Genomic DNA, 41,554 nt, shown 5'->3' with positions numbered 1-41,554 from the left:
CCTTGAGATGCACCACACCCAACGTCCGGGCCGGCTGCCCCTCGACGAGCTCGGCAACCACCAGCGGGGTGCCGCCGGAGCTGGAGATCGCGTCCACAATGGAGCCGACCTCCTCCGTCGGGCGGCCGCCGTGCTGGCGGACCCACTGCATCACCGCGGTCGCGGCCCCCTTGCGGACCTGCCGCCCGGGGACGTCGACGCCGGACATCCGGGTCTGCGCGGTGAACGGCACCCAGGTCGCGCCGGCGACCTCCCGCTCCCGCAGGCCGAACCGCTCCTTAGCGAAGACCACGATGCTGCGGCCCTCGGGCGTCTCGTCCGCCAGGCTGGACAGTTGCGCGGCGCTGGCCAGGTCCTCGACAGCGACCCCTTCGACGGGGACGAAGTCGCCGGCCTGCCGGTTGCCGAGCGTGATGGTGCCCGTCTTGTCGAGCAGCAGGGTGTTGACGTCGCCTGCGGCTTCCACGGCCCGGCCGGACATGGCCAGGACGTTGCGCTGGACGAGGCGGTCCATGCCGGCGATGCCGATCGCTGACAGCAGCGCCCCGATCGTCGTCGGGATGAGACACACCAGCAGGCTGACCAGGACGATGCCGGTGACACCGTCGCCGTTGAGCGCCGCCGAGTCGGGCGCGAACGCCTGCACCCCCTTGGAGAAGATCGCCAGGGGCTGCAGCGTCGCCACGGCCAGCAGGAAGATGATGGTGAGGCTGGCCAGCAGGATGTTCAGCGCGATCTCGTTCGGCGTCTTCTGCCGGTTGGCGCCCTCGACCAGGGCGATCATCCGGTCGATGAAGCTCTCCCCCGGCTTCTGCGTGATGCGGACGACGATGCGGTCGGAGAGCACCTTCGTGCCGCCCGTCACCGCGCTGCGGTCGCCGCCGGACTCGCGGATGACCGGGGCCGACTCGCCGGTGATCGCGGACTCGTCGACGGAGGCGATGCCCTCGATGACGTCGCCGTCGCCCGGGATGATCTGCCCGGCCTCGACGACCACGACGTCGCCCTGCTGCAGCTGCGTGGCCGGCACCAGTTCCTCGGCGTCGCCGGCGAGGCGGCGGGCCATGGTGTCCTGCTTGGCCTTGCGCAGGGTGTCGGCCTGCGCCTTGCCCCGGCCCTCGGCGACCGCCTCGGCCAGGTTCGCGAACAGGACCGTCAGCCACAGCCACACGGTGATCGCCCACGCGAACACGCTCGGGTGGAGCACCGCGAGGACCGTCGTGAAGACCGAGCCGACCTCGACGATGAACATGACCGGGTTACGCCACAGGGTGGCCGGGTTGAGCTTGCGCAGCGCGTCCGGGAGGGACTTCCACAGCTGCGCCGGGTCGAGGAGTCCGCCGGCGACCCTGCGCGGCGTCGGGCTGGTCATCGGGGTTCCTTGAGACAGGTCTTGCCGGGGCAGGGTTGGGGTGGTCATTGGATGCCTTCCGCGAGCGGGCCGAGGGCCAGCGCGGGCAGGTAGGTCAGCGCGACGACGACGATCGTGACGCCGACCACCATGCCGACGAACAGGGGCTGGTAGGTCTTCAACGTGCCCGTCGTCTCGGGCACCGGCTGCTGCCGGGCCAGGGAACCGGCCAGGCCCAGCACGAAGATGATCGGGAGGAACCGGCCCAGCAGCATGCACAGGCCGAGCGCGGTGTTGTAGAACTCGGTGTTCACACTGATCCCGGCGAACGCCGACCCGTTGTTGTTCGACGCCGACGTGAACGCGTACAGCACCTCGGACAGACCGTGAGCGCCGGTGTTCAGCATCGAGGAGCGGGCCTTCTCCGAGGCCATCGCGACCGCGGTGCCGATCAGCACGAGCGCCGGGGTCGTCAGCAGATACAGCGACGCGAACTTGATCTCCCGCGCCCCGATCTTCTTCCCCAGGTACTCCGGCGTCCGCCCCACCATCAACCCGGCCACGAACACCGTGATCACCGCCAGGATCAACATCCCGTACAACCCGGATCCGGTGCCGCCGGGGGCCACCTCACCCAGCATCATGTTCAGCATCGTGACCATGCCACCGAGCGCCGTGTACGAGTCGTGGAACGAGTTCACCGCACCCGTCGACGTCAGCGTCGTGACCGCGCCGAACGTCGCCGAGTTCGACACACCGAACCTGGCCTCCGTGCCCTCCGTCGCCGCACCCACCGCCGACGGGACCGTCCCACCCGCGTGCAGCTGCAGCGCGTTGATCGCGATGACACTGCCGATCGCCAGGATCGCCATGATGCCGGCGATCGCCAGGCCCTGCCGCCGGTCACCGACCATGCGGCCGAACACGCGCGGGAGGCTGAACGGAATCAGCAGGATCAGGAACAGCTGAATCCAGTTCGTCCAGCTCGTCGGGTTCTCAAACGGGTGCGCACTGTTGGCGTTGTAGAAACCACCACCGTTCGTACCGAGTTCCTTGATGACCTCCTGGCTGGCCACCGGCCCGCCGGTGATGGTCTGCGCCCCACCCGTCAGCGTCGTCACGTCCGTGCCCGCGCTCAGGTTCTGCACCACGCCGCCGATGATCAGCAGCGTCGCGCCGATCATCGCGACGGGCAGCAGGATTCGCAGGCAGATCCGCACCAGATCGACCCAGAAGTTGCCCAGCTGGTCGGTCTTGCTCCGGGCGAACCCGCGCACCAGCGCCACCACGACGGCGACACCGACGGCCGCCGAGGTGAAGTTCTGCACGGCGAGGCCGGCCATCTGGACCAGGTGGCCCATCGTCGACTCGCCGGAGTACGACTGCCAGTTCGTGTTCGTCACGAAACTGACCGCCGTGTTCCACGCCTGGTCGGGCTTCACCGGGTCGAACCCGAGACTCAGCCACAGATGGTTCTGGACGCGCTGGAACAGGTACAGGAACAGGATCGACACCGCGGAGAACGCCAGCACGCTACGGGCATACACACCCCACGACTGCTCGCCGTCCGGGTTCACCCCGACCGCCTTGTAGACCACACGCTCGGCCCTCATGTGCCGGGTCGACGTGATCGCGCGGAACATGTAGTCGCCGAACGGGCGGTACACGACCACCAGGGCGAGGACCAGCGAGGCGATGAACAACACGCCCGCCGTTGTCGGGCTCATCAGAACCGCTCCGGGAAGAGTAGGGCAGCAACAAGGAACGCGGTGAGGGCGATCGCGAGGACGAGGCCGACGAGGTTCTCGGCGTTCACAGTTTCTCCACCGCCCGTACCGCCAGGCCGAGGATCGCGAACAACGCGATCGTCAGCAGTACGAACACCACATCAGCCACTGGGGCTTGCCTCCTTGTACGGGGGAACCGACTTGAGTGGGGGGACCGACGACGCGAGTACGTCGCCGGAGAGCCAGCTGCGCATCCGGACGATGTCCAGGCGATGCCGGAGCACGCGGCGGGTCAGGACGGCCAGCCAGCTCACGGCGGCGGCGCCGAGGAGCACGCCGAGCCGCACCGCGTCGGCCGGCCCGTGCCAGGTCAGCTCGCCCAGCTGGTTCACCAGGAACCCGTTGAGCACCGTCCAGGCGATCGCTGCGGTGGCGGCCGCGGCGACGAGGTCGCCGACCGCGCCGACCGCGGCGCTCCACAGCGCCAGCGCGACGAGGCGGACGAGCGCCGCCGACGGTGCGGTCATGGCGGCGCACAGCACCGCGACGACCACCACGCCGGCCGCTCCGGCCGCGAGGGTGAGGCCGGTCGGCGCGGCGAACCGCGGCCGGACCAGCCACCAGGTCCTCTTCATCTCGCAACAACCGCCTCGACACTCGGCTACGGGCCTCCGTCCCGGGGTCCGCAGCCAGTGAAATCCAGGCCGGCATCGCTGCCCAGATGCGTTGACGAAATCCCTACGCGGGCATTGCGTTTCTTGACGCTTTCCCTACGCTGCCGGCCCCATGGGCCGTCTACCGTCGAGCAGGTGTGGGGTCCCGCTCGCGCGGGGCGTGGACCCGGGCCGGCAGCGGCAGCCGCCGGCCGAGGGCGGTCACGGCCCGGGTCGGTGCCGGCGCCGTCAAGAACCCGCGGTTGCGCGTCGGAGAATCGTCAAGCCCCCTGTTGCGACCCGCGATGCCGGGCTGCGATGGATCCCATGTCCTTCTCCGGGTCGTATCCGCACGCGTTCGGCGGCTGTTTCGCGCTGCTCACCGCCGCGGTGCTGGCCGCCTCGTTCGTGCCCGCCGAGAACAGCCCGGCGCGGGTTGTCGCCATGGCGGTGACCGCCGGGTGCTGCACCACGCTCGTCGCACACCGGTGGACCGCCCTGGCGCTGAGCGCGCTCGCCGTCGTGCTGGCCGTGGCGCTGGTCCCGTTCGCCGGGGGCGTGGCTCCAGGCTTGCTCACCGCTGCCGTCCCGGTGGCGCTCGGCGCGCTGCTCGGCCGGGGCCAGCGCTGGATGCGCACCCGATCACGCGCTGACGAAGGTCCGGCGATCTAGGATGAACTGTCAGGGGCGCCGGCGGCTGTGCAGGGCGCCAAGTGGCACAACGTGGGGATCACGGCGCGGTGACCATGTTGGTGGGGCGCGCGGACGAACTGGCGTTGATCGAGGCACTGATTGCCCGGCACGCGCCTGCCGGCCGTGGTGTGCTGTTCCGCGGCGATCCCGGGGTGGGCAAGACTGCGCTGCTGGACGCGGCCGCGGCCCGCGCGGACACGGGTGGGATGCGGGTACTGCGGGTGCGCGGCGTTGAGTTCGAGTCCGAGATCGGCTTCTCCGCGCTGCACGAACTGCTCTATCCGGTAAGAGATCGTGCCGAGCGCCTCGCCGCCCACCACCACGACGCCCTGGCCCAGGTCTTCGACCTCGCGCCCGGACCGGCCCGGGATCCGCCGGTCATCGCAGCGGTGCTCGCCCTGCTCGGAAGGGTGGCGGCCGAACGCCCACTGCTGGTGATCGTCGATGACGTGCCGTGGATCGATCGCGCCAGCGCGACCGTGCTGGGGTTCGCCGCCCGCCGGATCGACCACGAGCCGATCAGGTTCCTGGCGGCGGTACGGGCCGGCGTGCCCGGCCTGTTCGACCGGGTCGGCCTGTCCGAGCGCGAGATCGGCCCGCTGGCCGAGCAACCGGCGGCCGCACTGCTGGACGCCTGCTGGCCCGGGCTCGCCCCGGCGGCCCGGCAGCGGCTGCTCGACGACGCCGCCGGCAACCCGCTCGCCCTGCTGGAGCTTCCCGGGACGCTGACCGATGGGCAGCGCCGCGGCCAGGACCCGCTGCCCGCGTTCCTGCCGCTGTCCGGACGGTTGGAGGCGACCTTCGCCGGGACGGTCCGGGACCTGCCCAGCTCGACCCGGAACCTGCTGTTGCTGGCCACCCTGGAATCCGACGCCGACCTGTCCACGATCCGGGCGGCCGCGGGCAACCCGGCGGAGATCGACGACGTGGACGTCGCGCAGCGCGCCGGCCTCGTCCGCGTGGACGCCGCCGGCGGCCGTATCGCGTTGCGCCACCCGCTCATCGCCTCGGCGGTGGCGCAGTGCTCATCGGCCGCGGAGCTGCGCTCGGCGCACCAGGCCCTGGCTGCCGCCCAGACCGGCCTTCCGGAGCGTCGGTGGCGGCATCTGGCCGAGGCGGCGACGGGCCCGGACGAACCGGTGGCCCGGGCGCTGGAGGAAGCGGCCCGGTCCGCGTACCACCGCGGTCACGGGCGCGCCGCGGTGACCGCGCTGGTGCGCGCCGGCGAACTGAGTCCGGATCCGGCCGACCGCTCCCGGCGGCTGGCTCGAGCCGCCTTCGTGGCCAGGCTCAGCAGTCCGCTGGACGAAGTGAACCGGCTGCTGGCGGACGCCCGGCACACCGACGGCGCCGAGCGCGCTCGAGACGCTCCGGCCCGATCGGTCTTCGCGGCCGCCACGGCGGGCTACCTCGCGCAGGGCGTCGGCGACGTCAATGCCGCACAGCGCCTGCTGGCCCAGGCACTCGAGGACAGCGTCGACTCGGACGGCGACGGCGTCGAGGACCTGCTGTACGTCCTGCTGTTCGTCTGCATCTACGCCGCCCGGGACCAGCTGTGGGAACTGTTCGGCGGCGCGCTGGACCGGTTCGACCGGCGTGAGGCGTCGGCGCTGAGGCTGTGCTACAACGCATTGACCGACCCGGTACGCGTCTGCGGCACCCTGCGCGGGGACCTCGCCCGCGCCTTCGACGCCCTGCCCGCCGACGCTGGTTCCTGGCAGCTCCTCCCGCTGGCGTATGCGGCGCTGCAGGTCGACGCACTGTCCGACCATCGGCATCTGTGCTGGCAGGTCATCGAACGCGAACGGGCCGGCGGCGCGAGCGGCGTCGTCATCGGCGCGTTGCTCGTGCTCAGCGCCGACGCCGCGCACCACGGCCGGTGGGCCGAGGCCGCAACGCTGGCGGAGCGGGGACTGGACCTGGCCGGTGTCCACGGCCAGCACATGCTGCAGCGCCATCTTCGTTGCCAGCTGGCGTACATCGGGGCCGCCCGGGGCAACACGGACCTCGTCCAGACCCTCAGCGACGACATCACCGGCTGGGCGGCGCCGCACGGCGTCGGGCTGCCGCAGGCGATGGTCTGGCGGGCGCGCGCCGTCGCGGCGCTGGGCCGCGGCGACTACGAGGACGCCTACCTCTACGCGACCCGGATCAACCCGCCCGGCACGGTTGTCTCCGGCTTCCGCGGTCCGTGGGGATCGTGGACGGTCATGGACCTGGTCGAGGCCGCCGTGCGCACCGGACGCACCGATGAGGCACGCGCCCACGTCACCGCCGCCCGGCAGGCCGGTATCGCCTGCATCTCTCCCCGCATCGCCCTCATCACCGCCGGCGCCGCCGCGTTGGCCGCCGATGACGACCACGCCGGCCCGTTGTTCGACACGGCGCTGTCGCTGCCCGAGGCCGACCGGTGGCCGTTCGAACAGGCCCGCATCCAGCTCGCCTACGGGCAATGGCTGCGCCGCACCCGCGCCACCACCCCGGCGCGCCGGCACCTGACCGTTGCCCTGGAGACCTTCGACCGGCTCGGCGCGCGGCCGTGGGCCGAGCGTGCCCGCAACGAACTGCGCGCCACCGGCGTCGCCACCGCCGGCACCCCCGCTGCCGCACTGACCACGCAGGAACGGCAGATCGCCACCCTGGCCGCCACGGGCATGACCAACAAGCAGATCGGCCAGCAGCTGTTCCTGTCCCACCGCACGGTGAGCGGCCACCTCCACCGGATCTTCCCGAAACTCGGCATCACCTCACGCGCGGCCCTGCGCGACGCGCTGGAGTCGGTCGCACCCGACGAAGACGACGGTCATTCCCCGTTGCCGGGGTGAACAAGGGTCGGACGACCCCGTGCCCGACGATGCAGGCATCGGTACCCGAACAGGGTCATCTGGCCCATGCCCGGGTCACGGTCGGCGCAGCAGCATTCAGTGGTACCCACCACGAATGATGCGAGGAGCTGACCATGCCGCTGCTGATGATCGCGCCACCCGGAGCCGGACAGGGAACCCAGGGCTCGCGGATCGCCGCCCACTCCGGCATTCGGCACATCGCCACCGGCGACCTGCTGCGCAGCCACGTCGCTCGCCGCACGGATCTCGGCCGCGGGAGCTTCGTGCCGGACGCAGCGGTCGAGCGGACGCTGCCGGCCGGCCGCGTCCGGCCGAACCGGCTTCGCGAGCTCGTGGCCGCCTGAGTCTCCGGGCCCGCGCATGGCACCGTCGCCGAAGTGGAGCATCGACGAACTCGCCCGGTTCGCCGAGGCACGCGCCGCGTTGCATCGCATCGCCGCGCGGGTCGCGCGCGGCGCCCCCCAAGCCGAGCTCTTCGACGTGATCGCGACCGAACTGGGGCAGCTGATCGGCGGCGACGGGGCGACCATCGTTCGTAACGAGCCCGGCGGTACCGCGACCGTGGTTGCAGTCTGGCGCGCGCCGGGCGGCGTCGACATGTCGCCGGCGGGGCGCGGCGTGGCGGCGCTGGTCTCGTACAGCGGGCACTCCGCTCGGGTGGACAGCCACGCGGACGCTCCCGGCCAGATCGCCGCGCTCCTGCGCGACCTGGGCATCCGCTCGGTGGTCGGCGCCCCGATCCTGGTCGAGGGACGCGTCTGGGGCGTCACGACGGTCTCGATCGCACGGGACGGGCCGCCGGTCCCGGACGCCGAAGCGCGGCTCGCGGACGCCACCGACCTGGTCGCCGCCGCCATCGCCAACGCCCAGGCCCGCGCCGAGCTGGCAGCCTCCCGCGCGCGGGCGGTGCGCGCCGCCGACCGGGCCCGGCAGCAGCTCGAGCGCGACCTGCACGACGGCATCCAGCAGCATCTCATCGCGCTCGCCATCGAGCTGGCCGACGCCGTGACGGGCATCCCGTCCGCGATGCCCGGACTGCGTCAGCGGGTGTCCGCCGTGACCCACGGGCTGACCGGCGTGCTGGACGACCTGCGGGCGATCGCCCGCGGTACCCACCCGGCGATCCTGTCCGACGTCGGCCTGTGGCCCGCGCTGAAAGGGCTCGTCCGCCGCTCCCCCGTTCCGGTCGAGCTCGATGCGAACCTCGATGCCCGATTGCCCGAGCCGGTCGAGGTCACGGTCTACTATCTCGTGGCCGAGGCGCTGGCGAACGCCGCCAAGCACGCCCGCGCCGCGCGTGTGCGCATCAGGACGGCGGTCCTGGACGGCCGGCTGCACCTGCGCGTCGACGACGACGGCGTCGGCGGCGCCGACCCCGCGCGCGGCTCGGGCCTCGCCGGCTTGACGGACCGGGTCGATGCGCTGGGTGGAACGATCATGATCAGAAGCCCAGCCGGTCACGGCACCCACCTGCGGATCGAACTCCCCCTCGACCGTGCCGTGTGATCGGCGCGACTGCCGTGGACGGATTCGGATCCGCTCACCAGAACGACGGTGCCATCCGGCTCAAGCGGCCGCACACCAGAATCCCGTAGAGATTTCGTATGGCCCGGTTGGCGGGCGGACCCGTCGGTGCGAACGTCGAAGCATGCGCACAACGTCGGTGTCCCGCCGTTCCCCGCCGCTGACGGTGACGACGGACCTGGGTGCGGCGGCGCTGCTGGACGAGACGTCGGACGCCGCGAGGCCGTTGTGGGGTGCTGCGCGACGCCGGCGCCGACGACCACGTCACCACGCCGTTCGGCACGGACGGGCTGCCGGCCCGGATGCGGGCCGCGCTGCGCCGGGCCCCGCCGCCCCGGCAGACGCCAGCCGTCAGCGCGTCCGCGTCCACGCTGGACCTGGCCGCCGAGCCGGAGGTCGGCCCGGCCCGGCCGCGGCACATCATCACCGAGCCGGGAGTCGGCTACCGGCTGGAGCTCTGACCGTCACGTGGCTCGTGGCGTGCGTGCGGGTGGTGGCACCGGTGTAGGACACTGCTGCCGTGCCACCCGGTGGCAAGATCGGTCGGGACGGTGGAGGGAGGACGGATGGCGAAGCGGCGCACAGGCCCGGTGCGGCGGCACCTGCCGCTGATCCTGCTGCTGGTGCTGGCGGCGTGGATCGTGCTGATCATCGTGCTCATCACCGTGAACCCGGCTTCCGGCGGCGGCAACCCGATGGGCTGAAGGCCGCGCATCGCGATGCGCGCGGAGTTCGGACCTGCCGTCATGACTGAGAGGTGGTACTGGCATATGGCGCAGCGGTGGGGTTGGCGTCTTCCGCTACCCGGCGGGTCGCCGCCGGCGGCGAGTCCGCCACCGGCCGAACCGCGGCGCGACGGCGACGCCGTCGTGGACTGCGCCCTCTACGTCGGCGGTGTCCGCCAGGCGGGCGGGCGCGGCGTCGCCGAACTGTTCGCGGAGGCCAAGGCCACGCCGGAGGCGTTCGTGTGGATCGGCCTGCACGATCCCACCGAGGCGGACATGGCCGGGGTCGCCGAGGTGTTCGATCTGCACCCGCTCGCCGTCGAGGACGCCCTGTCCGACGACCAGCGGCCGAAGCTCGAACGCTACGAGGACACCGCGTTCCTGGCCGTACGGGCCGCCAGCTACATCGAGCACACCGAGGTCACCGACACCAGTGAGGTGGTCGCGACCGGCTCCGTCCGGCTGTTCGTCGGCGAACGGTTCGTGGTCACCGTGCGCCACGGCGCGATCGGCGGGCTGCGCGCCGTGCGCGCCGACCTGGAGGCGCACCAGGCGCTCCTCGCTCAGGGACCGTGGGCGGTCGTCCACGCCGTCTGCGACCGGATCGTCGACGTCTACCTGCAGATCGCCGCGGCCTTCCAACGCGACCTGGACATCGTCGAGACCCAGGTCCTGGCCCGGGAGGCCGGCGCCAGCGTCGGCCAGATCTACCAGCTCAAGCGCGAGCTCGTCGAGTTCCGCGGCGCCGTGCTGCCGCTGCAGCAGCCCCTCGCGACCATCCTCGACGGGCGCACCGTCAAGCTCACCAAGGAGGTCCGCCGGTACTTCCGCGACGTGGCCGACCACAACACCCGCGTCGCCGACCGCATCGGCGGCTTCGACGACCTGCTGAACTCGATGCTGCAGGCCCGCCTCGCCCAGGTCACCGTCGACCAGAACAACGACATGCGCAAGATCGCCTCATGGGCCGCGATCGCCGCGCTGCAGACCGCGTTCGCCGGCATCTACGGCATGAACTTCAAGTTCATGCCCGAGCTGGAATGGCGCTACGGCTACCCCGGCCTGCTCATCGTCATGCTCGTCACCTCCGCGCTGCTGTACCGGTACCTGCGCAGATCCGGCTGGCTCTGACCCGTGCGACAGCGTCCGTGAAACATACGGGGATTTGACGGGCGCTGGGCTTGCCGCGGGTACGCGCGTTGCGTTGACTGGCGGAAGGACCGGCCATGCACGTGTGCGGTCCTGCCGCACCGTAGGAGTTCTGGCATGTCGTCCCCGGCCATGGCCGTCCCGCACCACCCGCTCAGCCGCACCGACCGCGCCCGGCCGGACGGCGCGCCGGTGTCCGTACTCGAGGTCGTCATCGTGATCCACGCCGACCCGCACCACCTGGACACGGTCCGCAAGCTCACCGAACAACTGCCGTCGTCGATCAGTTCGGTGACGTCCATGCCGCCGGAACTCGTCCTGCGCCCGCAGCAGCGGACCGCGTACCTCGCCGGGCAGCCGCTCGCGCTCACCCGCCGCGAGTACGACCTGCTGCTGTTCCTCGCGCGCAACCGGCGCCGGGTGTTCACCCGCGGCCAACTCCTCCTGCAGGTCTGGGAGGACGACACCCGGACCAGCGGCCGCACCGTCGACGCCCATGTCCGCCGGCTGCGGTTGAAGCTGGCCGGCCGCGGCCCCACGATCACCACCGTGCACGGCATCGGCTACCGGCTCGACGGCGCCGACCGCCTGCACATCGAGGAGACATCCGCACCGACGCGCGAGCCCATGGCCGGCTCGCAGCGGCCGGCGCAGGTCCCCCTCGGCGAAAGCGTGTTACGCAGCCTCGGCCCCGGCATTCCCGGACGGCACCGCAGCAGGCGGTCGCCGCGCAGCAGGGACTGCGGGCCGGGATGACGAACCCGAGACGCTGCGCCGAAGCGGTGGGCGTATGGATAGTGTCAAGACCCCTTGTCCCGGCCCGGTCCGTGCGCTGACCTGGGAGCGACGCGCTGCCACCGCGGGAGGGTCATCCCGCACTCATCCCGCACTGGACGTGATCATCGTGGACCTGGCACATGCGCTCCTCGGTCTGCTCGCGGTCGTCGTCATCTTCGGCGCTGCCGCAGCCGGAGCATGGCTGCTCAACGTCACACGAGTGCACGTCCCCCGCTCACCGCGGCGCCGGCGTCGAGGACCCGCTGACGGCGACCGTGATCGGCATCCGGGTCCGTGAATGGCGGGACCGGGGCGGCCCGGGTGCACGATGGCGCCATGCAGGTGACGCTCTGGTACTTCGCGGACTGCCCCAACTGGCAGCTGGCCGAGCAGCGACTGCGGCAGGCCCTCACCGACACCGGACACGCCGACGCCGAGGTGCTGCTGATCGCGGTCGAGTCCGAAGCCGACGCCGCCGCCGTCGGGTTCGCCGGGTCGCCGACGTTCACCGTCTACGGCGTCGACCTGTTCGACACCACGGCGGCGACCGGCGCCCTCGCCTGCCGGGTCTACCCCACGTCACACGGCCTGGCCGGCGTGCCGGACACCGCCGACCTCGTCGCAGCGCTCACCGGGCACGCGACCACCTGACCGCGCCCGCGCCGCGGTCCTGCGCGCTGCCGGCGTAGAGATTTCGTATGGGCTTGCCGTGCGAGGAGCGTCACAGGGTGGCGGTCGTACTATACCGGCGTATAGTCCGCTGTAGGGACGGGTAGTCTGCGATACGTCTGTACAAGGGAGGTGGGCACATGACGCGCCCGGTTGGCGATCCATCGTTCGAGGACCTGACGGCTCGGGCGCGGATCAGGGATGCCGCTATCCGCCTGTTCGCCGAGCGCGGCATGGACGGCACGACGGTGCGCGACATCACGCAGGCCGCCGGCGTGTCGCCCGGCCTGCTCCGCCACCACTTCGGGTCGAAGGAGGCGTTGCGGGAGGAGTGCGACACCTACGTGCTCGATCGGATGATCGAGATCAAGCAGGAGCTCGTCTTCGACGGCAAGCTGGCCAACCCGGCCGCCCTGCCGTCGATCCATCCGACGATCCTGTTGTACTACAAGTACGTCACCCAGGCACTGCTCGACGGCTCGCGCAGCGCCGCGTCGATGTTCGACGACATGGTGGCGCTCACTGAGCAGTGGATCGCCAAGAACGCGCCGGACGTCAGCGAGGACCACCGGGCCTACGCGGCGGTGATGGTCGGCATGCAGTCCGGGATGCTCGCGATGCACAACCACGTGTCCCGCGCGCTCGGCGTCGACGTCTTCACCGCCGAGGGCCACCTCCGCATGGCCGGCGCGCTGGCCGACTTCTACTCCCACCCCCTCCTCGATCCCGAGTTGGTCACCAAGGCCCGCCGCGCGATGGACGCGCTGCGGTCATCCATTCCGCCCACCGCCGCCGGGGACGACCCCGCGGCTGAAGGAGCATGAGGATCATGACCGATGCGATCCGCACAGACGCGCTGGTCAAAACATTCGGACGGACCCGCGCCCTCGACGGGCTCGATCTCGCCGTGCAGACCGGGGAGGTGCACGGCTTCCTCGGGCCCAACGGCGCGGGGAAGTCCACCACCATCCGCATCCTGCTCGGGCTGCTCCACGCCGACGCCGGCGCCGTCACGCTGCTCGGCGGCGACCCCTGGCGCGACGCCGCGCAGCTGCACCGCCGCCTCGCCTACGTGCCCGGCGACGTCACGCTCTGGCCCAACCTGACCGGCGGCGAGGTCATCGACCTGCTCGGCCGGCTCCGCGGCGGTCTCGACACCAAGCGCCGCGCCGAGCTGCTGGAACGCTTCGACCTCGACCCGCGCAAGAAGGCCCGCACCTACTCGAAGGGCAACCGGCAGAAGGTCGCCCTCATCGCCGCCCTCGCCTCCGACGTCGAGCTGCTGCTGCTCGACGAGCCCACCTCGGGCCTCGACCCCCTCATGGAGGAGGTCTTCCGCCAGGTGGTCCTCGAGGAGCAACGGCGCGCCGGACGCACCGTCCTGCTGTCCAGCCACATCCTCGCCGAGGTCGAGGCGCTCTGCGACCGGGTCACCATCATCCGCGACGGCCGGGCGGTCGAGACCGGCACGCTCGCCGGCATGCGGCACCTGACCCGCACCTCGATCCAGGTCGACCTGGCCGGACCGGTGGACGGCCTGGCGAGCCTGCCCGGCGTGCACGACCTGCAGAGCCACAACGGCACCGTGCGCTTCGACGTCGACACCACCGCCCTCGACGCGGTGCTGCGGCAGCTCACCGCGGTCGGCATCCGGAGCCTGACCAGCCAGCCGCCGACCCTGGAAGAGCTGTTCCTGCGCCACTACGACCGGACGGCCGGCGCGGAACCGCGCAGCGAGGTGGCCCAGTGAACTCGCTGACCGGCACCCGCGCCCTGACGCGGCTGGCGCTGCGACTCGACCGGGTCCGGCTGACCGTCTGGGTGGTCGGGCTCGCGGTCATGCCGATGGGGACGGCGGCCAACTACCTCAAGCTCTACCCGACCCAGCAGGACCTGGAGGCGGTGAGCGGCGTACTCAGCAACCCGTCGCTCGTCGCGCTGAGCGGCCCGCTCTTCGGCGTGTCGATCGGCGGGCTCACCACGTGGAAGATCGGGGTCACCGAGTTCATCCTGGTCGCCCTGATGAGCCTGCTGACGGTCGTGCGGCACACCCGGACCGAGGAGGAGACCGGCCGGCTCGAGCTCCTGCGCGCCACGGTGATCGGCCGCCACGCGCCGCTCACCGCCGCGCTGCTGACCGCCGTGCTGGCCAACCTGGCCATCGCCGTGCTGGTCGCGCTCGGGCTGATGGCGACCGGGCTGCCGGCCGCCGGCTCGGCGGCGCTCGGGCTCGCGACCGGCCTGGTCGGGATCCTGTTCGCGGCGATCGCGGCCGCAGCCGCGCAGCTGACCCAGAGCGCCCGGGCGGCGAACGGCATCGCCGCCGCCGTCCTCGGCGGCACCTACCTGCTGCGCGCCGTCGGCGACAGCGGGCCGACCTGGCTGAGCTGGCTGTCGCCGACCGGCTGGGGGCTGCACATGCGGCCGTACGCCGGGGAACGGTGGTGGGTGGCCCTGCTGTTCGTCGGGTTCGCGGCCGTCTTCATCGCGGTCGGGTACGTGCTCGAAGCTCGCCGCGACGTGGGCGCCGGCCTGCTGGCGGAGCGGCTCGGGCCGGCCGAGGCATCCCCGGGCCTGCGCACGCCGCTCGCGCTGGCCTGGCGGCTGCAGCGCGGCCTGCTCCTCGGCTGGACCATCGGGCTGGCGCTGAGCGGAGCCGTCCTGGGTGGCGCCGCCGCCGGCATCGGTGACCTGGAGTCGCCGAACCAGCAGCTGACCGACATCCTGAACCGAATGGGCGGGCGCAACGGCCTCACCGACGCGTTCCTCGCCGCGATCTTCGGGATCATCGGCATGGTCGCCGCCGCCTACACGGTGCAGGTGACCCTGCGGCTGCGCCAGGAGGAGAGCAGCGGACGGGTCGAGGCGCTGCTGGCCACGCGGGTCAGCCGGCTGCAGTGGGCGGCCAGCCATCTGGTGTTCGCGCTGCTGGGCACGGCGCTGCTGCTGGCCGTCTCGGGCCTCGCCGGCGGTCTCGCCTACGGCGCGCAGGTCCACGACGTCGGCGGGCAGGTCGGGCGGGTGTTCGGCGCCGCAATGGTGCAGCTGCCGGCCACCTGGGTCCTGGCCGGGTTCGGTGTCGCGCTGATCGGCCTGGCACCGCGGCTCAGCACGCTGGCCTGGGCCGCGCTCATCCTGTCCGTCCTGCTCGTCGAGCTCGGCGCGCTGTTCGGGCTGAGCCAGTGGATCGTCGACATCGCCCCGTTCGCGCACGTGCCGAAGCTGCCCGGCTCCGCGTTCACCGCGACGCCGATGCTGTGGCTCACCGTGGTCGCGGTCGCGTTGGGCGCGGCCGGGCTCGTGGGCCTGCGCCGCAGGGACATGCCGGTCGCGTGAACATGGCACGGCCCGGGCCGCACCGCGTCCCGGGCCGCGCCGTGGCGGTCATGCCGCCGAGGGTGTCCGTGGCCGCGCACCGAGGTCGAGGGCGATGTCGACGAGCAGGTCCTCCTGGCCGCCGACGAGGCGGCGCCGGCCGGCCTCGACCAGCAGCGCCCGGGCTTCGACGCCGTAGCGGGCGGCGACCGTCTCGGCGTGGCGGAGGAAGCTCGAGTACACCCCGGCATAGCCGAGCGTCAGCGTCTCCCGGTCCACCCGCACCGGCCGGTCCTGCAGCGGCCGCACCAGGTCGTCGGCCGCGTCCTGCAGCGCGGGCAGGTCGGCGCCGTGGGCCCAGCCGTCGAGCGTCGCGGCGGCGGCGAAGACCTCGATCGGGCAGTTGCCGGCGCCGGCGCCGTGGGCGGCGAGCGACGCGTCGACGCGTACCGCGCCCTCCTCGACGGCGGCGAGGGAGTTGGCGACGGCGAGCGAGAGGTTGTCGTGCGCGTGGACGCCGACCTCGGTGGCGGGGTCCAGGACGTCGCGATAGGCGCGGACCCGCTCGCGGACGCCGCGCGGGGTCAGGTGGCCGGCGGAGTCGGTGACGTAGACGCAGTGGGCGCCGTACGACTCCATCAGCGCCGCCTGGGCGGCGAGTGGCCCCGCCGCGGACAGGTGGCTCATCATGAGGAACCCGGACACGTCCATGCCCAGCTCGCGGGCGGTCGCGATGTGCTGGGCCGCGACGTCGGCCTCGGTGCAGTGGGTCGCGACCCGCACCGAGCGCACGCCGAGGGCGTGGGCGCGTCTGAGGTCGCCGATCGTGCCGATGCCGGGCAGCAGCAGGGTGGTGAGGCGGGCCCGGGTGACGGCGGCGGCGACGGCGACGATCCAGTCGGCGTCGGTGTGGCTGCCCGGGCCGTAGGTGACGCTCGTGCCGGCCAGGCCGTCGCCGTGGGCGACCTCGATCGCGTCGACGCCGGCGGCGTCCAGTGCGGCCGCGATCGCCGCGGCCTTCGCCGGGTCGAGCCGGTGCCGGGTGGCGTGCATGCCGTCGCGCAGCGTCACATCCTGCAGGTACAGCCTCATCGCGCCGCCATCCGCTCGCCGGCCCGGACCGCGGCCGAGGTCATGATGTCCAGGTTTCCGGCGTAGGCGGGCAGGTAGTGCCCGGCGCCCTCGACCTCGAGCAGCACGGTCACCTGGTGGGTGACGCCGGTGGCAAGGGTCGACACGTCGCCGTCGAGGGGCGTGATCTGGACGGGCTGCTTGAGCCGGTAGCCGGGCACGTACGCGGCGACGTCGGCGACCATCCGCTCGACGGCCGCCACGACCTGCGGACCCTGCCGGTCCAGGGCGACCAGGCAGCAGACCGTGTCGCGCATGAGCAGCGGCGGCTCGGCCGGGTTGAGCACGATGACCGCCTTGCCGCGCCGGGCGCCGCCGACGGTCTCGATCGCGCGGGCCGTCGTCTCGGTGAACTCGTCGATGTTGGCCCGGGTCCCCGGCCCGGCCGACCGGGACGCGATCGAGGCGACGATCTCCGCGTAGGCGACCGGGACGACGGACGCGACGGCGGCCACGATCGGGATGGTGGCCTGCCCGCCGCAGGTGACCAGGTTGACCTCGGGCGCGTCGAGGTGGTCGCCGAGGTTGACGGCGGGCACCACGAACGGGCCGAGCGCGGCGGGGGTCAGGTCGACGACGCGCACCCCGAACGGCGCCAGCGCGGCCGCGTTCGCGACGTGCGCGGCGGCCGAGGTCGCGTCGAAGACGACCCGTACATCCGCGAAGCACGGCAGTTTGACCAGGCCGTCGACGCCGTCCGCGGTCGTCTGCAGGCCCAGCCGCGCCGCCCGGGCGAGCCCGTCCGAGGCCGGGTCGATGCCGGCCATGGCCAGCGGCCGCAGCGGGCCCTTGCCCCGCAGCAGCTTCACCATCAGGTCGGTGCCGATGTTGCCCGAGCCGACGATCGCCGCGCCCGTCATCGGAACACCGCCGAGACGCGGCCGAGCCCGTCGATGTCGGCGGCGAACCGGTCACCGGCCACCACGGGCACCATGGGCCCGAGGGCGCCGGACAGCACGACCTCCCCGGCACGCAGCGGACGTCCGAGGTCCCGGGCGATGTTCGCGAGCCACGCCACCGCGAGCACCGGGTCGCCGAGGCAGGCAGCGCCGGACCCGCTCGACACGACGTCCCCGCCGCGCCGCATGGTCATGGTTCGGTACCGCAGGTCGAGCCCGTCGAGTGGCACGCGTGCGTCGCCGAGCACGAACAGCCCGGACGAGGCGTTGTCGGCGATCGTGTCCACGATGCCGATGTCCCAGCCGGCGATCCGGCTGTCGACGATCTCGAGCGCGGGCGCCACGGCGGCGGTCGCGGCGACGACCTCGGCCGGCCCGATGCCGGCGGCGTCGAGGTCGGCGCCGAGCAGGAACGCCACCTCGGCCTCGATCCGCGGCTGCAGCAGCAGGCTCGCGTCGATCGGCGTGTCCTGCGGGAGGTGCATCCAGGACAGCAGCGTGCCGAAGTCGGGCTGGTCGACGCCGAGCTGGGCCTGCACCGCCGGGTTGGTCAGGCCGACCTTGCGGCCGACGACCGACGCGCCGCCCGCCACCTCGTGCTCGACCCAGGCGGCCTGGACCGCGTAGGCGGCCGCGACGTCGCCGTCGGGCAGCAGCCCACGGATCGGCGGGCACGGCCGGCCGGTGGCGCGGGCGTCCAGCAGGTTGGCGAGGGCCATGTCAGTCCACCTCGAACGTGGCGCCGATGCCCATCCCGGTGATCCACTCGGGCACCGGTTCGTAGCTAGTCCACACCAGCGGCCTCGCAGCGGCGGCGAGGCCGATGAGCCAGGCGCGGATCTCGTGGCCGCCGCTGCCGGCCCGCTCGCTCAGCCCGTCGTCGCCGAGGGCGACCACCGGCTCGCAGTCGCCGGCCGCGAGCTGCTTGAGGAACCAGGCGTCCCAGGCGGCGTTCACCGGCGCGTCGGGGTTGCCGGCCATGGCCCGCACCCGCGGCTCGCGGTCGGCGGAGAACGCGTGCACGTCCCGGCGGCCGTGGATCATCGACACCCGCCGCTCGGCCGGCATCGGGTCGCGCGGGTCGTTCGACGGCAGCCAGTGCGACAGGCCGCCGCTGGCCACCACGAGGACCCGGCCCGGGAACGCCGACCGGCGGATCGCGGCGCCCATCGCCCGGCCCAGCTCGAGGCAGCGGGCCATGCCGGGCAGGGGCGGCGCGGCGGTGTTGACCACGAACGGGACCAGCGGCGGCTCGGCGCCGCCGCGGACCATCTCGTAGCTCTGGACGATGCCGTGGTCGACCTGCAGCGCGTAGGACAGCGACACGTCGAAGGCGTCGGCGAGCCCGTCGCGGATCGACCACGCGAGCTCGGAGGCGACCGGCAGCTCCCCCCGGCGGCTGCCGAAGTCGCCGAACGCGGCCGCCTGCTCGACGCCGAGCACGAACGGCGGCATCGCGTCGTAGAAGTTGCCGTGGAAGTGGTCGGGGCCGATGACGACGAGCGCGTCAGGGGCGAGCCGGGCGACGGCGGCCGCGACCCGCTCGGCGTCGGCCAGGAACCGGGCACCGGGCTCGCCGGGGCCGCCGTGGGGCAGCAGCGTCGCGAACGGGGAGTGCGACATGCCGACCATGCCGACGATCTCGCTCATCGCGGGCCCAGCAGGAACTCGCGGTGGACCTCGAGGTACTGCTGCGGCTTCTCCCACTGCGGCCAGTGTCCCGCGTCCTCGATGACGTGCAGCCGCGCGTCGGGCAGCCAGTCGAGGAGCAGCTGCGCCTCGTCGAGTCCGCCGGTCGGGTCGTGGTCGGTCCACAGCAGCAGCGTCGGCGCCACGACCTTGCCGACCCAGCCGGGCTCCCACGCGAAGTCCTTGCGCACGGCCGGGTCCTGCAGTACGAGCGTGTTCTCGATCGCGGTGGCGAAGCCGGGCCGGCCGTACACCGCGCGGCGCAGGTTCACCAGCTCGTCGGTGACCATCTCGGTGTGGTGGAACAGGAACTCGACCCGGCGGCGCACGGTGGCGTCGCTGGGGTCGCGCACGGCCGCGCGGGTGCTCGCCGAGAGCCGGGCCATCACCTCGGGCTTGTTGGCGATGTTGCCCGGGGTGTTGAGCACGAGCCGGTCGACGCGCTCGGGGTGGTGCGCCGCGGTCCACGCCGTGACCCAGCCGCCGAGCGACTCCCCGGACAGGTGCGCGACGCCGACGTCGAGCGCGTCGAGGAGGCCGACGAGATGCTCGGAGAGGACGTCGACGGTGTACGGGCGGTCGGGCAGGTCGGACCAGCCGTGGCCGACCATGTCGTAGGCGGTGACGGTGAAATCCTCGGCGAGGCCGGCGATGTCGCGGGCGTACGCCTCGAGGTGTCCGCCGGTGCCGTGCAGGAGCACGAGGTCGGGTCCGGTGCCGGCGCGCAGCACGCGGGTGCGGACCCCGGCCACGTCGACGTGGCGCAGTTCGTGGTCCACGTCGCACAGCTCGGCCCAGATGCTGATGTGCTCGGGGAGGTCGGTCATGGTCGCTCCTGCGGGAATCGGGCCCGGGCCTCGTCGACGGTGCACAGGCCGGCGCTCTGCCGCCGCGCGATGCCGAGCGCGGCGAGCAGGCGGGAGTTCTCGATGGTGAGGAACTCGACCGGCTCGTCGGCCGAGTCGTTGTAGTGGCGGTGCCAGGTCCACGGCGGCGTGTAGATGAAGTCGCCGGTGCGCCAGGCTTCGGTCTCGTCCTCGATGTCGCTGTGGCCGCGCCCGGCGATGACGAAGTGGACGGTCTCGTGGTAGTGCCGCTGCATGTCGGAGCTCTCGCCGGGCGGGATGGTCTGCCGGAAGATCTCGAACGTCGCGGTCGGCAGCCGCCCGGCGATGGACAGCGTGGTGGGGTTGGGGATCTGCCCGGCCGGGAGGGTCTCGAGCTCGTCGGCGTGCACGACGAGGGGCCGGGCCGGGCTCGGGCGGACCGTTTCGGTGAGGGCGCCGAGGAAGTCGGCCATGCGGAAGCCGTCGCCGGACAACGCCATCAGAGAGTCTCCGTCCGTCCGCCGTCGACCGTGAGCACGGTCCCGTTCACGTAGGCGGCCTCGGCGGAGACGAGGAACGCCACCGCCGCCGCGATCTCGTCCGGGTCCGCGGACCGCCCCGCCGGTACCACGGCGAGGTCGTCGGCGCGGACGTCCTCGATCGGGCGGCCGGACCGCTCCGCCCGCGCCTGCAGGATCTCCCGGCGGCGGTCGGTGTCGGTCGGGCCGGGCGCGACGCAGTTGACCGTCACGCCGTCGCTCGCATGCTCCAGCGAGAGCAGCTTCGCGGCGGCGGTGACGGCGGAGCGCAGGACCACCGATGCGGCCAGGTCCGGCTGGGGCTGGCGGACGGCGGTCGAGGTCACGAACACCACCCGGCCGAAGCCGCGCGCGGCCATCGCCGGGAGCGCGGCGCGGGCCAGGCGGAGCGGGCCGAGCAGGAGCAGCTCGAAGGCCGCCCGCCACGCGTCGTCGCCGACGTCGAGGATCCGCCCGGGCGGTGGCCCGCCGGCGTTGAGCACCAGCACGTCGCAGCCGGCGGCCAGCGCGGTCGCGGCCCCGTCCGGCGCCGCGACGTCGACCACCAGGGTCTCCACGGCCGCGCCGGTGCGCTCCTTGATGCGGATCGCCGCCGCGTCGAGGGTCAGGGCCGTGCGGCCGAAGATGACGGTCCGATGGGTGGGTGCGAGGCGGGCGGCAACGGCATGGCCGATGCCGGCGCTGCCGCCACCGATGAGTGCGGTCCGTGTGGCGATGACGGCCTCCCGGGTCTCGTGCGCTGTGCCGCGTCGGGCTTAGCCTGACCGACATGAACTACCGGGACCAACGGTGAGTCCCGCTCAGCGGGACGAGGGCGTCGAGGGCGGGCTCGACCGGGCCGCGGCGATCCTCGGGGCGTTCGACGCCGCGCACCGCGAGCTGACGCTGGCCGCGCTGGTGGCGCGGTGCGGGCTGCCGCGCTCGACCACGCACCGCACCGCGGACAAGATGATCCGGCTGGGCTGGCTGGACAAGCCGGCCGGGCGGTACCGCATCGGCAACCGGCTGTTCGAGATCGCGAGCCTCGCGCCGATCCGGCTGGAGCTGCGGGAGGCGGTGCTGCCGTTCCTGCAGGAGCTGCATCACGCAACGAAGATCACGGTGCAGCTCGGCGTGCTCGACGGCCCGCAGGTCCTGGTCGTCGAGAAGATCACCGGGCATCGGGCGATGCCGATGCTGTCGCAGGTCGGCGGGACGATCCCGGCGTACTGCTCGGCGCTCGGGCGGGCGATCCTGGCGTACTGCGAACCCGCGGTCATCGACGCCGCGCTCGCCGGTGACCTGCCCGCCCGCACGCCGCGGACGCTGACGAGCGCGGTCGCCGTCATGCGGGAGCTGACCGCGGTACCGGTGCGCGGCTGGGCGGTCGACCGGGAGGAGGGCAACATCGGGGTCAGCTGCGTCGCCGCGCCCATCTTCGGGCCGCTCGGCGAGGTGGTGGCGGCGCTGTCGGTGACTGGTCCGAGCCAGCTCGTGCGGGCCGACCGGATCGGGCCCGCGGTGCGGATGGCGGCCGCCGCGGCCTCCCGGGCGTACAGCCTCCGGCGCTGAACCGTCCCGGTCAGCGGGACTCCGGATTGCGACCGGGGGCGCACGGCCCGCAGGCTGTGAGCCCTGACACACCCGCGAGCACCGCGGTGTGCGACCGCAAGGGAGACGACGATGAGCCTTGGCGGCGGATACCTGCTGCCCTCCCGGGAGGGAACCCAGATCCCGGCGATCGGCCTCGGCATCACGATGAAGACCGACGGCAAGTCGACCCACGACGCGTACTCGTTGTTCGAGTACGCCATCCCGCCGCGCACCGACGGCCCGCCGGCACACATCCACACCCGCGAGGACGAGTCGTTCGTCTGCCTCGCCGGGAAGCTCGACGTGCACCTCGGCGGCGAGGACTTCACTCTCGGCATGGGCGACTACCTGTACCTGCCGCGCGACGTCGTGCACGCGTTCCGCAACACCTACGACGAGGAGGCCCGGGTCATCTCGGTCGTCTCGCCGGCCGGGCTCGAGCGCTACTACTCCGCGCTCGCCGAGCTTCCGCCGGGGCCGAAGGACATCACCAGGATCAAGGCGATCATGGCCGACTTCGGCATCGTTCTGCAGCTGCCGCCGCAGGTGAGCTGAGCATGCGCATCGGGATCGTCGGTGCCGGCGTGGCCGGGCTGAGCACCGCGAAGGTGTTACGACAGGCCGGCCACGAGGTCGTCGTCTGGGACCGGGCCCCGGACGTCGGCGGCGTGTGGAGCCGCACCCGGCGCTACCCGGGGCTGACGACGCAGAGCCCGAAGGCGCAGTACTCCCTGTCCGACTACCCCATGCCCCGCGGCTACCCGCAGTGGCCGACGGGCGAGCAGGTGCAGGCCTACCTCGCCGGGTACGCCGGCCACTTCGGCCTCGAGCCGTTCCTGCGGCTGTCGACCGACGTCACCGCGGCCACCCCGGCGCCGGGCGGCGGCTGGGACGTCACCACCGGGGACGGCACCGAGCACCTGGACAAGCTCGTGGTCGCCAACGGCGTCTTCTGCGAGCCGGCGGTGCCCGCGTACCCCGGCCTGGACGAGTTCACCGCCGCCGGCGGCCGCCTGGTGGCCGGCACCGACCTGCACGACGTCGAGGCAGCCCGCGACCGGCACGTGCTCGTCGTCGGCTACGGAAAGTCCGCCTGCGACGTGACCGTACCGCTCAGCGAGGTCGCCGCCAGCACCGACGTCATCGCCCGGCACCTGCTGTGGAAGGTGCCGCGCCGGATCGGCGGGTTCCTCAACTTCAAGCTGCTGCTGCTGACCCGGATGGGCGAGGCGCTGTTCCGCTACCGGGTGCTCCGCGGCGTGGAGCGCTTCCTGCACGGACCCGGCAACGGCGTACGGGGCCGCATGATCAACTCCATCGGCGGGGTGTCCGTCCGGCAGTACAAGCTGAAGGCCCTCGACCTGGTGCCGCCGGGCCAGATGGAGGACATCGTCCGCGGCGCGATCGGGCTGGCCACCGAGGGGTTCTTCGAGGGCGTCGCATCCGGCCGGATCGCGGTGCGCAAGGAGCGCACCATCACCCGCCTGCTGGCCGGCCCCGACGGGCCCGCCGCCGAGCTCGACGACGGCACCCGCCTGCCGGCCGACCTCGTCGTGTGCGCGACCGGCTTCACGCAGGGCGTGCCCTTCCTCGACGCCGACGTGACGGGCCGCCTGCTCGACGCGCGGGGAAACTTCATGCTGTACCGCCAGATCCGCCCCGTCGACGTCCCCGACGTCTACTTCAACGGGTACAACTCCTCGTTCTTCAGCCCGCTCAACGCCGAGATGGCGGCCGTGTGGATCGCCGCCGACCTCGCCGGCGCCGTGGATCTGCCCGAGCCGGCGGCCATGCGGCGGCAGGTCGAGGAGCAGCTCACGTTCATGGACGACGCCACGAACACCCACCACTGTCGCGGCGGCAAGATCATCCCATTCTCGCTGCACAACGTCGACGAGGTCCTCGCCGACCTCGGCGTGAACATCAGCGCCGCGGTCCGCGCCTCGCACTGGCTCAACCCCGTCGACCCGGCCGCCTACCGCAGGATCACCCCGCAGGTCATCGCCCGCTTCGCTCCGGCGGCGTCGCCCACGCTGGTGCGGTAGCCGGCGCCGCCCGAGCCGCCGCCCCGGCCCGGGCGGCGCCGGTGGTACTCCCGCGGCACGTCCAGAAAGGGGGACGTGCCGCGGCACAGCGGGCCCGATCAGGGCGCGGGGTACCCGGCGGGAACCTCGTCAGTATCGACCGCGCCGGGCGGACCCGCGCCGGTGTACGGCTGCCGGCGCGGGTCGAGCATCTGTTCAACGGAGGCGGTTCCCTCGCACACGCCATCGGCAAAGGCCACCTCACCACGCTCGACATCCCAGACATGCAGCACAGACCGCGAAGGACGCCGGCACGATCGCGGCGCGCCGGTGACCACCCTCAGTCCAGCGGCTGGCGGGCGATCACCCGCGGCTCGCGGCCGGCCAGGACCCAGCCGCCGAGGTACGCGACGATCGGCAGGCCGACGAGTATCGCGGCCAGGTTGAGCAGTGGTGGATGGGCCAGCCAGTGCAGTTCCCGGTGGTACCAGGCCAGCATCGCCAGGTATGCGCAGGCGGTGCCGATCACCGCCCCGGACAGTGCCAGGGCGCCGGCCGTCGCCGCGGTGAGCGTCCGCCTGGTGCGCCGGCGCGCGCCGGTGGCGGTGAGCGTGCGCAGGTCGCGGGCCGTCTCGCTGCGGATCAGCCCGACGGTCATGGCGAGCACGCCGAGGGCGACCGCGATGCCGACGCCGGTGAACTCGGCGGCGAGGCGCGTCTCGTCCGCACCGGTCGGGCGGGACTCGACGTTGACCCCGGCGGCGACCGCGGCGCGCTCCGCCGTGTCGACCTGCGCCGCCGTCAGTTTGCCCGGCGCGTCGAGCAGCCAGCCCACCGGCGTCGCGGTCAGGTGCAGCCGGCTCATGCCGTGCGCGGTGATCAGCACGTTGGGCAGCGACCTGTAGTCGGGCAGGGTCACGTGCTGCAGGACGGGCTGCCAGCCGGTGTTTCGGCCCGGAATCAGGTCGTATCCGGCGATGGTGGCCCGCGGGGTGAGCAGGTCGGTGTCGGCGTTGACGCTCGCCGGGTCGATGCCGTAGTGCGCGAGCAGCTCGGGGGTGGCGACGAAGATGCCGATCATGTCGTCGCTGCTGTAGAGCGTGCTGCCGGGCTCGCCCGGGCCGGCGGCGCGCGGCTTGCCCAGCGCTGCCGGTGGCCGGCCGCCGCGCTCGGCCGGGTGGTTCGGGTCGACGACGCCGGTCAGCGGTACCACAGCTGCCTTCAGGTCGTCGGCGATCGCATCGACCTGCTTGCGCAGGCCGTCCACCTGGCCGCTCGGGAGCTCCGGCACGGGCCCGGTCATCCGCTCGGGCGACAGCCAGGCGACGAGCTGGTCGGCGGGCAGGTTGCCGCCGGTCGGCGCGGCCGCCTTGGCCACGGTGACAGCCGTGCCCAGGGTGACGACGGCGGCGATGCCGATGGCCAGTCCGATCGCCGCCAGCGCAGCGCCGGACCGGGAGCGGTAGCGGGCCAGGTCGCGCATCGCCAGCCGGGGTGCCAGCGGGGCGTGGCGGGCGAGCAGCCCGACGGTGGCGACGCCGACCGGTGCGAGCAGCAGCAGTGCGATCGCGGTGGCCAGCACGCCGCCGAGGATGAAGGGCACCTTGGTCTGCTGCGCCAGGTAGAGCGACGCCAGCCCGGCGATCAACAGCACGACGCCGGGGAGACCGAACCGGTGGGCCGGGCGGGGGGCCGCCGGGCGCGCGGAGAGCGCGGCGACGACCGGGACGCGAGCGGCGGCGCGCGCCGGCCACCACGCGGCGACGAGGGCGGTGCCGGTGGCCAGCAGTACCGCGGCCAGCACCGGTGTCCAGGGCAGGCCGAACCGGTCGATGCGGTGGCCGAGCTGCCGTTCCAGCAGCGGGCTCAGGGCGACCCAGCCGGCGACCCCCGCGACGGCGCCGGTGAGCGCGCCGGCCGCGCCGATGACCGCGCCGTTGGCCAGCAGCACCAGCCGGATGTGCCGGTGGCTGGCGCCGATCGCGCCGAGCATGCCGAGCGCGCGGAGCCTGCGCTGGGCCATCACGGTGAACCCGGCCACCGCGAGCAGGCCGACGAACACCAGCCCGATCGTGGCGAGCACGAGCACCATGACGCTCGCGGTGGTGCCGTCATCGGAGCGGATCTGCGTCGACGCGCCCTCGGGTCGCGGTGTGGCGACGACGTCCGCCCGGGACGCCCGGATGAGCACGTCGACGCGGGCGACCGCGGTCGCCTGGCCGGGCGCGACGAGGGCGAACACGTCGCGCAGGTTGAGCGGGTTCTCGACGAGGCCGACAACGGCCCGCGACCGGCCGCCCTGGTTCCAGGTGCCGCCGACGTGCAGGCCGAACGTCGTCGCCACGCGGTCGGTGACGGCGACCTCGTCGGCGCCCTGCGGCCACCGGCCCTGGTTCAGGCGCAGCATCGTGCGCCCGTACGGGCCGTTCGGGTCCTGGGCGCGCAGGTCGATGCCGTTCGCCGAACCCGGCATCGGGATCTTCTTCTCGTGCTCGATCACGTCGATCGTGCCGAACGAGGCGCGCAGGGCGGCCAGGTCGGTCTCGAGCTGCGCACCGGTGCTGTTCAGCGTGACGAGGTGGTTGGCGGTGCCGAAGACGGACGCCTCGGACGGGGCGCCGGCGGCGATGCCGAGCCCGACGGTGGTGGCCGCCACGGCGACGACCAGCAGGGCGAGCACGATCGACTGCTGGCGCCACTCGCGCCGGAACAGCCGCCAGGCCCAGCGCGCCACGGCCCGGCGCGCGGGCAGCCCCCCGTGACCGGTGCCGAGCGTCAACGGCGGATCCTCCACCGCGGTGCTCATCGGCTCGCCCCGTCGGGCAGCAGGGACTCCGGGCCCGGGCGCGGGGCGGTGCGGTCGACGATCCGGCCGTCGCGGATGAACACCACCCGGTCGGCCCAGGAGGCGAGCTGCGCGTCGTGGGTCACGACCACCGCGCCCACGCCCCGTTTGCAGGCGGTCAGGAGCATGCGCATCACGTCCTCGCCGTTGGCCGAGTCGAGCGCGCCGGTCGGTTCGTCGGCCAGGACGAGCCGGCGGTCCCCGACGACGGCCCGGGCGATCGCCACCCGCTGCCGCTCGCCGCCGGACAGCTGGTCCGGGAACCGCGACGACCGCTCGGCCAGACCGAGCTCCTCCAGCGCCCGCAGCCCGGCGGCGCGCGCCTTGCCCGCCGACAGCCCGTCCAGCTCCAGCGGCAGCGCGACGTTCTCGGCGGCGGTGAGCCCGGGCAGCAGGTTGAAGTCCTGGAAGACGTAGCCGATCGCGCGGCGGCGCAGCCGGGCCCGGTCGTCGCGGGACATCGCCGACAGCGGCTGTCCGGCGACGAGCACCTCGCCGGCCGTCGGCGTCTCCAGCGCGCCGGCGATGGTGAGCAGCGTGCTCTTGCCCGAGCCGCTGGGACCCATGACCGCGACCATCCTGCCCGGCTCGACGGTCAGGTCGACCTCGCGCAGCGCGTGCACCTCGTCGGTGCCGTCGCGGTAGGTCTTCGACACCTGACGCAGTTCCAGCACCCCGGTCATCGGCGCACCCCCGCCCTGCGCCGGATCTGCGGTGCCGGCGATCGGGCCGGGGCCGGCGGTTCGAGCGCGGCCCGCTTGAGCCGGCCGTCGGCGGTGTCCAGCCACCGCACGACCGAGTCGAGCCGGTACAGCTCCGCGTCCACCACCAGCGTGAGGCCCAGGTCGAGGTCGCCCTCCTCCTCCTTGAGGCGGGTCCACTGCTGCATGAGCTCGACGAGGTACCGCCGGTGCGACTGGATGACCTCGTGCACGTCGACGCCGGGCAGCCGCACGGCGACCAGGACCTTGATGACGAGCTCGTCGCGGGGCGGGGAGGCCAGGTCGGGCGGCGTGCGCAGCCAGGTCGCGAGCTCCTCGGTGCCGCCGGCGGTGATCCGGAACCCCTTCTGCGGGCCGGGTTCGGCGTCGTCGTCGGACTCGACGAGGCCGTCGCGCTCCAGCCGCTGCAGGGTCGTGTAGACCTGGCCGACGTTGAGCGGCCACACCTCGCCGGTGCGCGCCTCGAACTCCTCGCGCAGCTGGAGCCCGTACTTCGGGCCCTCCTTGAGCAGCGCCAGCAGGGCGTGCCGGATACTCATGGCGTCACCACACTCGATATCATGCGAGGTATGATACTGAGTATATAACGGCCTGTCCACGCCGATCGGCGTGGACAGGCCGGGGGTCAGCCGGTCGGGCTGGGGGCCGGGACGATCGTGGCGGTCGAGGCCGGGGTGGGCACGGCGGTCGACGTCGGCGTGTTGGCCGGCTGCCGCTCGTCGTGGTCCTCACGGTCCTCGCCGTCGTCGTGCTCCCCGTGCTGTTCCCGACCCTCGTACTCCTGGCCGCCGTCCCGATCGCCGCCGCGGTCGCCGTGCTCGTCGTGGCCGTCGCCGCCGTGCTCGCCGACGACGACGGCGCCGACCGCGACGCCGGCGACGGTGCAGGGCAGGACGCCGAGGATCAGGGTCGCGGCGACGGCCACGGCAGCCGCCCGGCCGGGGGTGGAGACGAGCCGCCGCAGTCCGGCCGCCCGCCGGGGACTCGGGGCCGTGGTCTCGGACTGGTCGGCGGCGCTGGGGGTCGCGTCGTGGTGTTCAGTCATGCCACCGGACGGTAGGGCGGCGACGCTGAGGATTCGTTGAAAGCCAGGGGCGCGACCAAAAAGACCAATATGCTCGCAGGCTTCACAATCGTGACGCGGGTCACGCGGTGGTGCATCGTGCGTAACACGTTCGCCCTCCCCCCGTGACAGGAGCAACATCTTCATGTTGAGACGGAGCCTTGTAGTCGCGTTGCCCGCCGCGCTGCTGCTCGCCGCCGGATGCGCCAACCAGTCGGTCGGGGACTCCCCCGCCCCGGCCGGCTCGTCGGCGATCGCGTACCCGACGAAGACCCTGCAGATCATGGCCCCCGCCGGCGCCGGCGGTGGCTGGGACACCACCGCCCGGTCGATGCAGAAGACCCTGCAGGAGGCCAAGCTCCTCAACGGCCAGTCCGCCGAGGTCCGCAACGTCACCGGGGCCGGTGGCACCATCGGCCTGGCCGAGCTCGTCACCAGCCACCAGAAGGACGCCCACCAGCTGATGGTCACCGGCCTGGTGATGGTCGGCGGTGTCGTCACGAACAAGTCCCCGGTGGATCTGGGCAAGACGACGCCGGTCGCCACGCTGACCGCCGAGTCCGAGGTCGTCGTCGTGCGCAGCGACTCGAAGTACACCACCCTCAAACAGCTCGTCGACGACGTCAAGGCCAACCCCACCAGCGTCAAGTGGGGCGGCGGTTCGGCCGGTGGCACCGACCACATCCTCGTCGGCCTGCTCGCCAAGGCCGGCGGCGCCGACGCGAAGGTCGTCGCCAAGCAGTACGTCGCCTACTCCGGTGGCGGCGAGACCAAGGCCGCCCTGCTCTCCGGCGACGTGAGCGTCGCCGTCTCCAGCACCAGCGAGTTCGCCGACCTGGTCAAGGCGGGCACCGTGCGCGCCCTGGCCGTGTCGAGCGCCAAGGGCGAGGACGCCGGCGCCGGTACCCCGGCACCGAGCATCAAGGAGTCCGGCTACGACCTGGAGCTGATGAACTGGCGCGGCGTCGTCGCGCCGCCCGGGCTCAGCGCCGGTGAGCGCGCGGCCGTCATCAAGCTCGTCGACGACCTGCACGCCTCGTCGCAGTGGAAGGCCGAGCTGACCGCGAAGAAGTGGCAGGACTTCTACAAGTCCGGCGACGACGCCGCGGCGTTCTTCCAGTCCGAGAGCACCCGGATCAAGACGGTCCTCACCGAGATCGGGCTGGGTTAGCCGCACATGAGCTCCGCGACACCCGAAGAAGCGGATGTCGGCGGCGCGGCGCCGGAGGCGGCCACGGCCGGCTCCGGCCCGCTCGTCGCCGGCGCGCTGCTGCTCGCCGCCGGCATCGCCCTGCTCTGGCAGGCCGTCGGCACCGGCATCGACAACGGCGTCACACTCGGCGGCCCGACCCTGGCCCCGATCATCGTCACCGGCCTCTGGGTGGCGGTGGCCCTGAGCTACCTGATCGGCGAGCTGCGCAAGCGGGGCTGGCGGATCCGGCGGGCCGGTCCGGCCGCTGGTTCGGCCTGGCTCATGCCGGTCCTGCTGCTCGTGGCGATCGCCGGCTACGCGGTCGTGCTGAAGTACACGGTCGTCGGCTACGTGCTGTCCACCGCCGCGTTCATCCTGCTGTGCGCCCGGCTGCTGAGCACCCGGCCGCTGCGCGAGGTGATCGTGCGTGACCTGGTGACCGCGGTCGCCCTGGCGCTGACCATCTACCTGGTCTTCACCCGGCTGCTCGGCATCGCCCTGCCCGCGGGGGTGCTGCCGCTGTGAACTCGATCATGGATCTGCTCGACGGGTTCGGCACGGTGCTCACCGCACAGAACCTGCTGTACGCGGCGGTCGGCGTCACCATCGGCACGCTCGTCGGCGTCCTGCCCGGCATCGGGCCGGCGTTGACGATCGCGCTGCTGCTGCCGGTGGCGCTGCGCCTCGACGACCCGACCGGCACGCTCATCATGTTCGCCGGGATCTACGCCGGCGCCATGTACGGCGGCTCGACCACGTCGATCCTGCTCAACACACCGGGCGAGTCGGCGTCGGTCGCGACGTCGATCGAGGGCTACCAGATGGCCCGCCGCGGCCGGGCCCGGGCGGCCCTGGCCACGGCCGCGATCGGGTCGTTCGTCGCCGGCACGATCTCCACGGTGCTGCTGACCTTCGTCGCCGCGCCGATGGCCAGCCTGGCCGTGACGTTCCGGGCATCGGACTACTTCGCCCTCGCCGTCCTGGCGATGGTGACGGTGACGGCGATGGTCGGCAACTCGATCGTGCGCGGGCTGATGTCGCTCACGTTCGGGCTGTTCCTCGGCCTGGTCGGCATCGACTCGCTCACCGGCCAGGCCCGCTTCACCTTCGGCGTGCCGGAGCTGCTCGACGGCATCGACGTCGTCACCATCATCATCGGGCTCTTCGCGGTCGGCGAGACGCTCTACATCGCGTCGCGGCTGCGGGACCTTCCCGCAACCGTGGCTCCGCTGGAGCCGCCCGGCCGCGGGTTCGCCTGGTTGAGCCGGTCGGACTGGTCCCGGTCTTGGCGGCCCTGGCTGCGGGGCACGGCGCTGGGCTTCCCGTTCGGTGCGCTGCCGTCGGGGGGCGCCGAGATCCCGACGTTCCTGTCGTACACCATCGAGCGGCGGCGCTCCAAGCATCAGCAGGAATGGGGCAAGGGCGCGATCGAGGGCGTGGCGGGGCCGGAGGCCGCCAACAACGCGTCGTTCTCGGGTGTGCTGGTACCGCTGCTCACCCTGGGCATCCCGACGTCGGCGACCGCGGCGGTCATGCTGGCCGCGTTCAGCTACTTCGACCTGTCGCCCGGTCCGCAGCTGTTCGAGAAGTCACCGGACCTGGTCTGGGGGTTGATCGCGTCGCTGTTCATCGGCAACGTCCTGCTCCTGGCGCTGAACCTGCCGATGATCCGGATCTGGGTGAAGGTACTGCAGATCCCGCGGCCGCTGCTGTACACCGGCATCCTGGTGTTCGCGACGCTCGGCGTGTACGCGGTGTCGGGCAGCATCGTCGACGTGTTCATCGCGCTGGCCATCGGGGTGGTCGCGATGTTCATGCGGCACCTGGAGTTCCCGGTCGCACCGGTGATCCTCGGCGTCATCCTCGGGCCGATGATGGAGATCCAGTTCCGGCGGGCGCTGCTGCTGTCCGACAACGACCTGACCATCTTCGTGCGCCGGCCGTTGACGCTGATCCTGCTGCTGCTCGCCGTCGCCGCACTGGGCCTGCCGCACCTGCCCCGGCTGATCGCGCGGGTGCGTGGCCGCGGTGGCGCCCAGCGGCTGGCCTTCGGCGACGAGGACTGACGGCGCGGGACTACCCGCGCCACGCATAACGGTGTTCCGGCCGGCCTGCCCCGCCGTAGCGCAGCCGCACCTCCGCCTTGCCCGCCTGGACAAGGTGCTCGAGGTAGCGCCTGGTGCTGACGCGGGACAGGCCGGCCCGCTCGGCGCACTCGGCCGCGGACAGGTCCGTCGGGCTGTCCCGCAGCACGGCCACGACCAGGTCCGCGGTGGCCGCGGCGAGGCCCTTGGGCAGGTCGGCGCGGGTCCGGGGCAGGGCGCCGAAGAGCCGGTCGACGTCGGCCTGCGCGGCCTGGCGCACCTCGGTCAGCCGCTGGACCGCGTCGGCGTAGCGCTCCAGCCGCTCGCGCAGCGTCTCGAAGCTGAACGGCTTGATGATGTAGTGCACGACGCCGCTGCGCAGCGCGCCGCGGATCGTCTCCACATCCTGCGCCGCGGTGATCGCCAGCACGTCGACATCGTTGCCGTCCTGGCGGAGCCGGCGCAGGACGTCCAGGCCGGAGATGTCCGGCAGGTAGATGTCCAGCAGCACCAGGTCGGGGCGCAGCTGCCCGATCGCCTCGAGGGCCGCGGCGCCGGTGTGCACCGCGCCGACCACCACGAAGCCCGGCACCCGCTGCACGAACCCCTGGTGGATGCGCGCCACCATGAAGTCGTCGTCGACGACCAGGACCCGCGGCATCATGCCACCGTCGCGGTGCCGTCGGGCAGCCGGGCGGTGAACACCGACCCGTCCACGGTGACCTGCCCACCCCGGGCCGTGCACACCCGGCTGATCAGCGCCAGCCCGAGGCCCCGGTGGCCGTCGGCCGCCTTGGTGGTGAACCCCCGGCCGAAGACCTGCTCGGCGTGCTCCCTGGCCACCCCGGCGCCGGAGTCGGTGACCCGCACCTCGACCGCGTCGCCGAGGTCACGCACCGAGACGCTGACCCATCCCCCGGACTGCGCCGCGTCGACGGCGTTGTCGACGAGGTTGCCGAGCACGGTGACCAGATCGGCGGCGAGCTCGGCGTCGACGGCCCGGGTCAGCTCGGCGTCGTCGGCGATGCGCAGCTGCACGTGCTGCTCGGACGCGACGCTCGCCTTCGCGATCAGCAGGGCGGCGAGGGCGGGGTCGGCGATGCGCGACTGCACGTCGTGGTTGAGCGTCTCCTGATGCTGCCCTGCCTGCAGGATGAAGGTGACCGCGTCGTCGTACTGGCCCAGCTGCACCAGGCCGGAGATGGTGTGCAGCCGGTTGGTGAACTCGTGCGCCTGGGCCCGCAGCGTGTCGGTGGTGTGCCGGCTCAGGTCCAGCTCCCGCTCCAGCGACGTCAGTTCGGTGCGGTCGCGCAGCGTGGTCACCGAACCCACCGGCCGGCCCCGCACCACCACCGGCATCCGGTTCAGCACCAGCACCCGTGAGTCGTGCACGACCACGTGGTCCGGCTCGTCGGAGCCGTCGGTCAGCAGCGCCCGCAGCTCCTCGGGCATCCCCAGCGAGCGCACCGGCGCGCCGGTGATGTCGCCGGGCAGACCCAGCAACCGTCGCGCTTCGTCGTTGGCGAGGGTGACCCGCCCGGTCGCGTCGACGCCGATGAGACCTTCCTTGATGCCATGCAGCATCGCTTCGCGGTGCTCGACCAGGCCGGAGATCTCGGCCGGTTCGAGCCCCAGGGTCTGGCGCTTGATCCGCCGCGACAGCAGCGTCGAGCCGGCGATGCCGAGCACCGACCCGAGCAGCAGATAGGTGAGCAGGTCCGGTGTGGCGGTCGCGAGCAGCTCCGGCAGCGACGGGTAGGTCTTGCCGACCACGACGAGGCCCAGCACGCGACCGTCGCGCGGGTCGAGCACCGGTGCGTGGGCCTCCAGCGCCGGGCTGTCGTGCTCGACGAGGCCGAGCCAGGACCGGCCGGTCGCCGCGTCGCTGGTCCCGAGCGCGGCCGGCTGGCCGCGGTGCGGCCCGGTCAACAGCGCTCCGCCGGCGTCGACGAACTCCACGTAGGTCGAACCGGACACGCTGCGGGCGGTCTCCGCGCTGGCGGCGAGCGAGTCGTACCAGACGACCGTGCCCATGCCGGCCCGGACGAGGTCGGTGGCCGCCAGGTTCTCGGCCGTGGAGCGGAGCTTGGCGCCCTGGTCGCGGCGGAACGCGGTGCCGGCCTCCGCCATCGACACCGCCGCGACCGCGCCGACGACGAGCAGCACGATGCCGAGCTGGAGCACGAGGAACTGCCGGGCAAGGGAGAACTGCCAGCGCATCAGCATCCTCCTTGCCTCGACGCCGCCGGGGTGTGTGCGTGTCTGGCCGTACGGTACTCGTCGTGCGCGGGACGGCAAGGTGTCTATGGTGGGCGGGTGGATCGCCGTTCGCTGCTCACCGCGCCGCTGGCCGTGCTGCTGGCCGGCGGGTGTGCGGCGAAGAGCGACACCCAGCTCCGGTTGATGGTGCCGAACGCGCCGGGCAGCGGCTACGACATCACCGCCCGAACGGTGGCGACCGCGATGGACGTGGCCGCGGTCAGCCGTGGCGTCGAGGTGTTCAACCTGCCCGGGGCGGGCGGGATGGTCGGGCTGCGTCGCCTGGTGTACGAGCGCGGCAACGGCTCGCTGCTCATGCTGATGGGGCTGGGCATCGTCGGCGCGCAGCACACCACCCCGATCTCGGTCACGCTGGGTGACGTCACGCCGGTCGCCCGGCTGATCGAGGAGCCCGAGGTCGTGGTCGTCACCCGCGACTCGCCGTTGCGTGCGCTGGACGACCTGGTCCGCGACTGGCGGGCCGATCCCGGTGCGCTGGCCGTCGGCGGCGGCTCCTCCCCCGGCGGGCCCGACCACCTCGCCGCGATGCTCATGGCGAAGGCGGCCGGGGTCGCGCCGCCGACGGTGCGCTACACCCAGCACGACGGCGGCGGTGTCCTGCTCGCCGCGGTGCTGTCCGGGCGGGTGGCGGTGGGGGTCTCCAGCCTCGGCGAGGTCGCCGGCCAGATCGACTCCGGCCAGCTGCGGGTGCTGGCCACCACCGGGCAGCGCCGCGTCGCCGGCATCGACGCGCCGACGCTGCAGGAGACGGGGCTGGGCGTGACGTTCGCCAACTGGCGCGGCCTGGTGGCACCGCCCGGCCTGGGCGCGTCGGACACCTCGGCGCTCGCCACGGTGGTGTCCCGGCTGCGCGCCTCGGATCCGTGGCAGCAGGCGATCGCCGGGCACCGGTGGACCGACGGCTACCTCGCCGGCGCCGACTTCGGCGAGTTCCTGCGCGAGCAGGACACCCGGGTGACGCAGATCCTCACCGAGCTGGGCCTGGACACCTGAGCGACCCGGGCGCCCGTCCCGGTCGGACCATGGGTCGGACCATGGGTCGGACCATGGGACTGCGCGGCCGGCTCATCGCAGGCCGGCGAACACATCGTCGTCGAGGGCGCCACCCGGCCGGCGGCCCGCTTCGACGAACCATTCCCGGCCGGCGACGGCGGCGAACAGCGGGCCTGGCAGGCGGCTGAGGACGGCGATGGTGCGCAGCCCCCGGCCCCCTCCGGCCTGGCTGGCATGCGCGCGCAACGCGGCACGTTTCTGGCCCAGGTACCCGCGGACGTCCACGGCGTGGGTCAGCTCGGCCCGGGCGGTGAACACCGTGGCGGCCCGCCCGAGGGGCAGCCCCGGCAACATCCGGCCGGCGAGCCGTGACAGCGCGAGCAGGGGCCGCAGCGCACCCCGGTCCACGGTCGCCTCCAGGACCAGCGGGGTGCGGGCGAGCCGCGCCGCCCGGGCGGCGACCCGGTGCACCTGGACGTGGTCGGGGTGCCCGTACCCGCCGCCGGCGTCGTAGCTGGTGAGGACATCGGCGCGCTCCTCGTGCAGGATCCTCGCGAGCAGCGCGGCGGCCTCGCCGACCGGCGCGTCAGCGAACCGCACGGCCCCGTCCGCGGCCGCCGGTGGGGCGTCGCCGCGCAGACCGGAGTCGCGGTACCCGAGCGTCACCACCCGCCCGCATCCCAGCGCCGCCGCGGCAGCCAGGAGCTCGCCGCGGCGCCGTTCGGCGAGTCCCTCGCCCGCCGGTCCGGCGGCCAGGCCGGCGTCGCCGAGCGTGGCCGTCACGAGCACCACCCGGTGTCCTTCGGCGGCGGCCCGGGCCAGGGTGCCGCCGGTGAGCAGCGTCTCGTCGTCCGGGTGGGCGTGGAAGGCGACGAGGGTGTAGCGGCGGCTCACGCCGGGCTGCCGAGGAGTCGCCGGGCCGTGTCCGCGCCGTGTCGCTGCTCGGCGGCGGCATAGAGCGCGTCGGCGGTGTCCAGGACGGCCTGCCAGTGCACGGCCGGCGCGACGGCCCGGTTGTGGGCGGCGACGGCGGCGAGCCGGCCGGGATCGTCGAGCAACGCGGCGATCGTCGCGTGCATCTCGTCGTCCGAGCTCACCAGCCAGCCCTCGGTGCCGTGCCGGACGAAGTCGGCGATGCCGCTGCCGGCCCGGGCCAGCACCGGCACACCCGCGCTGCGGGCCTCGAGTGCGGCGATCCCGAACGACTCGCGCGACGCCGGCGCCACGTACAGGTCGGCCGTGGCCAGCAGCCGCCGGATCGCGTCGCGGTCCAGGGCTCCGGTGAGCCGGACGTGGCCGTCGAGACCGGCCGCGGCGACCTCGCGCCGCAGACCGGGCAGCAGCGGGCCGTCGCCGACGAGGACGGTCCGGAACCGGCCGCGGTGGGTGACCTGCAGCGCACGGACGGCGCCGAGCAGCGCCCGGGGGCGCTTGCGGCGGACCATCCGCATGACGCTGACAATGGTCGGCAGGCCACCGGCGCGCGGCGGCGTGGCCGGCCGCCACTCGGCCGGGTCGATGCCGTTGGGCAGCACCGCCACGGGCGTGCCGTCGAGGGCCGCGCTGACCGCGGCCGCGGCGGCGTGGCTGACCGCCGCCCACACCACCGGCCAGGTCGCGGCCGAGCGCAGGCGAGTGTAGCCGCGCACGAGCGGCACGATGCCGTCCCACATCGAGTGCACTGTGACCACGGTGGGCCGGCCGCCCGACGCGGCCAGCCCGGCGGCCGTCCAGGCCGTCGGCGACAGCGCGGAGACGTGGGCGTGCACCACGTCGACGCCGTAGACGCGCAGGACGTCGGTGAGCGCCCGGCCGGGTACCACCCGGTACGGCCCGGCACCGTACCGATCGCCGCCGAGCCGGACGATCCGCGGTCCGCCCGGGCCCGGCGTCGTGGTGACCACGAGCGTGTCGTGACCGGCGGCGCGTTGGCGGGTGACCAGGTCGTGGACCTGGAGTTCGACGCCGCCGAGCCGGGGCAGGTAGACGTCGGTGACGTGGGCGATGCGCATGTGTGCTCCGGAGTGGATGTGCGGCTCACGCGGCTCGCCGCGACGTGCGCCGCGACGCCAGCCAGAGACCGGTGGCCAGACCGCCGACGGGAATCTCGGCGGCGAAGACGAAGGCGCGGAACAGCAGCACCGCGGCGAGTGCCGGCGTCGGCTCGACGCCGAGGGTGATGAGGACGCCGATCGTGCCGGCCTCGACCAGGCCGGCACCGCCGGGCGTGATCGCCAGCAGGGTGAGGGCACGCTCGGCCACCAGGGCGGCGAACACCACGGGCACCGGGAGGTGCAGGCCGACCGCGACGCAGCAGTACCACAGCAGCGCACCCTGCAGCAGCCAGTACGCGGCCATCCCCCAGCTCAGCTGGGGCCAGCGGCGCCGGACGAGACGGTCGGTGCCGTCGAGCAGGTCGGTCACCGACGCCGTCCACGGGGTGCGTGGCACCCGTGCGCGGCGGCCGATCCGGTGCCGGACCCGTTCGGCGGCGGCGACCAGGTGCAGCAGGGGTGCGGCGCGGCCGAGCAGCGCCGCGACGACGAGCAGCCCGGCCGCCGCCGTGGCGGCGGCGCCGGCGAGCCACCACTCGCCACGGCCCTGCGGTGCGGCACCCCACAGCAGGAGCACGGCGACGGCGACGAACGGCATCGTCAGTTTCGCCACGAGGTCGGTGGCCTTCGACACGATCACGAAGCGGGCGAACTCGAGGTTGCTGTGTCCCCAGCCGCGGATCATGCCGAGGTTCAGTGTCGTGCCGGCGAGGCCGCCGAGCGGCAGGACGTTGGACACCGCGCTGCCGGACAGGTTCAGCGTCAGCGCCCGCCGGTGGGTGAGGCCCGGCAGCGACGCGGTCAGGACCACCGTGTGCACCCAGAGGCCGAGGAACCACACGACCGTGAGCAGCAGCACCCACCGCCAGCCCAGGCCCGCGATGAGATGCCCGGCCCGGGACCAGGAGGCGCCGACCGCCGAGGCGTGGCCCGCGGCCCACACCACCACGGCGACGGCCGCCGCGAACAGCGCGACCCGGCCCCAGGACCGGCCCGCCGCCCTGGGCGGCGTCGGGTTGCGCTGCATGACAGTCCTCCCGGGTCCCGGTTCCCTGGATGGCAGGGCGCGTCGAGGGGCACACGCTCCCAGCCGGCGGCTGAAAGGACGCTGAAGGCGCAGCGCCCGCGAGCCTGGGACTACGCGGCCAGCAGCCAGACGAGGCTGCCGAGGCCGGCCACGACGCAGTACCCGGCGAACGGTGTCAGGGTCCGGGTTTCGAAGTACCTGGTCAGGAAGCGCACGGAGCCGTACGCCGCGACGCCCGCGGCGAGGCTGCCGGCCAGCACCTGACCGTGGATGCCGGCGCCGAGCGGCCCGAACAGGTCGGGGATCTTGAGCACGCCGGCCGCGAGGATGACCGGCGTGGCGAGCAGGAACGAGAACCGGGCCGCGTCCTCGTGGGACAGGCCCTTGAGCAGCCCGGCGCCGAGGGTCACGCCGGAGCGACTGATCCCGGGCAGCAGGGCCAGCACCTGCGCGGTACCGATGAGGGTCGCGCCGCCGAACGTGCCTGCTGCGAGCCTCCGGTCCGCGGCGGCGCCCGGGTCAGCGGTTGCCTCGGCGGCGCCGGCGCGCCGGCGAAGTCGTTCGGACCCGTACAGCAGCACGCCGTTGACGGTGAGGAAGATGGCGGCCGGCACGGGCCGGCCCAGCACCGTGCGGAACGTGTGCTCCAGCAGGAGCCCAGTGATCCCGACCGGGATCGTCGCGAGCACGATCATCCAGGCGAGGCGCTCGTCCGGGTGCTCGATGCGGCGGTACCGCACCGACGTGACGAAGCCGGTGATGATCCGCACCCAGTCGCGCCAGAAGAACAGCAGCAGCGCGAGCGCCGTCGCGACGTGCAGCCCGACGACGAACGCGAGGTACGGCGACTCGGGTGTGGACACGTCGAGGTCACGGGCCCAGCGGCCGCCGAGCAGTGCCGGCAGCAGTACGCTGTGGCCCAGGCTGGACACGGGGAACAGCTCGGTCACGCCCTGCAGGAGGCCGACGACGATCGCCTCGGGATAGGTCAGGTGGTGCGCGTCGATGGTCACGCCGGGCATCCTGGCCGGGCGTTGCTGAGAAAATCATGAACGGGCGCGGGCCCTCCCACGCAGCAGTTCGACGACGATCGGCACGACGGACAGCACGACGATGCCGATGAGGATGAGCTCGATGTTGGCCTTCACGAACCCGATCTGGCCGAGGTAGTAGCCGAGCAGCGTGACGCCGGTGCCCCACAGCGCACCGCCGATCACGTTGTAGAGCACGAAGGTGCGGTAGTGCATGCGGGAGGCCCCGGCGACGATCGGGGTGAACGTGCGCACGATCGGCACGAACCTGGCCAGCACGATGGAGCGTGCGCCGTAGCGGTCGAAGAACTCCTGTGCCTTGGTGAGGTTCTCCTGCTTGAACAGTCGCGAGTTCGGGCGGCGGAACAGCGCCGGACCAACGCGGCGGCCGAAGAGGTAGCCGACCTGATCGCCGGCGACCGCGGCGACGACGACGAGGGCGATGACCAGCCACAGCGGCAGGTGCAGATACTGCCCGCCGGCGACCAGCAGCCCGGTGGTGAACAGCAGCGAGTCGCCGGGCAGGAAGAAGCCGATGAGCAGTCCCGACTCGGCGAACACGATCGCGAGAATGCCGAGCATCCCGAAGGTGGAGATGAGCCATTCGGGGTCCAGGTACTGCACAGGGTGCTCCTCGCTGCTGGGATCGCTGGCGGCGGTGTGGTTCGGCGGCCACGGTAGGCCGGTGAACCTGAGAATCCGTTGAAGATGCGATGGGCGGCTCCTGCCGGTGTCAGCGGCCCGGAATCACCGGCGGGCCGCCGCTAGGGTGTGGCTGTGGGAGACTCCCCAGCCCGGCGGCCACCGGGCACGCTGGAGGCACAGGCGATGGCAGCCCTGTGGGCCGCCGGCGGGCCGCTGTCCGCGGCGCAGTTGCAGGCAGCGCTCGGCGCCGGCCTCGCCTACAACACCGTGCAGACGATCCTGGTGCGGATGCACGACAAGGGCCTCGTCGAGCGGCGCCCCGCCGGCCGGGGCCACGTGTACTGGCCGGCCCGGGACGCCGCGACCGCCGCGGCGGAGCGGATGCGCGCGGTCCTGGACGGCCCGGCGGACCGCCAGGCGGTGCTGCGCCGGTTCGCGACCGACCTGGACGAGGACGACCTGGCCACCCTGCGCGCACTCCTGCAGGGCGAGCCGCCGGCCTGAACATCGCCGCGCCCGGCCGTAGCGCCGACCCCTACAGACTGTAGGAGTAGATTGTGGTCGGCGGGTGGCGCCACGGCAAGGTCACCACATCGGGGTACAGGTTCAGGTGGGATTCAGCCACGCGGCCATACCGTCCCCGGCCATGGTGGACATGGCAGCGGTACGCGCCCGCCCGGCAGCGGTCGCACTGGCCGGCTGGACCCTGGTGTGGTCCGTCGGCATGGCATGGAACGGCGGAACCTCTTGGCATTTCTTCGTGCAGGGCGCCCAGGCCCACCTGGACGCCACCGCGCCGGTGCTGTAGATCGGCCCGGTCGCGCTGCTCGCCCGGGGGACCGCGGCTTCAGCCCGCTTTCAGGTCCGTCGTGTGAGTCTGCCCGGCATGCAGCTCACGCGCCGGACGGCCAACAAGGTTCCCGAGGTCACCGTCTACTTCTGGATCATCAAGATCCTCGCCACCACCGTCGGGGAGACCGCCGCCGACCTGCTCAACATGAACCTCGGGCTCGGCCTGACCTGGACGACGGTGGTCATGGCCGGTCTCACCGCCGCCGCGCTCGCGCTGCAGTTCCGGGCCCGGCAGTACGTGCCGTGGCGCTATTGGCTCGTCGTCATCCTGGTCAGCGTCGTGGGCACGCTGATCACCGACAACCTCGTGGACAACTTCGGCGTGCCCCTGGAGGTCACCACGGCCGTGTTCGCCGTCGCGCTCGCCGCGACGTTCATCCTGTGGTACCGCCGCGAACGCACGCTGTCGATCCACACGATCGTGACCACGCGACGCGAGACGTACTACTGGGCCGCCATCCTGTTCACCTTCGCGCTCGGCACCGCCGCCGGCGACCTGCTCGCCGAACGCGTCAACCTCGGCTACCTGGCCTCGGCGGGCGTCTTCGCCGCCCTCATCGCCCTCATCGGCCTCGGCTACCGGCTGCGGCTGCTCGGTGCCGTGCTCGCCTTCTGGGCCGCATACGTCCTGACCCGCCCGCTCGGCGCCTCCGTCG

Annotated in this window: 44 protein-coding genes; 22 read left to right on the top strand and 22 right to left on the bottom strand. The window is 73.0% G+C overall.

Annotated features, from left to right (window positions below; genetic code table 11):
* The 4 genes from kdpB to ABZS66_RS34985 form a co-directional block, all read right to left on the bottom strand.
* The coding region (kdpB, locus tag ABZS66_RS35000; protein ID WP_354765316.1) for a potassium-transporting ATPase subunit KdpB at positions 1-1,372 on the bottom strand (1,372 nt) is incomplete at its 3' end.
* Between the two features lie 44 nt (positions 1,373-1,416).
* Positions 1,417-3,078, bottom strand: a complete 1,662-nt coding sequence (gene kdpA, locus ABZS66_RS34995) for a potassium-transporting ATPase subunit KdpA (protein ID WP_354765314.1) — start codon at positions 3,076-3,078, stop codon at positions 1,417-1,419.
* On the bottom strand, positions 3,078-3,167 hold the full coding sequence (gene kdpF, locus ABZS66_RS34990; protein WP_354765312.1) for a K(+)-transporting ATPase subunit F: 90 nt from the start codon (positions 3,165-3,167) through the stop codon (positions 3,078-3,080). Before kdpF ends, kdpA begins: the two co-directional genes overlap by 1 nt.
* A gap of 72 nt (positions 3,168-3,239) precedes the next feature.
* Positions 3,240-3,713 (bottom strand): hypothetical protein, encoded by a 474-nt coding sequence (locus ABZS66_RS34985; RefSeq protein WP_354765310.1) that lies wholly within the window; start codon positions 3,711-3,713, stop codon positions 3,240-3,242.
* A 345-nt stretch (positions 3,714-4,058) separates the two neighbouring features.
* Here ABZS66_RS34985 and ABZS66_RS34980 point away from each other — a divergent pair, with 345 nt between their 5' ends.
* From ABZS66_RS34980 to ABZS66_RS34925, 12 genes are all read left to right on the top strand, one after another.
* A complete protein-coding gene (locus tag ABZS66_RS34980; protein ID WP_354765308.1) occupies positions 4,059-4,403 on the top strand; it encodes a hypothetical protein in 345 nt (114 codons plus the stop codon).
* A 74-nt stretch (positions 4,404-4,477) separates the two neighbouring features.
* On the top strand, positions 4,478-7,249 hold the full coding sequence (locus ABZS66_RS34975; RefSeq protein ID WP_354765322.1) for a LuxR family transcriptional regulator: 2,772 nt from the start codon (positions 4,478-4,480) through the stop codon (positions 7,247-7,249).
* A gap of 134 nt (positions 7,250-7,383) precedes the next feature.
* A complete protein-coding gene (locus tag ABZS66_RS34970) occupies positions 7,384-7,614 on the top strand; it encodes a nucleoside monophosphate kinase (RefSeq protein ID WP_354765306.1) in 231 nt (76 codons plus the stop codon).
* Between the two features lie 16 nt (positions 7,615-7,630).
* Complete coding sequence (locus tag ABZS66_RS34965) at positions 7,631-8,776, top strand: GAF domain-containing protein (protein ID WP_354765304.1); 1,146 nt, start codon at positions 7,631-7,633, stop codon at positions 8,774-8,776.
* Positions 8,777-9,027: 251 nt separating this feature from the next.
* Entirely contained in the window at positions 9,028-9,255 is a 228-nt protein-coding gene (locus ABZS66_RS34960) for a hypothetical protein (protein ID WP_354765302.1), read from the top strand.
* Between the two features lie 105 nt (positions 9,256-9,360).
* Entirely contained in the window at positions 9,361-9,498 is a 138-nt protein-coding gene (locus tag ABZS66_RS34955) for a hypothetical protein (RefSeq protein ID WP_354765300.1), read from the top strand.
* Between the two features lie 42 nt (positions 9,499-9,540).
* The gene (corA, locus tag ABZS66_RS34950; protein WP_354765298.1) at positions 9,541-10,650 is read left to right on the top strand and encodes a magnesium/cobalt transporter CorA; all 1,110 of its coding nucleotides are present in this window, start codon (positions 9,541-9,543) and stop codon (positions 10,648-10,650) included.
* A 135-nt stretch (positions 10,651-10,785) separates the two neighbouring features.
* Positions 10,786-11,424: a winged helix-turn-helix domain-containing protein gene (locus tag ABZS66_RS34945; protein ID WP_354765296.1), complete on the top strand. Its 639-nt coding sequence runs from the start codon at positions 10,786-10,788 to the stop codon at positions 11,422-11,424.
* A gap of 357 nt (positions 11,425-11,781) precedes the next feature.
* The gene (locus ABZS66_RS34940) at positions 11,782-12,096 is read left to right on the top strand and encodes a hypothetical protein (RefSeq protein WP_354765294.1); all 315 of its coding nucleotides are present in this window, start codon (positions 11,782-11,784) and stop codon (positions 12,094-12,096) included.
* A 158-nt stretch (positions 12,097-12,254) separates the two neighbouring features.
* Positions 12,255-12,938 carry a helix-turn-helix domain-containing protein gene (locus ABZS66_RS34935; RefSeq protein WP_354765292.1) on the top strand — a complete coding sequence of 228 codons (684 nt, stop codon included), beginning with the start codon at positions 12,255-12,257 and terminating at the stop codon, positions 12,936-12,938.
* A 5-nt stretch (positions 12,939-12,943) separates the two neighbouring features.
* The gene (locus ABZS66_RS34930) at positions 12,944-13,864 is read left to right on the top strand and encodes an ABC transporter ATP-binding protein (RefSeq protein ID WP_354765290.1); all 921 of its coding nucleotides are present in this window, start codon (positions 12,944-12,946) and stop codon (positions 13,862-13,864) included.
* Positions 13,861-15,450, top strand: coding sequence for an ABC transporter permease (locus ABZS66_RS34925; protein ID WP_354765288.1), 1,590 nt, complete (start codon positions 13,861-13,863; stop codon positions 15,448-15,450). Before ABZS66_RS34930 ends, ABZS66_RS34925 begins: the two co-directional genes overlap by 4 nt.
* A 48-nt stretch (positions 15,451-15,498) precedes the next feature.
* On the opposite strand, the gene dmpG is transcribed toward ABZS66_RS34925, so the two are convergent.
* From dmpG to ABZS66_RS34890, 7 genes are read right to left on the bottom strand one after another with little or no spacing between them, the layout of a single operon-like run.
* The gene (dmpG, locus tag ABZS66_RS34920) at positions 15,499-16,521 is read right to left on the bottom strand and encodes a 4-hydroxy-2-oxovalerate aldolase (protein ID WP_354765286.1); all 1,023 of its coding nucleotides are present in this window, start codon (positions 16,519-16,521) and stop codon (positions 15,499-15,501) included.
* The gene (locus tag ABZS66_RS34915; protein ID WP_354765284.1) at positions 16,518-17,420 is read right to left on the bottom strand and encodes an acetaldehyde dehydrogenase (acetylating); all 903 of its coding nucleotides are present in this window, start codon (positions 17,418-17,420) and stop codon (positions 16,518-16,520) included. Before ABZS66_RS34915 ends, dmpG begins: the two co-directional genes overlap by 4 nt.
* Positions 17,417-18,178 carry a fumarylacetoacetate hydrolase family protein gene (locus tag ABZS66_RS34910; RefSeq protein WP_354765282.1) on the bottom strand — a complete coding sequence of 254 codons (762 nt, stop codon included), beginning with the start codon at positions 18,176-18,178 and terminating at the stop codon, positions 17,417-17,419. Before ABZS66_RS34910 ends, ABZS66_RS34915 begins: the two co-directional genes overlap by 4 nt.
* Before the next feature lies 1 nt (position 18,179).
* Complete coding sequence (locus tag ABZS66_RS34905; protein WP_354765280.1) at positions 18,180-19,109, bottom strand: 2,3-dihydroxyphenylpropionate 1,2-dioxygenase; 930 nt, start codon at positions 19,107-19,109, stop codon at positions 18,180-18,182.
* Entirely contained in the window at positions 19,106-19,975 is an 870-nt protein-coding gene (locus ABZS66_RS34900) for an alpha/beta fold hydrolase (RefSeq protein ID WP_354765278.1), read from the bottom strand. Before ABZS66_RS34900 ends, ABZS66_RS34905 begins: the two co-directional genes overlap by 4 nt.
* Positions 19,972-20,475 carry a cupin domain-containing protein gene (locus ABZS66_RS34895; protein ID WP_354765276.1) on the bottom strand — a complete coding sequence of 168 codons (504 nt, stop codon included), beginning with the start codon at positions 20,473-20,475 and terminating at the stop codon, positions 19,972-19,974. The genes ABZS66_RS34900 and ABZS66_RS34895 overlap by 4 nt, the downstream gene beginning before the upstream one ends.
* Positions 20,475-21,209 (bottom strand): SDR family oxidoreductase, encoded by a 735-nt coding sequence (locus ABZS66_RS34890; RefSeq protein WP_354765320.1) that lies wholly within the window; start codon positions 21,207-21,209, stop codon positions 20,475-20,477. Before ABZS66_RS34890 ends, ABZS66_RS34895 begins: the two co-directional genes overlap by 1 nt.
* Positions 21,210-21,303: 94 nt before the next feature.
* On the opposite strand from ABZS66_RS34890, the gene ABZS66_RS34885 reads away from it, so the two are divergent.
* The 3 genes from ABZS66_RS34885 to ABZS66_RS34875 all read left to right on the top strand — a co-directional run bounded on the left by ABZS66_RS34885 (position 21,304) and on the right by ABZS66_RS34875 (position 24,131).
* A complete protein-coding gene (locus ABZS66_RS34885) occupies positions 21,304-22,065 on the top strand; it encodes an IclR family transcriptional regulator (RefSeq protein ID WP_354765274.1) in 762 nt (253 codons plus the stop codon).
* A 111-nt stretch (positions 22,066-22,176) separates the two neighbouring features.
* Positions 22,177-22,641: a cupin domain-containing protein gene (locus ABZS66_RS34880; RefSeq protein WP_354765272.1), complete on the top strand. Its 465-nt coding sequence runs from the start codon at positions 22,177-22,179 to the stop codon at positions 22,639-22,641.
* A 2-nt stretch (positions 22,642-22,643) separates the two neighbouring features.
* Positions 22,644-24,131 (top strand): NAD(P)/FAD-dependent oxidoreductase, encoded by a 1,488-nt coding sequence (locus ABZS66_RS34875; protein WP_354765270.1) that lies wholly within the window; start codon positions 22,644-22,646, stop codon positions 24,129-24,131.
* Between the two features lie 319 nt (positions 24,132-24,450).
* On the opposite strand, the gene ABZS66_RS34870 is transcribed toward ABZS66_RS34875, so the two are convergent.
* The 4 genes from ABZS66_RS34870 to ABZS66_RS34855 form a co-directional block, all read right to left on the bottom strand.
* Entirely contained in the window at positions 24,451-26,916 is a 2,466-nt protein-coding gene (locus ABZS66_RS34870; protein ID WP_354765268.1) for an FtsX-like permease family protein, read from the bottom strand.
* Positions 26,913-27,638, bottom strand: coding sequence for an ABC transporter ATP-binding protein (locus ABZS66_RS34865; protein WP_354765266.1), 726 nt, complete (start codon positions 27,636-27,638; stop codon positions 26,913-26,915). Before ABZS66_RS34865 ends, ABZS66_RS34870 begins: the two co-directional genes overlap by 4 nt.
* Complete coding sequence (locus tag ABZS66_RS34860) at positions 27,635-28,216, bottom strand: PadR family transcriptional regulator (RefSeq protein ID WP_354765264.1); 582 nt, start codon at positions 28,214-28,216, stop codon at positions 27,635-27,637. The genes ABZS66_RS34865 and ABZS66_RS34860 overlap by 4 nt, the downstream gene beginning before the upstream one ends.
* A gap of 86 nt (positions 28,217-28,302) precedes the next feature.
* Positions 28,303-28,722, bottom strand: a complete 420-nt coding sequence (locus ABZS66_RS34855; protein ID WP_354765262.1) for a hypothetical protein — start codon at positions 28,720-28,722, stop codon at positions 28,303-28,305.
* A gap of 163 nt (positions 28,723-28,885) precedes the next feature.
* On the opposite strand from ABZS66_RS34855, the gene ABZS66_RS34850 reads away from it, so the two are divergent.
* From ABZS66_RS34850 to ABZS66_RS34840, 3 genes are read left to right on the top strand one after another with little or no spacing between them, the layout of a single operon-like run.
* Positions 28,886-29,911, top strand: a complete 1,026-nt coding sequence (locus ABZS66_RS34850; protein ID WP_354765260.1) for a tripartite tricarboxylate transporter substrate-binding protein — start codon at positions 28,886-28,888, stop codon at positions 29,909-29,911.
* Between the two features lie 6 nt (positions 29,912-29,917).
* Positions 29,918-30,457: a tripartite tricarboxylate transporter TctB family protein gene (locus ABZS66_RS34845; RefSeq protein ID WP_354765258.1), complete on the top strand. Its 540-nt coding sequence runs from the start codon at positions 29,918-29,920 to the stop codon at positions 30,455-30,457.
* Positions 30,454-31,998 carry a tripartite tricarboxylate transporter permease gene (locus tag ABZS66_RS34840; protein ID WP_354765256.1) on the top strand — a complete coding sequence of 515 codons (1,545 nt, stop codon included), beginning with the start codon at positions 30,454-30,456 and terminating at the stop codon, positions 31,996-31,998. Before ABZS66_RS34845 ends, ABZS66_RS34840 begins: the two co-directional genes overlap by 4 nt.
* Before the next feature lie 10 nt (positions 31,999-32,008).
* On the opposite strand, the gene ABZS66_RS34835 is transcribed toward ABZS66_RS34840, so the two are convergent.
* Both ABZS66_RS34835 and ABZS66_RS34830 read right to left on the bottom strand, forming a co-directional pair.
* The gene (locus ABZS66_RS34835) at positions 32,009-32,677 is read right to left on the bottom strand and encodes a response regulator (protein ID WP_354765255.1); all 669 of its coding nucleotides are present in this window, start codon (positions 32,675-32,677) and stop codon (positions 32,009-32,011) included.
* Entirely contained in the window at positions 32,677-34,236 is a 1,560-nt protein-coding gene (locus ABZS66_RS34830; protein WP_354765253.1) for a sensor histidine kinase, read from the bottom strand. The genes ABZS66_RS34835 and ABZS66_RS34830 overlap by 1 nt, the downstream gene beginning before the upstream one ends.
* A 96-nt stretch (positions 34,237-34,332) precedes the next feature.
* Between ABZS66_RS34830 and ABZS66_RS34825 the strand changes: the two genes are divergently transcribed.
* The gene (locus ABZS66_RS34825) at positions 34,333-35,289 is read left to right on the top strand and encodes a tripartite tricarboxylate transporter substrate-binding protein (protein WP_354765251.1); all 957 of its coding nucleotides are present in this window, start codon (positions 34,333-34,335) and stop codon (positions 35,287-35,289) included.
* Between the two features lie 72 nt (positions 35,290-35,361).
* Here ABZS66_RS34825 and ABZS66_RS34820 read toward each other — a convergent pair whose 3' ends face one another.
* The 5 genes from ABZS66_RS34820 to ABZS66_RS34800 form a co-directional block, all read right to left on the bottom strand.
* Positions 35,362-36,183 carry a PIG-L family deacetylase gene (locus ABZS66_RS34820; RefSeq protein ID WP_354765249.1) on the bottom strand — a complete coding sequence of 274 codons (822 nt, stop codon included), beginning with the start codon at positions 36,181-36,183 and terminating at the stop codon, positions 35,362-35,364.
* Positions 36,180-37,301, bottom strand: coding sequence for a glycosyltransferase family 4 protein (locus tag ABZS66_RS34815; protein ID WP_354765247.1), 1,122 nt, complete (start codon positions 37,299-37,301; stop codon positions 36,180-36,182). The genes ABZS66_RS34820 and ABZS66_RS34815 overlap by 4 nt, the downstream gene beginning before the upstream one ends.
* A 25-nt stretch (positions 37,302-37,326) precedes the next feature.
* Entirely contained in the window at positions 37,327-38,370 is a 1,044-nt protein-coding gene (locus ABZS66_RS34810; protein ID WP_354765245.1) for a lysylphosphatidylglycerol synthase transmembrane domain-containing protein, read from the bottom strand.
* 110 nt (positions 38,371-38,480) lie between these two features.
* Positions 38,481-39,383, bottom strand: a complete 903-nt coding sequence (locus ABZS66_RS34805) for an undecaprenyl-diphosphate phosphatase (protein WP_354765243.1) — start codon at positions 39,381-39,383, stop codon at positions 38,481-38,483.
* 33 nt (positions 39,384-39,416) lie between these two features.
* Complete coding sequence (locus ABZS66_RS34800; RefSeq protein WP_354765318.1) at positions 39,417-39,983, bottom strand: VTT domain-containing protein; 567 nt, start codon at positions 39,981-39,983, stop codon at positions 39,417-39,419.
* A gap of 195 nt (positions 39,984-40,178) precedes the next feature.
* Here ABZS66_RS34800 and ABZS66_RS34795 point away from each other — a divergent pair, with 195 nt between their 5' ends.
* From ABZS66_RS34795 to ABZS66_RS34785, 3 genes are all read left to right on the top strand, one after another.
* Positions 40,179-40,550: a BlaI/MecI/CopY family transcriptional regulator gene (locus ABZS66_RS34795; protein ID WP_354765241.1), complete on the top strand. Its 372-nt coding sequence runs from the start codon at positions 40,179-40,181 to the stop codon at positions 40,548-40,550.
* Between the two features lie 142 nt (positions 40,551-40,692).
* The gene (locus ABZS66_RS34790; RefSeq protein WP_354765240.1) at positions 40,693-40,854 is read left to right on the top strand and encodes a hypothetical protein; all 162 of its coding nucleotides are present in this window, start codon (positions 40,693-40,695) and stop codon (positions 40,852-40,854) included.
* A 78-nt stretch (positions 40,855-40,932) separates the two neighbouring features.
* A partial coding sequence (locus ABZS66_RS34785) for a hypothetical protein (RefSeq protein WP_354765239.1) occupies positions 40,933-41,554 on the top strand: 622 nt, incomplete at its 3' end.

This window comes from Dactylosporangium sp. NPDC005572 (assembly GCF_040605515.1).
Lineage (GTDB): Bacteria > Actinomycetota > Actinomycetes > Mycobacteriales > Micromonosporaceae > Dactylosporangium.
This window is presented reverse-complemented; position numbering and strand designations above follow the sequence as displayed.

What these genes read in the sequence shown, in the direction of transcription:
- kdpA (WP_354765314.1), bottom strand. Translation starts at nt 3,078, where the DNA reads ATGAGCCCGACAACGGCGGGCGTGTTGTTCATCGCCTCGCTGGTCCTC.
- ABZS66_RS34985 (WP_354765310.1), bottom strand. Translation starts at nt 3,713, where the DNA reads ATGAAGAGGACCTGGTGGCTGGTCCGGCCGCGGTTCGCCGCGCCGACC.
- ABZS66_RS34980 (WP_354765308.1), top strand. Translation starts at nt 4,059, where the DNA reads ATGTCCTTCTCCGGGTCGTATCCGCACGCGTTCGGCGGCTGTTTCGCG.
- ABZS66_RS34975 (WP_354765322.1), top strand. Translation starts at nt 4,478, where the DNA reads ATGTTGGTGGGGCGCGCGGACGAACTGGCGTTGATCGAGGCACTGATT.
- ABZS66_RS34970 (WP_354765306.1), top strand. Translation starts at nt 7,384, where the DNA reads ATGCCGCTGCTGATGATCGCGCCACCCGGAGCCGGACAGGGAACCCAG.
- ABZS66_RS34965 (WP_354765304.1), top strand. Translation starts at nt 7,631, where the DNA reads ATGGCACCGTCGCCGAAGTGGAGCATCGACGAACTCGCCCGGTTCGCC.
- ABZS66_RS34955 (WP_354765300.1), top strand. Translation starts at nt 9,361, where the DNA reads ATGGCGAAGCGGCGCACAGGCCCGGTGCGGCGGCACCTGCCGCTGATC.
- corA (WP_354765298.1), top strand. Translation starts at nt 9,541, where the DNA reads ATGACTGAGAGGTGGTACTGGCATATGGCGCAGCGGTGGGGTTGGCGT.
- ABZS66_RS34945 (WP_354765296.1), top strand. Translation starts at nt 10,786, where the DNA reads ATGTCGTCCCCGGCCATGGCCGTCCCGCACCACCCGCTCAGCCGCACC.
- ABZS66_RS34940 (WP_354765294.1), top strand. Translation starts at nt 11,782, where the DNA reads ATGCAGGTGACGCTCTGGTACTTCGCGGACTGCCCCAACTGGCAGCTG.
- ABZS66_RS34935 (WP_354765292.1), top strand. Translation starts at nt 12,255, where the DNA reads ATGACGCGCCCGGTTGGCGATCCATCGTTCGAGGACCTGACGGCTCGG.
- ABZS66_RS34930 (WP_354765290.1), top strand. Translation starts at nt 12,944, where the DNA reads ATGACCGATGCGATCCGCACAGACGCGCTGGTCAAAACATTCGGACGG.
- dmpG (WP_354765286.1), bottom strand. Translation starts at nt 16,521, where the DNA reads ATGAGGCTGTACCTGCAGGATGTGACGCTGCGCGACGGCATGCACGCC.
- ABZS66_RS34915 (WP_354765284.1), bottom strand. Translation starts at nt 17,420, where the DNA reads ATGACGGGCGCGGCGATCGTCGGCTCGGGCAACATCGGCACCGACCTG.
- ABZS66_RS34910 (WP_354765282.1), bottom strand. Translation starts at nt 18,178, where the DNA reads ATGGCCCTCGCCAACCTGCTGGACGCCCGCGCCACCGGCCGGCCGTGC.
- ABZS66_RS34905 (WP_354765280.1), bottom strand. Translation starts at nt 19,109, where the DNA reads ATGAGCGAGATCGTCGGCATGGTCGGCATGTCGCACTCCCCGTTCGCG.
- ABZS66_RS34900 (WP_354765278.1), bottom strand. Translation starts at nt 19,975, where the DNA reads ATGACCGACCTCCCCGAGCACATCAGCATCTGGGCCGAGCTGTGCGAC.
- ABZS66_RS34895 (WP_354765276.1), bottom strand. Translation starts at nt 20,475, where the DNA reads ATGGCGTTGTCCGGCGACGGCTTCCGCATGGCCGACTTCCTCGGCGCC.
- ABZS66_RS34880 (WP_354765272.1), top strand. Translation starts at nt 22,177, where the DNA reads ATGAGCCTTGGCGGCGGATACCTGCTGCCCTCCCGGGAGGGAACCCAG.
- ABZS66_RS34875 (WP_354765270.1), top strand. Translation starts at nt 22,644, where the DNA reads ATGCGCATCGGGATCGTCGGTGCCGGCGTGGCCGGGCTGAGCACCGCG.
- ABZS66_RS34870 (WP_354765268.1), bottom strand. Translation starts at nt 26,916, where the DNA reads ATGAGCACCGCGGTGGAGGATCCGCCGTTGACGCTCGGCACCGGTCAC.
- ABZS66_RS34865 (WP_354765266.1), bottom strand. Translation starts at nt 27,638, where the DNA reads ATGACCGGGGTGCTGGAACTGCGTCAGGTGTCGAAGACCTACCGCGAC.
- ABZS66_RS34860 (WP_354765264.1), bottom strand. Translation starts at nt 28,216, where the DNA reads ATGAGTATCCGGCACGCCCTGCTGGCGCTGCTCAAGGAGGGCCCGAAG.
- ABZS66_RS34855 (WP_354765262.1), bottom strand. Translation starts at nt 28,722, where the DNA reads ATGACTGAACACCACGACGCGACCCCCAGCGCCGCCGACCAGTCCGAG.
- ABZS66_RS34850 (WP_354765260.1), top strand. Translation starts at nt 28,886, where the DNA reads ATGTTGAGACGGAGCCTTGTAGTCGCGTTGCCCGCCGCGCTGCTGCTC.
- ABZS66_RS34845 (WP_354765258.1), top strand. Translation starts at nt 29,918, where the DNA reads ATGAGCTCCGCGACACCCGAAGAAGCGGATGTCGGCGGCGCGGCGCCG.
- ABZS66_RS34835 (WP_354765255.1), bottom strand. Translation starts at nt 32,677, where the DNA reads ATGCCGCGGGTCCTGGTCGTCGACGACGACTTCATGGTGGCGCGCATC.
- ABZS66_RS34830 (WP_354765253.1), bottom strand. Translation starts at nt 34,236, where the DNA reads ATGCGCTGGCAGTTCTCCCTTGCCCGGCAGTTCCTCGTGCTCCAGCTC.
- ABZS66_RS34815 (WP_354765247.1), bottom strand. Translation starts at nt 37,301, where the DNA reads ATGCGCATCGCCCACGTCACCGACGTCTACCTGCCCCGGCTCGGCGGC.
- ABZS66_RS34810 (WP_354765245.1), bottom strand. Translation starts at nt 38,370, where the DNA reads ATGCAGCGCAACCCGACGCCGCCCAGGGCGGCGGGCCGGTCCTGGGGC.
- ABZS66_RS34800 (WP_354765318.1), bottom strand. Translation starts at nt 39,983, where the DNA reads ATGCTCGGCATTCTCGCGATCGTGTTCGCCGAGTCGGGACTGCTCATC.
- ABZS66_RS34790 (WP_354765240.1), top strand. Translation starts at nt 40,693, where the DNA reads ATGGTGGACATGGCAGCGGTACGCGCCCGCCCGGCAGCGGTCGCACTG.